Annotated in this window: 49 protein-coding genes and 1 pseudogene (1 of these 50 running past the window's edge); all 50 read left to right on the top strand. The window is 38.0% G+C overall.

Annotation, left to right across the window (positions count from 1 at the left end):
* On the top strand, positions 1-316 hold the 3' portion of the coding sequence (frr, locus tag GLW08_RS01350; protein WP_160846795.1) for a ribosome recycling factor. 242 nt of this gene lie to the left of the window's left edge; the window shows 316 of its 558 coding nt (coding positions 243-558); its start codon lies beyond the left edge, outside the window; the stop codon is at positions 314-316.
* A gap of 158 nt (positions 317-474) precedes the next feature.
* Positions 475-1,239: an isoprenyl transferase gene (locus GLW08_RS01345; RefSeq protein ID WP_160846794.1), complete on the top strand. Its 765-nt coding sequence runs from the start codon at positions 475-477 to the stop codon at positions 1,237-1,239.
* A 12-nt stretch (positions 1,240-1,251) separates the two neighbouring features.
* Positions 1,252-1,924 (top strand): annotated as a pseudogene (locus GLW08_RS22330) (phosphatidate cytidylyltransferase).
* A gap of 27 nt (positions 1,925-1,951) precedes the next feature.
* The gene (dxr, locus tag GLW08_RS01335) at positions 1,952-3,097 is read left to right on the top strand and encodes a 1-deoxy-D-xylulose-5-phosphate reductoisomerase (RefSeq protein ID WP_160846793.1); all 1,146 of its coding nucleotides are present in this window, start codon (positions 1,952-1,954) and stop codon (positions 3,095-3,097) included.
* A 25-nt stretch (positions 3,098-3,122) separates the two neighbouring features.
* Complete coding sequence (gene rseP / locus GLW08_RS01330) at positions 3,123-4,379, top strand: RIP metalloprotease RseP (protein WP_160847848.1); 1,257 nt, start codon at positions 3,123-3,125, stop codon at positions 4,377-4,379.
* Between the two features lie 35 nt (positions 4,380-4,414).
* Complete coding sequence (locus GLW08_RS01325) at positions 4,415-6,118, top strand: proline--tRNA ligase (RefSeq protein WP_160846792.1); 1,704 nt, start codon at positions 4,415-4,417, stop codon at positions 6,116-6,118.
* A gap of 134 nt (positions 6,119-6,252) precedes the next feature.
* Positions 6,253-10,545, top strand: a complete 4,293-nt coding sequence (locus GLW08_RS01320) for a PolC-type DNA polymerase III (RefSeq protein ID WP_160846791.1) — start codon at positions 6,253-6,255, stop codon at positions 10,543-10,545.
* Positions 10,546-10,757: 212 nt separating this feature from the next.
* Positions 10,758-11,234 carry a ribosome maturation factor RimP gene (gene rimP / locus GLW08_RS01315; protein WP_160846790.1) on the top strand — a complete coding sequence of 159 codons (477 nt, stop codon included), beginning with the start codon at positions 10,758-10,760 and terminating at the stop codon, positions 11,232-11,234.
* A 15-nt stretch (positions 11,235-11,249) separates the two neighbouring features.
* Positions 11,250-12,365 carry a transcription termination factor NusA gene (gene nusA / locus GLW08_RS01310; RefSeq protein ID WP_160846789.1) on the top strand — a complete coding sequence of 372 codons (1,116 nt, stop codon included), beginning with the start codon at positions 11,250-11,252 and terminating at the stop codon, positions 12,363-12,365.
* A 12-nt stretch (positions 12,366-12,377) separates the two neighbouring features.
* Positions 12,378-12,656, top strand: coding sequence for an RNase P modulator RnpM (gene rnpM, locus GLW08_RS01305; RefSeq protein ID WP_160846788.1), 279 nt, complete (start codon positions 12,378-12,380; stop codon positions 12,654-12,656).
* Entirely contained in the window at positions 12,649-12,960 is a 312-nt protein-coding gene (locus GLW08_RS01300) for a L7Ae/L30e/S12e/Gadd45 family ribosomal protein (RefSeq protein WP_160846787.1), read from the top strand. The genes rnpM and GLW08_RS01300 overlap by 8 nt, the downstream gene beginning before the upstream one ends.
* A 4-nt stretch (positions 12,961-12,964) precedes the next feature.
* Positions 12,965-15,160: a translation initiation factor IF-2 gene (infB, locus tag GLW08_RS01295; protein WP_160846786.1), complete on the top strand. Its 2,196-nt coding sequence runs from the start codon at positions 12,965-12,967 to the stop codon at positions 15,158-15,160.
* Entirely contained in the window at positions 15,157-15,435 is a 279-nt protein-coding gene (locus tag GLW08_RS01290; protein WP_160846785.1) for a DUF503 domain-containing protein, read from the top strand. Before infB ends, GLW08_RS01290 begins: the two co-directional genes overlap by 4 nt.
* Before the next feature lie 33 nt (positions 15,436-15,468).
* Complete coding sequence (gene rbfA / locus GLW08_RS01285; protein WP_160846784.1) at positions 15,469-15,825, top strand: 30S ribosome-binding factor RbfA; 357 nt, start codon at positions 15,469-15,471, stop codon at positions 15,823-15,825.
* Positions 15,826-15,976: 151 nt separating this feature from the next.
* Positions 15,977-16,888 (top strand): tRNA pseudouridine(55) synthase TruB, encoded by a 912-nt coding sequence (gene truB / locus GLW08_RS01280; protein WP_160846783.1) that lies wholly within the window; start codon positions 15,977-15,979, stop codon positions 16,886-16,888.
* Positions 16,889-16,915: 27 nt separating this feature from the next.
* The gene (locus GLW08_RS01275; RefSeq protein ID WP_160846782.1) at positions 16,916-17,857 is read left to right on the top strand and encodes a bifunctional riboflavin kinase/FAD synthetase; all 942 of its coding nucleotides are present in this window, start codon (positions 16,916-16,918) and stop codon (positions 17,855-17,857) included.
* Positions 17,858-17,988: 131 nt separating this feature from the next.
* The gene (gene rpsO, locus GLW08_RS01270) at positions 17,989-18,258 is read left to right on the top strand and encodes a 30S ribosomal protein S15 (protein ID WP_036816460.1); all 270 of its coding nucleotides are present in this window, start codon (positions 17,989-17,991) and stop codon (positions 18,256-18,258) included.
* A gap of 136 nt (positions 18,259-18,394) precedes the next feature.
* Positions 18,395-20,515 (top strand): polyribonucleotide nucleotidyltransferase, encoded by a 2,121-nt coding sequence (gene pnp, locus GLW08_RS01265; protein WP_160846781.1) that lies wholly within the window; start codon positions 18,395-18,397, stop codon positions 20,513-20,515.
* A gap of 915 nt (positions 20,516-21,430) precedes the next feature.
* Positions 21,431-22,396 carry a polysaccharide deacetylase family protein gene (locus tag GLW08_RS01260; RefSeq protein ID WP_160846780.1) on the top strand — a complete coding sequence of 322 codons (966 nt, stop codon included), beginning with the start codon at positions 21,431-21,433 and terminating at the stop codon, positions 22,394-22,396.
* Between the two features lie 32 nt (positions 22,397-22,428).
* On the top strand, positions 22,429-23,646 hold the full coding sequence (locus GLW08_RS01255) for a M16 family metallopeptidase (RefSeq protein WP_160847847.1): 1,218 nt from the start codon (positions 22,429-22,431) through the stop codon (positions 23,644-23,646).
* A gap of 75 nt (positions 23,647-23,721) precedes the next feature.
* Positions 23,722-23,958: a YlmC/YmxH family sporulation protein gene (locus tag GLW08_RS01250; RefSeq protein ID WP_036816469.1), complete on the top strand. Its 237-nt coding sequence runs from the start codon at positions 23,722-23,724 to the stop codon at positions 23,956-23,958.
* A gap of 696 nt (positions 23,959-24,654) precedes the next feature.
* Complete coding sequence (dpaA, locus tag GLW08_RS01245; protein ID WP_160846779.1) at positions 24,655-25,551, top strand: dipicolinic acid synthetase subunit A; 897 nt, start codon at positions 24,655-24,657, stop codon at positions 25,549-25,551.
* On the top strand, positions 25,551-26,141 hold the full coding sequence (locus tag GLW08_RS01240; RefSeq protein WP_160846778.1) for a dipicolinate synthase subunit B: 591 nt from the start codon (positions 25,551-25,553) through the stop codon (positions 26,139-26,141). Before dpaA ends, GLW08_RS01240 begins: the two co-directional genes overlap by 1 nt.
* A 95-nt stretch (positions 26,142-26,236) precedes the next feature.
* On the top strand, positions 26,237-27,292 hold the full coding sequence (gene asd / locus GLW08_RS01235; protein ID WP_160846777.1) for an aspartate-semialdehyde dehydrogenase: 1,056 nt from the start codon (positions 26,237-26,239) through the stop codon (positions 27,290-27,292).
* 22 nt (positions 27,293-27,314) lie between these two features.
* Entirely contained in the window at positions 27,315-28,535 is a 1,221-nt protein-coding gene (dapG, locus tag GLW08_RS01230) for an aspartate kinase (protein WP_160846776.1), read from the top strand.
* Positions 28,536-28,557: 22 nt separating this feature from the next.
* Complete coding sequence (dapA, locus tag GLW08_RS01225; protein ID WP_160846775.1) at positions 28,558-29,421, top strand: 4-hydroxy-tetrahydrodipicolinate synthase; 864 nt, start codon at positions 28,558-28,560, stop codon at positions 29,419-29,421.
* A 135-nt stretch (positions 29,422-29,556) separates the two neighbouring features.
* On the top strand, positions 29,557-30,291 hold the full coding sequence (locus GLW08_RS01220; RefSeq protein ID WP_160846774.1) for a ClpP family protease: 735 nt from the start codon (positions 29,557-29,559) through the stop codon (positions 30,289-30,291).
* A complete protein-coding gene (locus GLW08_RS01215; RefSeq protein ID WP_160846773.1) occupies positions 30,288-30,512 on the top strand; it encodes a YlzJ-like family protein in 225 nt (74 codons plus the stop codon). Before GLW08_RS01220 ends, GLW08_RS01215 begins: the two co-directional genes overlap by 4 nt.
* A gap of 90 nt (positions 30,513-30,602) precedes the next feature.
* Positions 30,603-32,963 carry an FtsK/SpoIIIE family DNA translocase gene (locus GLW08_RS01210; protein ID WP_160846772.1) on the top strand — a complete coding sequence of 787 codons (2,361 nt, stop codon included), beginning with the start codon at positions 30,603-30,605 and terminating at the stop codon, positions 32,961-32,963.
* Positions 32,964-33,331: 368 nt separating this feature from the next.
* Complete coding sequence (locus GLW08_RS01205) at positions 33,332-34,057, top strand: GntR family transcriptional regulator (protein ID WP_160846771.1); 726 nt, start codon at positions 33,332-33,334, stop codon at positions 34,055-34,057.
* A gap of 134 nt (positions 34,058-34,191) precedes the next feature.
* Positions 34,192-35,346 carry a BMP family lipoprotein gene (locus tag GLW08_RS01200; RefSeq protein WP_160846770.1) on the top strand — a complete coding sequence of 385 codons (1,155 nt, stop codon included), beginning with the start codon at positions 34,192-34,194 and terminating at the stop codon, positions 35,344-35,346.
* Positions 35,347-35,524: 178 nt separating this feature from the next.
* Positions 35,525-37,051 (top strand): ABC transporter ATP-binding protein, encoded by a 1,527-nt coding sequence (locus GLW08_RS01195; protein WP_160846769.1) that lies wholly within the window; start codon positions 35,525-35,527, stop codon positions 37,049-37,051.
* Positions 37,051-38,091 carry an ABC transporter permease gene (locus GLW08_RS01190; protein ID WP_160846768.1) on the top strand — a complete coding sequence of 347 codons (1,041 nt, stop codon included), beginning with the start codon at positions 37,051-37,053 and terminating at the stop codon, positions 38,089-38,091. Before GLW08_RS01195 ends, GLW08_RS01190 begins: the two co-directional genes overlap by 1 nt.
* A 1-nt stretch (position 38,092) precedes the next feature.
* A complete protein-coding gene (locus tag GLW08_RS01185; protein WP_160846767.1) occupies positions 38,093-39,118 on the top strand; it encodes an ABC transporter permease in 1,026 nt (341 codons plus the stop codon).
* Between the two features lie 237 nt (positions 39,119-39,355).
* A complete protein-coding gene (yfmF, locus tag GLW08_RS01180; RefSeq protein ID WP_160846766.1) occupies positions 39,356-40,648 on the top strand; it encodes an EF-P 5-aminopentanol modification-associated protein YfmF in 1,293 nt (430 codons plus the stop codon).
* Positions 40,641-41,930 carry an EF-P 5-aminopentanol modification-associated protein YfmH gene (yfmH, locus tag GLW08_RS01175; RefSeq protein ID WP_160846765.1) on the top strand — a complete coding sequence of 430 codons (1,290 nt, stop codon included), beginning with the start codon at positions 40,641-40,643 and terminating at the stop codon, positions 41,928-41,930. Before yfmF ends, yfmH begins: the two co-directional genes overlap by 8 nt.
* 11 nt (positions 41,931-41,941) lie before the next feature.
* Positions 41,942-42,664, top strand: coding sequence for an elongation factor P 5-aminopentanone reductase (gene ymfI, locus GLW08_RS01170; protein WP_160846764.1), 723 nt, complete (start codon positions 41,942-41,944; stop codon positions 42,662-42,664).
* Between the two features lie 86 nt (positions 42,665-42,750).
* Entirely contained in the window at positions 42,751-43,008 is a 258-nt protein-coding gene (locus GLW08_RS01165) for a DUF3243 domain-containing protein (protein ID WP_160846763.1), read from the top strand.
* 1,103 nt (positions 43,009-44,111) lie between these two features.
* Positions 44,112-44,903 (top strand): DUF3388 domain-containing protein, encoded by a 792-nt coding sequence (locus GLW08_RS01160; RefSeq protein ID WP_036817549.1) that lies wholly within the window; start codon positions 44,112-44,114, stop codon positions 44,901-44,903.
* 18 nt (positions 44,904-44,921) lie between these two features.
* On the top strand, positions 44,922-45,902 hold the full coding sequence (locus GLW08_RS01155) for a helix-turn-helix domain-containing protein (protein WP_160846762.1): 981 nt from the start codon (positions 44,922-44,924) through the stop codon (positions 45,900-45,902).
* Between the two features lie 81 nt (positions 45,903-45,983).
* Positions 45,984-46,562 (top strand): CDP-diacylglycerol--glycerol-3-phosphate 3-phosphatidyltransferase, encoded by a 579-nt coding sequence (pgsA, locus tag GLW08_RS01150; RefSeq protein ID WP_160846761.1) that lies wholly within the window; start codon positions 45,984-45,986, stop codon positions 46,560-46,562.
* On the top strand, positions 46,562-47,812 hold the full coding sequence (locus GLW08_RS01145) for a competence/damage-inducible protein A (protein WP_160846760.1): 1,251 nt from the start codon (positions 46,562-46,564) through the stop codon (positions 47,810-47,812). Before pgsA ends, GLW08_RS01145 begins: the two co-directional genes overlap by 1 nt.
* A gap of 163 nt (positions 47,813-47,975) precedes the next feature.
* Positions 47,976-49,010 carry a recombinase RecA gene (recA, locus tag GLW08_RS01140; protein WP_160846759.1) on the top strand — a complete coding sequence of 345 codons (1,035 nt, stop codon included), beginning with the start codon at positions 47,976-47,978 and terminating at the stop codon, positions 49,008-49,010.
* A 215-nt stretch (positions 49,011-49,225) separates the two neighbouring features.
* Entirely contained in the window at positions 49,226-50,785 is a 1,560-nt protein-coding gene (rny, locus tag GLW08_RS01135; RefSeq protein ID WP_160846758.1) for a ribonuclease Y, read from the top strand.
* A 126-nt stretch (positions 50,786-50,911) separates the two neighbouring features.
* The gene (locus GLW08_RS01130; RefSeq protein WP_160846757.1) at positions 50,912-51,709 is read left to right on the top strand and encodes a TIGR00282 family metallophosphoesterase; all 798 of its coding nucleotides are present in this window, start codon (positions 50,912-50,914) and stop codon (positions 51,707-51,709) included.
* 113 nt (positions 51,710-51,822) lie between these two features.
* Positions 51,823-52,083 carry a stage V sporulation protein SpoVS gene (spoVS, locus tag GLW08_RS01125; RefSeq protein WP_160846756.1) on the top strand — a complete coding sequence of 87 codons (261 nt, stop codon included), beginning with the start codon at positions 51,823-51,825 and terminating at the stop codon, positions 52,081-52,083.
* 263 nt (positions 52,084-52,346) lie between these two features.
* A complete protein-coding gene (locus tag GLW08_RS01120) occupies positions 52,347-53,270 on the top strand; it encodes a dipeptidase (RefSeq protein WP_160846755.1) in 924 nt (307 codons plus the stop codon).
* 329 nt (positions 53,271-53,599) lie between these two features.
* Entirely contained in the window at positions 53,600-55,345 is a 1,746-nt protein-coding gene (locus tag GLW08_RS01115) for a 2-oxoacid:acceptor oxidoreductase subunit alpha (RefSeq protein WP_160846754.1), read from the top strand.
* Positions 55,345-56,211 carry a 2-oxoacid:ferredoxin oxidoreductase subunit beta gene (locus GLW08_RS01110; RefSeq protein WP_160846753.1) on the top strand — a complete coding sequence of 289 codons (867 nt, stop codon included), beginning with the start codon at positions 55,345-55,347 and terminating at the stop codon, positions 56,209-56,211. Before GLW08_RS01115 ends, GLW08_RS01110 begins: the two co-directional genes overlap by 1 nt.
* Before the next feature lie 204 nt (positions 56,212-56,415).
* Positions 56,416-57,462 (top strand): L-threonine 3-dehydrogenase, encoded by a 1,047-nt coding sequence (tdh, locus tag GLW08_RS01105; RefSeq protein ID WP_160846752.1) that lies wholly within the window; start codon positions 56,416-56,418, stop codon positions 57,460-57,462.
* Positions 57,463-57,671: the final 209 nt, after the last annotated feature.

Below are 57,671 nucleotides of genomic sequence, written 5' to 3'. Positions count from 1 at the left end.
TATTCAAAAAGCAGATCTTGGTCTTTCACCATCAAGTGATGGAAATATTATTCGTATTAATATTCCTGCACTGAATGAACAACGTCGTAAAGATTTATCTAAGATTGTAAAAAAGTACACGGAAGAAGCGAAAGTACAAGTTCGTAACATCCGACGTGAAACAAACGATCAACTTAAAAAGCTTGAAAAAGACGGAGACCTTACTGAAGACGATCTTCGTAGCTATCAAGATCAGGTTCAAAAGGAAACGGACAAACACGTAGGTGAAATGGATAAAATCGCAAAGAACAAAGAAGAAGAAATCATGGAAGTTTAATGGATTTACTAGTACAATGAAAGTGAAGCCCTCTTGAAAATAAAGGGGGTTTTTCACTTTCAGCTAATCAACAGATTGTAACAGATTGGCTTTCGCTTCACGGCGAAAGCCACATTTTTCTATAATCATACTATTTAGCCCCTTATGGAGGATCTTGTATGTTTTTAAAACTTCCTTTTAAGAAACAAAAAACTACAAATACTGAAGAAATACAGCTTGATGATAGCAATTTACCGAAACATATTGCGATTATTATGGATGGCAATGGAAGATGGGCAAAAAAGCGTGGACTGCCACGTATTGCTGGCCATAAGGAAGGTATGGATGTTGTAAAGAAAATCGTTCGTAAATCTTCTGACCTTGGCTTAGATGTTCTTACGCTTTACGCGTTTTCTACAGAAAATTGGAAACGTCCAAAAACGGAAGTAGAGTTTTTGATGAGGCTTCCAGACGAATTTTTAAATACATATTTACCTGAGCTTATTGAAAATAATGTACGTGTCGAAACGATTGGAGCATTTGATCAACTTCCAAAACATACAAAAAAAGCTGTTGAAAACGCCAAAGAGCAAACAAAAGATAATACAGGTTTGATATTAAACTTTGCTCTTAACTATGGAAGTAGGGGAGAGTTAATCAGCGCAGTAAAATCAATTGTTCAAGATGTTCAAGATGGTGAAAAAACACTAGACGATATAGATGAATCTACATTTGAATCTTATTTATATACCCATAACTTACCAGACCCAGATTTGCTTATTCGCACAAGTGGTGAAATACGACTAAGTAATTATTTATTGTGGCAATTAGCCTATTCAGAATTTTGGTTTACTGAAATATTATGGCCCGATTTTGACGAAAACCTTTACGAAAAAGCAATCCATGACTATCAAAAACGAAAGCGTAGGTATGGAGGAGTATAGGGTGGAAAAGTGATAAAACAAAGAGTCGTAACAGCGATTGTGTTTGGTCTTTTCTTTAGCCCCATTATTTTTTGGGGAGCTACCATTTATAGTGCTCTTTTATATATTTGCGACGTTAGGACTTGTGGAGTTGTTAAAAATGAGAGAAATTTCTCCAACTTCTTTTCCAGGTTTGATTACTTTAATCTTACTTTGGATCTTACTAGTTCCTTTACCTTCTCTCACCTTTTTTGATTATGATTATATAGATATGACCAAGTTTGAGTCGACTCTTTTAGCTGTCCTTATTTATTAGCATATACAGTTTTGGTTATTACTTTGGGCTAGAGATACAGGAGTTTTTTTCTTCGGAAAAGCATATGGCAAACGAAAACTTTGGCTTGAAATTAGTCCGAAAAAGACGGTGGAAGGTTCGGTTGGTGGTGTTTTATTAGCTTGTTTGGTTGCTATAATTTTTTAGTTGACTGTTCCTGTTCATCCATCTTTTATTGTTGTGATAGCAGCAGCAATTTTAGTCTCTATATTATTTGGGCAAATTGGTGATTTGGTCGAGTCAGCATATAAACGAAATTATTCCATGAAAGATTCAGGCAGACTATTACCTGAGCATGGTGGTGTATTAGATCGGTTTGATAGTTTAATTTTTCTCTTACCAATCCTGCATTTTATTCATTATATTTCATAGGATTTATAAAGCATAGGAGCGTGCAATATGAAACGTATAGGCTTGCTTGGTGCTACCGGTTCAATAGGAGTACAAACAGCAGATATTATTCGAAAACATCCAGAGCAATTTAAACTTTTTGCTATGGCTTTTGGCCGAAATGTAGAGGAAGCGTTACCTATAATAAATGAATTCAGACCTGAGATAGTCGTTGTTCAAGATGCTGAGGTGAAAGAATCTCTGAAACGACAAGGGTATAATGGAATCATATATATAGGTACAGAGGGGATGTATGAAGTTGCTACTCATCCTAATGTAGATGTAGTAGTCAATGCAGTAATGGGGAGTGTTGGCTTATCCTCTACGCTTGGGGCCATCGAAGCAAATAAACAGGTTGCTTTGGCAAATAAGGAAACACTTGTAACAGCAGGGCACTTAGTAATGGATGCTGCTAAACGTAACAATGTATCCATCCTACCGATTGATAGTGAACACTCAGCCATTCATCAGTGTTTGAATGGAGAATCTAAAAATGATGCTAACAAAATCATACTTACTGCATCTGGTGGAAGCTTTCGAGATAAAAAACGAGAAGAACTGGAGAATGTAACAGTTGAGGATACTTTAAATCATCCTAACTGGAGTATGGGGGCCAAAATCACCGTAGATTCTGCTACAATGATGAATAAAGGATTGGAAGTAATTGAGGCGCATTGGTTATTTGACATGCCTTATGAGCAAATTGAAGTCATACAACATAGAGAAAGTGTTATACATTCAATGGTTGAATATGTAGATAAAAATGTTATGGCTCAATTAGGTACACCAGATATGAGAGTTCCAATACAATATGCTCTTACTTATCCAAATCGACTTGAACTTAACCAAACGAAAACGTTAAACTTAGTTGAAATAGGAACTCTGCATTTTGAGAAAATGGATTTTGATCGATTCCCATGTTTAAGATTGGCGTATGAAGCTGGCCGAGTTGGTGGTACGATGACGACTGTTTTAAACGCTGCGAATGAACAAGCTGTAGCATTATTTTTAAATAGTGAGATTTCTTTTCTGACCATCGAGACTCTTATAGAACGTGCTTTAGAGGCGCATGAAGCAATTGAACACCCTGACTTGGAAACCATCCAGAGAGTGGATAAAGAAACAAGAAAATTAGTTAAGTCGTACGTAAAATAAAAGGTAGGTGCTATCTTTGACATCAATGACAACAATAATAGCGTTTATATTTATGTTTGGCCTTTTAGTATTTGTACACGAATTAGGTCACTTAATTTTCGCTAAACGCGCTGGCATGTTAGCGCGAGAATTTGCAATTGGGATGGGGCCGAAGATTTTTTCCTTCGAGAAAAATGAAACGCTCTATACCATCCGTTTACTTCCTATAGGGGGGTATGTACGTGTAGCGGGAGATGACCCGGAAATTATTGAAATTAAACCTGGTCATCATGTAGGACTTGAATTTAATCAAGATGGGAGAGTATCCCACATTGTAGTGAACAATAAATCCAAACACCCTAATGCTCGCGTAATTGAGGTTGAGCATGCAGACCTTGAGCATCAGCTGAAAATTGAAGGTTACGAATTAGATGAAGATGAAAAACTTACGTTTGAAGTCAACCCAAAAGCTAAGTTTGTAATGGATGGCAAAGAGGCTCAAATTGCACCATATGATCGTCAATTTGGCTCTAAGACTCTCCCTCAAAGAGCAATGCAATTATTCGCAGGTCCAATGATGAATTTCATCTTGGCACTTGTTATCTTCCTTTTGCTTGGTTTCGTACAAGGAGTACCTGTTGAGGAAGCCCAATTAGGTGAACTAGAAAAGAACGGACCTGCTGACCAAGCTGGTTTGCAACAGGGAGATAAAATTGTAAGTGTAGATGATCAATCAGTTAGTACATGGTCTGGGTTTGTTTCAATTATTCAAAAGCGACCAAATGAATCTATTGATATGACTTACAGTAGAGATACAGAAACATCAACAGTAACAGTTAACACCAGGGAAGTTGAACGTAATGGTGAAAAGATGGGTCAAATAGGAGTGTTTCGACCCACAGAAAAATCATTTTTTGGCGCTTTTTCCTATAGTATCGGACAGACATATGAGTTCACAAAATTGATTTTAGTCACAGTTGGTAAAATGGTTACCGGACAATTTTCTATTGATCAGTTATCAGGTCCAGTAGGAATTTATAATGCTACTAGTACAGTAGTACAAACAAGCTGGCAGAGTTATGTTCCTTGGATTGCTTTATTAAGTATTAACTTAGGAATATTGAACTTATTACCGGTACCGGCTTTGGATGGTGGACGTTTGGTATTTATTGGCATAGAAGCAGTTCGAGGTAAACCAATGGATCCTCAAAAAGAAGGAATTGTCCACTTTATTGGTTTTGCTTTACTGATGTTACTAATGATTGTGGTGACTTGGAACGACATTCAACGATTATTTTTATGATTAAGCTTAAATGAATAGAGACGAGGTGCGTATGGATGAAACAGAGTGAAATGCTGTTACCAACATTAAAAGAAAACCCTGCGGATGCAGAAATTAAAAGCCATCAACTACTAGTCCGTGCAGGTTTCATCCGTAAAGTTGCTTCAGGAATATACTCCTTCTTACCTATTGGAAATCGAGTATTAAAGAAGGTTGAAGCAATCGTTCGGGAAGAAATGGAAGGTGCCGGTGCTCATGAAATGAATATGACAGCTTTACAACCTTCTGAATTTTGGAAGGAAACAGGTCGTTGGAACACATTCGGTCCTGAATTAATGAGAATAGATGATCGCCACCAAAGAGAGTTTGCTCTAGGTGCTACTCATGAAGAAGAGGTTACAGCGCTTATTCGAGATGAAGTGAAAAGCTATAAACAACTTCCATTAAGCCTATATCAAATACAAACCAAGTTTAGAGATGAACAACGTCCACGCTTTGGATTGTTACGTGGTAGAGAATTCTTAATGAAAGATGCCTACACGTTCCACCAATCTTATGAAAGCTTAGATGCTTCTTATGACAAAATGTTCAACGCTTATTCAAATATCTTTTCTAGATTAGGCCTTGATTTCCGTGCTGTAATTGCAGATTCAGGCGCAATGGGTGGAAAAGATACGCATGAATTTATGGTTCTTTCAGAAGTAGGAGAAGATACCATAGCTTATTCTGATTCTTCCCAATATGCAGCAAATGTTGAGATGGCACCAGTTGTTACTCAATATGAAAAAACATCAGATGAACCAAAGGAAAGAGAAAAAGTAGCAACACCAGATTGTAAGACCATGACCGATGTAGCCAATTATCTTGGTCATACATTGGCAGCAGGTTTGAAATCAATCATGTTTAAAGTCGATGAAAAATTAGTGATGGTCATTACTCGTGGAGATCACGAAATAAATGACGTGAAATTGAAAAACCTTTATGATGCTTCGTTAATTGATTTAGCTAATGAAGAGGAAACCAGAGAAGTTATGGGAGCTGGTTTTGGTTCACTTGGACCAATTGGCCTTCCAGATCATGTTGAGATAGTAGCAGATTATGCTGTTGAAGCATTGGTTAATGCTTCATGCGGAGCGAATGAAGATGGTTTCCATTATAAAAATGTCACTCCTGGTAAAGATTTTGAAATTAAGCAATACGCAGACCTCCGTTTTATTGAGGAAGGAGATCCTTCCCCAGATGGACAAGGTACCATTCAATTTGCAAAAGGAATTGAAGTTGGACATGTATTTAAACTAGGCGAGTTCTATGCAGAAAAAATGAATGCAACCTATCTTGATGAAAATGGGAAAGCGAACACATTAATCATGGGATGTTATGGAATTGGTATTTCTAGAACGATGGCATCCATTGTAGAACAATACCATGATGAAAATGGTATTACATGGCCAAAACAAATAGCACCTTATCAAGTTCATTTACTTGCACTAAACATCAAGAAAGAAGATCAAAAAGAGCTTGCTGATCGAATTTACGAAACATTAAAACAAGCTGGTATTGAAGTGTTATACGATGATCGTAAAGAGCGCGCTGGCGTCAAATTTGCAGATAGTGATTTAATTGGTATCCCTCTACGTATTACTGTAGGTAAGCACGCTGGAGAAGGGTACGTGGAGTGTAAAGAAAGAGCTTCTGGAGAGCAAAGCGATGTTCATGAAGGCGACCTTTTAGATCAAATTACTTCGTTTATCAATCAATAAAAACTAAAATGGATTATATCCATCTAGGGTATAAGCTAGTAAATATAGTTATTCCTATGGCAGGAAAATAGTAGGTACCTTCTTTTGAAGGTACCTCTTTGCTTGCACGTTCTTGACAACAGGGGAGGATATGTATGCAAGACATGTCACAGAAAGAAAAAATGCAGTTGCTTTTAAAACAAATTGAAATGCCTGAAGATCTTGTAGGAACTCATTTTCAGGATAGTAAACTTACTAAGCTTGCTGTCCATAAACAGAGTAAAGAGTGGCATTTTTATTTCTACATTCCAACTGTATTACCACCGGATGTTTATGGAGTTTTCACTTCAAAATTACATGAATCTTTCCATCACATTGCAACAATTAATTGGACGATCGAAACGGACCATAAGACTTTAGATAAAGATAGTGTCTGTGATTACTGGCTTCAATTCATTAAATCTATTCCAGATTTATCGCCCGCTTATAAAGACTTGTTACATGAACAGCGACCGGAAGTAGAAGGAAATAAATTAATTCTACATGCGCGAAATGATGCGGAAGCTCATGCACTTAAGAAAAGGCTGCAAGAACCTTTTCAAGCCTATTGCCAACGAATAGGTGCCTCTATCTACATGCTTTCAGTTGAAGTAAGAGAGAATGTAGAGGACATGGAAAGATTCAGAGAACAAAAGGCTAAAGAAGACCAAAACCTGGTACAACAAGCGGTTATTGATCGTGAGAAATCCAAAGATGATGATGAGGTTCTTCATGAAGGACCACTATTAATTGGATATAATGTGAAAGATGATCCAGAGCCAATTGAGAACATTCAAGAAGAAGAAGGAAGAATGGTCATACAAGGACATGTCTTTGAGGTGGAATTAAAAGAATTACGCTCCGGGCGTCACTTATTGATGGTGAAAATTACTGATTACACCGACTCGATTCAAGTGAAGATGTTCTCCCGAGGAGATGAGGATGTCGAAAAATATCAACGCTTAAAAGAAGGCATGTGGGTAAAAGCACGAGGGCGAATTCAAACGGATAATTATACCAATGAGCTAACGATGATGGCAAATGACATTAATGAAGTTAAGCCAGCTGTTCGTAAGGATGAAGCTCCTGAAGAAGAAAAACGTGTTGAGCTTCACGCTCATACAACAATGAGTCAAATGGATGCAACAGTATCTCCTCAGAGGTTAATTAGCCAGGCAGCAAAGTGGGGACATAAAGCAGTTGCTATTACGGATCATGCTGTTGTTCAAGCTTATCCAGAAGCTTATAATGCCGGACAGAAAAATGGAATTAAGGTGTTGTATGGTGTTGAAGCCAATATTGTAGATGATGGTGTTCCAATCGCATACAATGAGCAGGATCGAGATCTTGCTACGGGTGAGTTTATTGTATTTGACGTGGAAACAACCGGTCTATCTGCTGTTTATGACACAATCATTGAATTAGCTGCTGTTAAGATAAAAGATGGGGATATTGTCGATCGTTTTGAATCTTTTGCAAATCCACATCAACCATTATCACAAACGACTACAGATTTAACAGGTATTACAGATGATATGGTTAAAGATGCCCCTGATCCAGAGAAAGTGGTTAATGATTTTCGTGACTGGATGGCTGATGGAATTCTAGTAGCTCATAATGCAAGTTTTGACATGGGCTTTTTAAATGCTGGATTTAAACAAATTGGTTTTGAAAAATGTACAAATCCGGTTATTGATACACTAGAGCTTGCACGTTTGCTGGTTCCTCAATTAAAGAATCACCGTTTAAATACGTTATGTAAGCACTTTGATATTGAACTAACCCAACACCACCGTGCAATTTATGACGCAGAGGCAACAGGTTATTTGTTATGGAAACTAGTTAAAGAAGCACGAAATAAGGACATTTATAATCATTTAGATTTAAATAAGTATATGGGGGAGGGCAACGCTTATCAACGTTCACGCCCTTTCCATGCAACTCTTTTAGCTCAAACAGACGAAGGTCTTAAAAATATTTATAAGCTCGTATCCATGTCTCACGTGGATTACTTTTATCGAGTGCCACGTATTCCGCGCTCAGTGTTAAAAAAGTATCGAGAAGGAATCTTAATTGGTTCTGGTTGTGATAAGGGTGAAGTATTCGAAACGATGATGCAAAAATCTCAAGATGAAGCAGAGTCTATTGCGGAATTTTATGATTATATAGAAATCCAACCCCCATCCAATTACAACCATTTAATTGAAAAGGATCTTGTTCATAATGAGGCACACCTTTTTGATATATTGAAAAATCTGGTTAACATGGCGGAACGAATTGGAAAGCCAGCTGTCGCTACAGGAAACACGCATTATATCGATGAGCATGAAAAACTGTATCGTCGAATTTTGATTGCTTCCCAAAGTGGTAACCCATTAAATCGTCAAACCCAACCAGATGTTCATTTTAAAACAACTTCTGAAATGGTTGATGCCTTTTCTTTCCTAGGTGCTGATAAAGCTAAAGAAGTTGTTGTAACAAATCCTCAACAAATCGCTGACAGCATAGAGGATGTTAAGCCAGTCAAAGATGATCTATATACACCAAATATTGACGGTGCAAACGATGAAATGAAAAATATGACCTACAATAAGGCAAAGAGTATATATGGTGATCCATTACCTAAGCTTGTTGAAGAGCGTATAGAAAGTGAATTAGAAAGTATTATTGGGAATGGTTTTGCGGTAATCTATCTTATATCACAAAAACTTGTAACCAAATCATTAAATGACGGGTATCTTGTTGGCTCACGTGGTTCCGTGGGATCGTCCTTCGTAGCTACCATGACTGATATAACGGAAGTGAATCCACTGCCACCACATTATGTGTGCCCAGAATGTAAGAAGTCAGAGTTCTTTACTGATGGTTCAGTAGGCTCTGGTTTCGACTTATCTGAAAAAGATTGTCCAGATTGTAGTGTCCCATATATAAAGGATGGACAAGATATTCCGTTTGCAACGTTCTTAGGGTTTAAAGGAGATAAAGTTCCAGATATAGACTTGAACTTCTCTGGAGAGTACCAACCTCAGGCTCACAACTATACCAAAGTATTGTTTGGTGAAGATAAGGTATATCGTGCAGGAACGATTGGTACGGTTGCTGAAAAGACAGCTTATGGATTTGTCAAAGGATACGCTAGTGATCATGAAATCCAATATAAAAACGCTGAAGTCGATCGTCTTGTACAAGGTTGTACAGGTGTGAAGCGTACAACTGGACAACACCCAGGTGGTATCATTGTTGTACCAGATGATAAAGAGATTTATGATTTTACACCTATACAGTATCCTGCCGATGACAAAACATCAGAGTGGAGAACCACGCATTTCGATTTCCACTCCATTCATGACAATTTATTAAAACTAGATATTCTAGGTCATGATGACCCGACCGTGATTCGCATGCTTCAAGACCTTAGTGGTATAGACCCTAAAACTATTCCTACAGATGATGAGGAAGTTATGAAAATCTTTAGTGGTCCTGATGTACTTGGTGTTACAGAAGAACAAATCATGTGTAAAACAGGAACACTAGGTGTGCCAGAGTTTGGTACTCGTTTCGTAAGGCAGATGCTAGAGGACACAAAACCAGCTACGTTTGCTGAACTTGTGATTATTTCTGGACTTTCCCATGGTACTGATGTATGGCTTAACAACGCAGATCAATTAATTAATGATGGTATATGTACTTTACCTGAGGTTATTGGTTGTCGTGATGATATTATGGTTTACCTGATGCATCAGGGGCTTGAGCCATCTATGGCCTTTACTATTATGGAATATGTTCGTAAAGGTCGAGGTTTAAAAGATGAATGGATTGATGCCATGAAGAAAAATGGTGTACCTGATTGGTATATTGAATCATGTAAGAAAATTAAATACATGTTCCCTAAAGCTCACGCTGCAGCATATGTTCTTATGGCCGTACGGATTGCATACTTTAAAGTGCATTATCCAATATATTTCTACGCTGCTTATAACACAGTCCGAGCTAGTGATTTTGATATTGATACTATGGTGAAAGGCTCTGAACCGATACGAAAACGTATTGAAGAAATTACCCAAAAAGGGTTAGATGCTACTCCGAAAGAAAAAAGTTTGCTAACCGTTTTAGAGTTATCGTTGGAAATGACTATGAGAGGGTATTCATTCCAGCATGTCGATTTGTACCGCTCAGCTGCTAGCGAATTTCTTGTTGAAGGAAACACTCTAATCCCTCCTTTCAATTCTATTGATGGACTCGGAACAAATGCAGCCTTAAACATTGTAAAGGCAAGGGAAGATGGAGAATTTTTATCCAAAGAAGATTTACGCGAACGTAGTCGTATTTCGAAGACAGTGCTCGAATATCTTGATCAGCATGGATGTCTACAAGGATTACCTGATAAGAACCAGCTATCTCTTTTTTAAGCTGATATCCTGTGATTACTTGCTAAAATCAGCATTCTATGGTATATTTTTGTTGGTATTACAAAAGATACGTACTAGTAGAAAGAGTGGGGCAACCCACTCTTTCGTATTACTATCAAATGTTTCTGCCGACGAATTTCCCTGCTGCTTACAGCAGGGAATTTTACGTCAGGCTTAACTGTCGTTATGATTTGTAAAGGAGGGAATTCATAATGGGTAACAACGATATAAAGAAAACAACAGAAACTCTTGTTCAGCCTATCTTAGAAGACATGAATCTTGAGCTAGTAGATATCGAATTTCAAAACGAAGGGAAAAACTGGTATTTACGAGTTTATGTTGATAAAGATGGTGGTGTGGAAATCGAAGAATGCGGCCAGGTTAGTGAAAAACTTAGCGAGAAATTAGATGAAGAAGACCCTATTAACTTCCCTTACTTTTTAGAAGTGTCTTCACCTGGCGCAGAACGTCCGTTAAATTCGAAGAAAGATATGGAGAAGCATGTTGGACATCATGTTCACATGAAATTATATGAGCATATTGATGGAGAGAAAGAACTTGAAGGCAAGCTTATCTCATTTGAGGATGAGGTAGCTACCATAGAAGTAAAAGTTAAAGCTAAAACGAAGAAAGTTGAAGTACCTTACGAAAAAATCGCCAAAGCACGTTTGGCAGTAAGCTTCAATTAGAAGGGGGATTAAACGTTGAGTAGTGAGCTTTTTGAGGCCATTGATTACTTAGAAAAAGAAAAAGGAATTGATAAGGATCTTTTAATGGAAGCATTAGAAGCAGCCTTGATTTCCGCTTATAAAAAGAATTTCAAATCTGCTACCAATGTCCGTGTTGATATAGATGAAACTACTGGAGGCATGCATGTATATGCAAGGAAAACAGTAGTAGAAGAGTCCATGGATCCAAATCAAGAAATCTCATTAGAGGATGCCAAAGAGGTGGATCCGAACTACGAAATAGATGATGTGATTGAAATTGAGGTAACACCGAAGGATTTTGGACGTATCGCGGCTCAAGCAGCAAAACAGGTCGTAACACAACGCGTACGTGAAGCAGAACGTGGCGTTATTTTTAGTGAATATGTTGATCGTGAAGAGGACGTTATGACTGGGATTATTCAGCGTAAAGATAACCGATTTACGTATGTGAATCTTGGTAAAGTGGAAGCTCGTCTACCTGTAGGAGAGCAAATGCCTACAGAAGAATACCATGTTCATGATCGTCTTAAAGTATTCGTAACGAAAGTTGAAAACACAAACAAAGGTCCTCACATTTATGTTTCTCGTACACATCCAGGCTTATTAAAGAGGTTATTTGAAATGGAAGTACCTGAAATTTATGATGGAATTGTAGAGATAAATTCAGTTGCACGAGAAGCAGGCGATCGTTCTAAAATTTCAGTTTATGCACCAGATCCGGAAATTGATCCAGTAGGTTCATGTGTTGGTCAACGCGGTCAGCGAGTACAAGCCATTGTAAATGAACTAAAAGGCGAAAAAATTGACATTGTCCAATGGTCAGATGACCCAGTTGTATATGTTTCGAACGCATTAAGTCCTGCTAAAGTAGTAGAAGTACAAGTTGATGAAGAAGAAAAAGCAACGACAGTTATTGTACCTGATCATCAACTGTCACTAGCTATTGGAAAGCGCGGTCAAAATGCACGTCTGGCTGCTAAATTAACAGGCTGGAAAATTGATATAAAGAGTGAGTCTGAAGCGATAGAAGATGGAACGCTTGACCCAAACAAAACAAAAGAAGAATCTGAAGCAACTTATTCTGAGATCGATGAAGATCCGTTTGAATAAGGAGGTCTTGGGATGGCACGTAACAAAAAAACGCCTTTAAGAAAATGTATTGTTACTAAAGAAATGATGCCTAAACAACAGTTAATACGCGTCGTCCGAAATAAAGAAGGAGACGTCTTTATTGACAAAACGGGAAAGCAGAATGGACGCGGAGCTTATTTAACTAAGGATGCTTCCGTTATCGAAACAGCCCGCCAAAAGAATATCTTAGCTCATCACTTAAAAGCAAAAGTAGATGAGGATATTTATAACCAGTTACTGAATGTTGTAGAGGAACAACCAGATGAGTAGCTATCTCAACATGGTAGGCTTAGCTTTTCGGGCGGGAAAGTGTACTTTAGGAGAAGAAGCCATCGTTCGAGACATTCAAGCAAAACGAGCATATCTAGTTTTAATTGCACATGATATTGGAGCGAGTACGAATAAGAAACTAACTGATAAGTGTCGCTCATATGAGGTGACCTTTCGAGAAGTAGATGATCGAGACACCCTCTCAAGTGCAATTGGAAAAACGGGTAGAGTAGCGATAGCTATAACAGATCGTGGTTTTGCAACAAAAATCACATCGATGCTCGACGAATCTATTCGGGGGTGAACGTATGAGTAAAATGCGTGTATATGAATATGCAAAAGAAAAGAATGTTCAAAGTAAAGATGTTATAAATAAGCTTAAAAGCATGAACGTGGAAGTTACCAATCATATGTCAACTATCACAGACGATACGAAGACAAAGTTAGATCAAATGTACAATGGTGGGTCTAATAAACAAGGTAATGAAGGTAACAATAATAATCAACAGAGAAACAGTCAAAACACTAATAAAAGCAATCAAAATCAAAGTCAACAAAATAATCGCAACAACCAAAGTCAGAGTAATGACAAGTCTAGAAATAACAACAATAAGCCTAATAATAGCCAAAACCGAAACCAAAATAAGAATCAAAACAAAAATCAGAACCGAAATCAAAACAATAACCGCAATAAAAATAAAGGCAATCAGAAGTCAAATAATAGACGTCCTGCAAAAACACAAACACACACACCAGATAAAATTACGTATGCAGGAAGCTTAGCTGTTTCTGAATTAGCATCTAAGCTTCATAAAGATTCTTCTGAGATTATCAAGAAGCTTATGTTTATGGGTGTTATGGCTACAAAAAACCAGGATTTAGACCCAGAAACAATTGAATTAATTTGTGATGAATTTGGTGTGGAAGTGGAAGAAGAAATTATCGTCGATGAAACGGATTTCGAAAACTACATTACTGATGATAACCCAGAAGATTTAGTTGAACGCCCTTCAGTAGTTACCATCATGGGGCACGTTGACCATGGTAAAACAACTCTACTTGATTCCATCCGTAAAACTAAGGTTACAGCAGGTGAGGCTGGTGGAATTACACAGCATATCGGTGCTTATCAAGTAGAAGAAGATGGTAAAAAAATCACTTTCCTTGATACTCCTGGCCACGCAGCATTTACAAGCATGCGTTCACGTGGTGCTCAAGTAACGGATATAGCTATTTTAGTCGTTGCTGCTGATGATGGTGTAATGCCTCAAACAATTGAAGCTATAAATCATGCTAAAGCTGCTGAAGTACCTATTATAGTGGCTGTTAACAAAATGGATAAAGAAGGTGCAAATCCAGATCGCGTTAAGCAGGAATTAATGGAATATAACCTAGTTCCTGAAGAATTTGGTGGAGAGACCATCTTTGTTCATCTATCAGCTGTCAAAGATGAAGGTCTTGATAACTTGCTAGAAATGATTGTTCTTGTATCTGAAGTTGAAGAATTAAAAGCCAATCCTAACCGCCTTGCAATGGGTACTGTTATTGAGGCTGAATTGGATAAAGGTCGTGGGTCTGTAGCTACCTTACTGGTTCAAAACGGTACCTTAAACGTTGGAGATGCTATTGTAGTGGGGAACACATTCGGTCGTATTCGTGCTATGGTAAATGACCTAGGAAAACGTGTGAAAACAGCCCCACCATCAACACCAGTAGAAATAACTGGACTAAATGGTGTGCCTAATGCTGGTGATCGTTTCGTAGTGTTCCAAGACGAGAAAAAAGCTCGTCAAGTTGGTGAATTACGTCAACAACGTCAAATTGAAGAAAACCGCGGTGAGAAATCCAAAGTTAATCTAGATGATTTATTTGAGCATATAAAACAAGGTGAGATGAAAGATCTTAACATTATTATTAAAGCTGACGTTCAAGGTTCAGCTGAAGCATTAGCTTCTTCCCTACAACAAATTAATGTTGAAGGTGTAAATGTTAAAATCATCCATACGGGTGTAGGAGCGATTACGGAATCTGATATAATCCTTGCATCTGCTTCCAATGCGATTGTAATTGGATTTAATGTTCGCCCTGACGCCAACGCGAAGAAAACCGCCGAGACCGAAGATGTGGATGTTCGTCCACACCGTATTATTTATAAGGTGATTGAAGAAATTGAATTTGCAATGAAAGGTCTATTAGACCCTGAATACCAGGAGAAGATTATCGGTCAAGCAGAAGTTCGTGAGATCTTTAAAGTATCTAAAATTGGTACCATCGCAGGAAGCTATGTAACAGAAGGTAAATTATCTCGTAATGCAGGCATCCGTGTTATTCGTGATGGTATCGTACAATTCGAGGGAGAAGTCGATACACTAAAACGTTATAAAGATGACGCTAAAGAAGTTGATAAAGGGTATGAATGTGGTGTTACCATTAAGAACTTCAATGATTTAAAAGAAGGTGACACGTTAGAAGCCTTTATCATGGAGGAAATTAAACCACAATGATAGCTTCTTTAGAAGTTGAATGTTTAATCTATGATGCACACTCTTTAAAAGATAAAAGATCTGTGATCAAACGGATTCTAACAAGATCACATAACGAGTATAATGTTGCTGTCAGTGAACTAGATTTTCAAAATCTATGGCAGCGAACATTACTCGGTTTTGTGACAATTTCAAGTGACAAAGTTCAAGCAGAAAAAGAAATGAATCGAGTCCTTGCTCTAATTGATTCTTTTCCTGAGATTGAACGTACAACTACAAACGTGGAATGGCTATAGAAGTGCTCCCTCCATCTAAAGAGGTGAATGAAAATGAGCGATTTGAGAGCGAATCGAGTTGGAGAGCAAATGAAGAAAGAATTAGGGGATATTATTGGTAGAAAAATGAAGGATCCCCGTATTGGGTTTGTCACTGTTACGGAAGTTAAAGTAACAGGAGACTTACAGCAAGCAAAAGTCTATATTTCTGTACTAGGTGATGAAAAACAAAAACATGATTCCCTACTGGGACTTGCAAAGGCAAAAGGGTTTATTCGTTCTGAAATTGGAAAACGAATTCGTCTTCGCAAAACTCCGGAAATTATGTTTGAATTTGATGAAGCAATTGAACATGGTAATCGGATTGAAGCAATCATCCAAGATTTAAATGATACGTCAGAAGACGAATAAATGGTAAAAAGGATAGACGTACAAGGTCTATCCTTTTTATACATTTCAGACACACGAGTATTTTGTGTAAATAAGCTATTTGATTGTTAATATTCAAAGTACATAAGTTTTTACATAAAACCACTAAGTAGATAGAATGGAGGAGATGGGAATGGATGGTATCCTCCCATTATGGAAGCCAACAGGCATTACCTCACATGATTGTGTGATGAAAATAAGAAAGCTATTACATACAAAAAAGGTCGGACACACTGGTACGTTAGATCCAGATGTCGAAGGCATGTTACCAATTTGTTTAGGGATGGCCACTAAGATCTCTTCATATGTTACCGAATCTGAGAAAGTTTATGAAGCAACTCTGAAATTAGGCTATTCCACTGAAACAGAAGACAATGAGGGTGCAGTAGTTGAGAGAAAAAAGGTTGACGATTCTATATCTCCTAATGATATACAAAAAGCCCTCCATAAATTTGAGGGAACTATTACACAAGTACCACCTCTTTATTCAGCAGTAAGAGTCCAAGGGAAACGGTTGTATGAGTATGCAAGGGAGGGAATTTCTGTAGAGAGACCTTCAAGAACTGTAACTATATACAACATTGAGTTGATTTCAAATCATATTGAACGAGAGGAAGAAACAGCTTCCTTCCGCATCCGTATTACTTGTTCAAAAGGGACATATATTCGTACACTTTGTGTTGATATAGGAAGAGCGCTTGGCTACCCAGCACATATGTCTTATCTAGTGCGTACTGCCTCAGGATCTTTTGAAAAAGAGGAAGCTGTAACGTTCGAGGAGTTAGAAAAAGCAATTGAGGAAAACAACCTCAATGGTTTTCTAAAACCAATGGAAAGAGGGGTTAGGCACCTAAGCCATCTTCATATACCTCCTGAGGATGAAAAGAAGGTGTATCATGGTACTGTATTTCCAAAGCCTAATCCAATACCAGAAACGAATCCTTTTTGTATGATGAATGAGAAAGAGCAAGTGCTGGCTATCTATCAAATTCATCCAGATAAACCTCACTTGATTAAACCTGTACGTGTATTCCAATACGAATAGTCTTAGCTAAAAGAAGGTGAATATAAAGTGGATATCCAAGAATTGCAATATCCCCATACTCATTCTAAAAATGATTTTCCTGAATCAGTTGTTGCAATTGGCTATTTTGATGGTGTGCATAAAGGTCATCAAAAAGTGATTCAAACAGCAATCGACTTGGCAAACGAGCAAGGTAGAGAAAGTGCCGTAATGACCTTTCATCCACATCCTTCAGTTGTATTGAAAAAAAACAAACAACAAATTGAATTAATTACCCCTCTAGAAGATAAGCTGAACCTGTTAGAACAAATGGGTGTTGATCGAGTGTTCCTTGTTACTTTCGATGAAGACTTAGCTGGTCTGTTACCACAAGAATTTGTTGATTATTTTTTTATTGGCTTAAATGTTCAACATGTCGTTGCTGGATTCGATTTTTCTTATGGGAAGATGGGCAAAGGATCAATGGAGACATTACCGTTTCACTCAAGAGGAGCATTTAGTCAAACAGTAGTACAAAAGGTCGAATCAGAAGATGAAAAGGTAAGTTCATCCTATATAAGAGAAGAGCTACATCAAGGGAATGTAGGTTATATATATAATTTATTAGGTCGCTATTATACAATTAAAGGTACTGTAGTTAAAGGTGATCAGCGAGGACATACAATCGGATTTCCTACAGCAAATATAGAACGGAAAGATGCTTATATATTACCCCAAGTAGGTGTTTATGCTGTAAAGGTCCAAATAGGAGATACAATTTGGAATGGGATGGCTAACATAGGTTATAAACCTACTTTTTCCGATTCTACAGAAAAGCCAGCTGTTGAAGTTTATGTATTTGACTATGAAGGTGATTTGTACGGACAGGAATTAGTCGTTGAATGGCGAAAGTTCATTCGAAATGAGACAAAATTTGATGGAGTACATGCGTTAATCGAACAATTAAACCAAGATGAGAAAGAAATCAGATCTTTTTTTAATGATAATTAACTCATCCCCTTGCATTTTGTCCAGAAAAGATGTACCCTAGTAAACGTATGACATTAACCTTCGCTTGGCAAGTCGAAATCACCGGCGCTTGCTAGGGGATAGGGGATGTACTTTATAGGAGGTGAACATGGATGGCAATCACACAAGAACGTAAGAATGAAATTATCAATCAGTTCAAGACACATGCAAACGATACTGGATCTACTGAGGTTCAAATCGCTGTCCTAACTGAAAAAATTACGAAACTAAACGAGCATTTACGTATGCACAAGCAAGATCACCATTCTCGTCGTGGTCTTCTTAAAATGGTAGGTAAACGCCGTAACCTTTTAACTTATCTTCGTAATAAAGACGTAACTCGCTATCGTGAACTTATCAAACAGCTTGGCCTACGTCGTTAATTTAGAACAAAGCGGGAGTATTTCCCGCTTTTTCTATACCAAATTATTGATTTTCTACATAAGACATCTCTTATGACAGAACATATATTTTAATTAAAAAAATTGTAGATTTATCTCGAGAGGAGTACAAGTACAAATGGCTGAAGAAATACAAAGTTTCTCCATAGATATCGCTGGACGCCAACTAAATATCGAAGTTGGCGAACTAGCTAAGCAAGCAAATGGTGCTTGCATGGTTCAATATGGTGACACGTCCGTTTTATCTACTGCAACAGGTTCTAGTGAACCAAAGGACTTACCATTTTTTCCATTAACAGTGAACTATGAAGAACGACTATATGCAGTTGGTAAAATCCCTGGCGGCTTTATTAAACGTGAGGGGCGTCCGAGCGAAAAAGCAACATTAGCTTCTCGTTTAATTGACCGTCCGATTCGTCCACTATTCCCTGATGGTTACCGTAATGATGTACAAGTTGTTAGTACAGTAATGAGTGTAGATCAGGATAATTCTTCTGAAATGGCTGCTATGCTTGGTTCATCACTATCCTTAAGTATCTCAGATATTCCATTTGGTGGACCAATTGCTGGTGTGGTTGTAGGTCGTATCGATGGAGAATTTATCATTAACCCAACAGTCGAGCAACAAGAGCAAAGTGATATTGAGCTTACAGTTGCTGGTACAAAAGATGCTGTGAACATGGTTGAAGCTGGAGCTGAAGAAGTTCCAGAAGATATTATGTTGGAAGCCATTATGTTTGGGCATGAGGAAATTAAACGTCTTGTAGCTTGGCAAGAAGAGATAGTTGCTCAAATTGGAAAAGAGAAGATGGAAGTTCAATTATTTGAACCAGAAGCAGATCTTGTTGCAGAAGTTGAGAGCAAAGCGAAGGATGCCCTTGTAAAAGCAATCCAAACAGAAGAAAAGCATGCTCGTGACGAGGCGATTTCAGAAGTTAAGAAAGATATCGTAGCTCAATACGAAGCTGATGAAACAGAAGCTGAAAAGATAAAAATGGTTGAAGCTGTTTTAGATGGAATTGTTAAAGGTGAAGTAAGACGCCTTATTACAAAAGAAAAAGTACGTCCAGATGGTCGTCAGCCAGATAAAATCCGACCTTTATCATCTCGAGTAGGTGTTCTCCCACGTACTCATGGTTCTGGATTATTTACTCGTGGACAAACTCAAGCATTAAGCATATGTACACTTGGCGCTCTTGGTGATGTTCAGATTTTAGATGGACTAGACTTAGAAGAGTCTAAGAGATTTATGCACCATTATAATTTCCCTCCTTTCAGTGTTGGTGAAACAGGGCCTATGCGTGCCCCAGGTCGTCGTGAGATCGGACACGGAGCACTAGGAGAACGTGCACTTGAACAAGTAGTTCCTTCTGAAAAAGACTTCCCTTATACAATTCGTCTGGTATCTGAAGTTCTTGAGTCTAATGGATCTACTTCTCAGGCAAGTATTTGTGCCAGTACATTAGCTATGATGGATGCAGGTGTTCCGTTGAAATCTCCTGTAGCCGGTATTGCGATGGGTCTTGTTAAATCAGGTGATGATTACACGGTATTAAGTGATATCCAAGGCATGGAAGATGCATTAGGAGATATGGACTTTAAAGTAGCAGGTACTGCTCAAGGTGTAACTGCACTTCAGATGGATATTAAAATAGAAGGTCTTTCTCGCGAGATTTTAGAGAATGCTTTAAGTCAGGCGAAAAAAGGTCGTATGGAAATCCTAAATCATATGCTTGAAACGATTGGGGAGCCTCGTACAGAGCTATCTCAATACGCACCTAAAATTATGACAATGGCTATTAAGCCAGATAAAATTCGTGATGTTATTGGGCCTAGCGGTAAGCAAATTAATAAGATCATTGAAGACACTGGTGTTAAGATCGATATTGAGCAAGATGGTACCATCTTCATTTCTTCTACAGATGCAGCAAGCAACGAATATGCTAAGAAAATAATCGAAGATCTTGTACGTGAAGTTGAAGTGGGGCAGATGTATCTAGGTACGGTTAAACGTATTGAGAAATTTGGTGCGTTTGTTGAAATCTTTAAAGGAAAAGAAGGCCTTGTTCACATTTCCCAAATTGCAGAGGAACGTATTGGCAAAGTAGAAGATGTACTAGCCATTGGAGATGAAATCCTTGTTAAAGTTAAGGAAATTGATAATCAAGGAAGAGTTAACCTTTCTAGAAAAGAAGCACTACAAGAGCAAAAGAAAAATGAAGAAAGTAAGGAAGAATAAGAAGAAAAGAAGCTGGATATCCAGTTTCTTTTTTTGCTTTTACACCAATTGATTGAAGAATTTGTGTTGAGCTAGGATATATTCTGTACTAGTTATTCAAACTATCGAGACATAATCTTGAAGACCTGAAGTTGAGATAAATTTGGTGATCGCACAGAAAGAGCGATGTTTCCGTAGATTTAGTTATAATAAAGGTGGCCGTGGAACAACTCGCGTCCTGCCAGCGAGCTGGCAAGCCTCCTCGAGCCCAAAAATCGGGGCTCTGTGGGGATCTTGCCTACCTCTTTCTCCGGCGGGAGTCTCCTTGTTCCACGGCCACCTTTGCTAGTATTGGGAGCAACGGAAATATTGCGAAGTTAGAGAGGTTGAGGTATTTGAATATCTTCTGACGGTCTACACCCTAGTAAGTTCTAGTATCACAATTGGTTCTTAACAAAAAATTATGTGGCAAGAAAGCTAATGGACATTAGTTCGCTGTTTGTAAAAAATAAAGTTTTATTTGTCCATAAGATCTACCCAAAGAGGGTTTTCACTAAAAATAAGAGCTTATATATCCTTTCGGCAGACATACAACATTTGGCCGCGGGTCCGATAGCCATTACCCGGCTAGGGGGGGAAGGGGAGAGGGAACAAAGCGACTGAGAAGGCTCACCAGCTCGACCGCAGGAAAGCGAGTTGCTTCACCGTAACCCCCTTCCACGTTTCAAATATCGGACCCATTACCTTTTGAATATATCTCGAATCCAAGTCTACAAGCTAATGGGGCTTATACGGAATAACTAACATAGGGTTGTTATAATTCTCAACAGAATTGTATCAACAGGAGTAAGGACATTTTTTAGTTACGGAAGATATTTCTTAACCTGTCATACCTTGTCCCCAATATACATACGATTTCTATAAGGGGGGAGTAAAATGAGACGTAGATGGGCTCCATTACTTGTTTTCGCTTTAATGGTGGTGATTTCATACGGAACATTCCAAAATCCATTTTCACAGGATTTTTTTTCAACAATTAAGGAAACCAGTGTGCCAGTTGCAAAACCTTCTGAGGATGAACTTTGGAAAGAAATTGAACAGAAAGCCAAGGATTATGAAGAGGCAGCACAAAATGCTACAATTGACAAAGTATGGAAGAAGATGCCTGGTCTAAACGGTATTAAAGTAGACGTTGAGAAGTCATATGAAAATATGAAGGAAAAAGGAACTTTCAATCCTTCCTTACTTTCTATGAAACAAACTCATCCTGAGGTCAGTATATCTGATCTTCCAGCTGCACCAATCTATAGGGGGCATCCGGACAAAGCTATGGTTGCCTTAAACATAAACGTATCTTGGGGGGAAGAATACATACCTAAGATGTTGAACATTTTGAAAGACCAAGATGTAAAGGCTACATTTTTTATAGAGGGTAAATGGGCTAATAGGCATTCTGATTTAGTGAAAATGATTCAAGAACAAGGTCATGTTATTGGGAACCATGCTTATAATCACCCTGATATGAGTCGTTTGCAAGCAGAACAGATTCAGAAGCAAATTGTTCAAACGAACGATATATTAAAAGCCATTACTGGGAAGAAGCCAACCCTTTTTGCTCCACCAAGTGGTAGTTTTTCTGATGAAGTTGTGAAGGTTGTTGATGAGCATAGGATGGAGACAATTCTATGGTCTGTGGACACCATTGATTGGAAAAAACCTTCTAAGGATGTCTTATTACAACGAGTTATCCCTAAATTACACAATGGTGCTTTCATTTTAATGCATCCAACTCAGTCTGCTACTTCCGCTTTAAACGATTTAATTTTGAAAATAAAAGAAAAAGAATATAAAATTGGTACAGTAAACAATTTATTAAATGAAAAAAGGTTACTCACGAATTAGTAGTAAGGCTAGCATAGACTAGGAGGATAATGTTGATTAAAAAATATACATGTTCGAATGGTTTACGGATGGTACTAGAAGAAATCCCTAATGTACGTTCCGTTACCATTGGTGTGTGGGTTTTGTCAGGTTCTCGTAATGAAAATGAGCAAAATAATGGCATTTCACACTTCATAGAACACATGTTCTTCAAAGGGACAAAAACTCGTTCAGCACGTGATATTGCAGAGAGCTTTGACTCCATTGGTGGTCAGGTTAACGCATTTACTTCAAAGGAATACACGTGCTATTACGCTAAAGTGCTTGATACGCATGCACATACAGCGTTAGATATATTAGCAGATATGTTCTTTCATTCAACGTTTGATCAAGAAGAAATGGACCGCGAAAAAAAGGTTGTTTTAGAGGAAATTAATATGTATGAAGATACACCTGATGATATTGTTCATGATGTATTGTCTAAAGCTACATATGGAAATCATCCTCTTGGCTATCCTATATTAGGGACTGCCGAAACCTTAAAGTCCTTTACTCCTCAAGCTTTGAGAGATTATATGGACAAACAATATAAGCCTGAGAACGTTGTGATTTCTATTGCAGGTAACGTGGATGAATCTTTCTTTAAAGATGTGGAGGCTTACTTTGGGTCTTACACAAGTAGTCAAGAATCAGATTCATATGAAACACCCATTTTTCTTCCGGAGCACATTCACCGTTATAAAGATACAGAACAAGCTCACTTATGCCTAGGTTATGATGGGTTAGCCGTTGATAATGAGGCAATCTATAGTCTCATTGTATTTAATAACGTACTAGGGGGAAGTATGAGCTCTCGTCTTTTCCAAGAAGTGAGAGAGCAAAGAGGATTAGCTTACTCTGTGTTTTCCTTCCATAGCTCACATTTGGATAATGGCCTGTTAACTATTTACGGGGGTACAGGTAAAGATCAACTTCCTGTTCTGCAGGAAACTATCGAACGCACTATACAAGACTTCACCAATAGTGGCTTAACAGAAAAAGAACTTTTGAATAGTAAAGAACAGTTAAAAGGAAATATCATGTTAAGCTTAGAAAGTACGAACAGTCGTATGAGTCGTAATGGTAAGAACGAATTGTTATTGAAACGACATCGTTCTCTTGATGAAATGGTCACTCAAATTGATGCGGTGACACATGAGTCAGTAAACAGTGTCATAGATAACGTATTCAAAAATGGTCAATCATCTGCCATTATTTCTCCAGAGTCATAGGCATTCACTCTTGAATAGCATTACTCATACACCTTCCTATCTTTTCATATAGTAATAAAAAGGGGGCGGTGCTAGTTGAGATATCGCGCATTGAGTGGAAAAGAGATAGTTGATGTGAAACACGGAGCACGTTTAGGGGTATTAGGTCAAACTGACTTAGAAATTGATAAAGATACCGGCCACATCCAATCGTTTCTTATACCAAGTTATAAATGGTTTGGTATGAAGAAAGAGGGAGATGAAATACGGATTAGGTGGTCAGATATTAAAAAAATCGGCGAAGATATGATTATTATTGATCCAAAAGAGTAGATATCACATCTGTAACATGGCCAAGTTATTTAGGTATGAAATGGTCCGACTAAATTACATCAACCTACTACAAAGTCATTATTAGAAGGAGAGCTTGGAGATTTTCCAGGCTCTTTTTTTATTGTCTAGTGTACTATAAAATGTACTATAAAAAAGTTGACCTGTGTATAACGTAATAAGTATAGAGGTGACGCCTAGCTCCAGTGCCCAGCCACTAGTATGCTTCCCTCCCCTCTGTACGATAATTTAACATCGAATCGCTACCGCTCTCCGTTTTTCCTTTATCTCATACGCAAGGAAGCTCTGGGATGATGGAGGTTCGTTAAGACCGCTGCATCGTGCAGCAACATCGAACCAACCCACGCCCTGTGGGGAGAAGTTTGTACATAGCTAGGGGCTGCTTGCGCTTATCTTTATTTCTTTTTCCTGGGTTGAGGGTTTGTATGGTGTTAGAAATTGTAAAAATCCAAAACAAATGCCTGAGGTAGGAAAGGCTCGATACTTAAAAAAGTATTTCCAGCTAATGCATCTTTAATGAAGGAAAGTAGTAATTCAATGTTATGTAACTATTGCACATACATACTAAACAGAGGAGTAGGCTGTGCATTTAATATAGGACATTCACCTTTTGCCAAGGTAGTCATAGGATATGAGAGAATCCCATGAGTTATATAGGTGTAAGGTGAGGTGAAATGAATGTTGACCGGTTATTCAATAGCTATTCTAGGTGGCGATGCTCGTCAACTTGAAGTGATTCGAAGATTGATTGAATTAGATGCTACTTTACATTTGATAGGGTTTGATCAATTGGATCATGGTTTTACGGGAGCGAAGCAGGAAGCATTAGATGATGTGGATCCAAAAGAGCTAGATGCGATGATTTTACCTGTACCGGGTACAAATTTACAGGGAGAGATTGATACCATTTTTTCCAATCAGTCTATTCAACTAACGAAAGAATGGTTGGAACAAACTCCTGAACATTGTTTGTTGTTTACTGGAATAACGAACAATTATTTAACGAATTTGACACAAGAGACAAATCGTACATTAATACCGTTGTTCGATCGAAATGATGTTGCGATATACAATTCAATCCCTACGGTTGAGGGAACAATTATGATGGCTATTCAACATACAGATTTTACCATCCATTCTTCCACAATTTTTGTTTTAGGACTTGGAAGAGTAGGCATGAGCGTCGCTCGTACTTTCGCTTCTTTAGGTGCAAAAGTGAAGGTAGGAGCACGAAAGTCAGAAGATCTGGCACGAATTCATGAAATGAGTCTCGAGTCTTTCTCTATTAAAGACTTGAAACAGCATACCCATGATTGTGATATTTTGATTAATACGATACCAGCGCAAGTGGTTACAGCAGCAGTTATTCAAAACATGCCGAACAGAACATTGATTATAGATTTGGCCTCTAAACCAGGTGGTACTGATTTTCGTTACGCTGAAAAAAGAGGAATTAAAGCGTTGTTAGCACCAGGCCTGCCAGGCATTGTTGCTCCGAAAACAGCAGGGAGCATTTTGGCAAATGTGATTACTCAGGTGTTAATTGAAGAAATAGGGGAAAGGGGTAATGAGTAATGTCTTTAAAAGGTAAAGTGATTGGGTTTGGTCTGACAGGGTCTCATTGTACGTATTCAGAAGTATTCCCTCAAATGGAAAAGTTAATGGAAGCAGGTGCAACTGTTGTACCAGTTGTTTCCTATACAGTTCAAAAAACGGACACATATTTTGGGGATGCAGCAGATCATTTAAAGAAGATTGAAGAAATTACTGGAGAAAAATTAATAAGTACGATTCCTGAAGCAGAACCACTAGGTCCAAAACGGCCTTTAGATTGCATGGTAATCGCTCCATTAACCGGAAATTCCTTAAGTAAAATGGCTAATGCATTAACAGACTCCCCCGTGTTGATGGCAGCTAAAGCAACATTACGTAATCAAAATCCAGTTGTTTTAGCAGTATCTTCGAATGACATTTTAGGACTGAATGGTCAAAATCTTATGCGCTTGATGGCGACCAAAAATATTTTCTTTGTACCTTTTGGTCAAGATAACATTGTAAAGAAACCAAATTCTATGGTTGCTGACATGGAGAAAATCCCTGAAACCATTGAAGCAGCTCTTCAATTTAAACAAATCCAGCCTGTTATTATTGAAAGATCTAGCTAAAATGCGACTTGAAGGTATCACGTTTTTTTAAGTATATGATACAATGAGGTTTACTAATATAAAGAATCAAACGTGAGGAGAAGGGAGAAACAATTATGGCTGAACAAAAGAATTATCATGTAGCAATCGTTGGAGCAACAGGGGCTGTAGGTCAAAAGATGCTTGAGACATTAGAAGATCGTAACTTCCCTATTGAAACCTTAACGTTATTATCATCAAAACGATCCGCAGGTAAAACGGTTCGTTTTCAAGATAAAGAAATTACAATACAAGAAGCAACTCCAGAAAGCTTTGAGGGCGTAGACATTGCTTTATTTTCTGCTGGTGGATCGATTTCTAAACAACTTGCACCAGAAGCGGTTAAACGTGGAGCAGTTGTAGTAGACAATACAAGTGCATATCGTATGGACCCTAACGTACCACTAGTGGTACCAGAGGTGAATGAAGTAGATATAGCAAAACATCAAGGAATCATTGCCAATCCAAACTGCTCCACTATTCAAATGGTGGCAGCACTTGAACCTCTTCGCCATGCATACGGATTGAAGCGTGTCATTGTATCCACGTATCAAGCTGTTTCAGGTGCAGGGAATGAAGCAAGTGATGAATTACGGAATCAAAGTGAAGCATTTTTAAAGGAAGAAACGCATACACCTGAGATTTTACCAGTAAAAGGTGATGAACACCATTATCCAATTGCTTTTAATGCTCTTCCACAAATTGATAAATTCGAAGAAAATGGATATACCTTTGAAGAAATGAAAATGATTAATGAAACAAAAAAGATTATGCATTCTGATGAGTTGCATGTTGCGGCAACATGTGTGCGTCTACCTATCTTTACTTCTCATGCAGAAAGCGTATATATTGAAATTGACGATGAAAACGTAAATGTAGAAGAATTACAGAGCGAATTAGCTAATGCACCTGGGTTAACGCTAGAAGATGATCCTGCTAATCAAGTGTATCCAACACCATTAAATGCGGAAGGTAAGCGTGATGTCTTTGTTGGTCGTATCCGTAAAGATTTAGATCAGCCAAATGGTTTCCATCTTTGGGTAGTTTCTGATAATCTACTTAAGGGTGCTGCATGGAACTCCGTGCAGATTGCGGAAAGTATTATTAAGAATGAATGGTTACAAAAGAAATAAAGATGAACGATGAGGTGTCAGCATGAAGATTCTGGTTCAAAAATTTGGAGGAACCTCCGTTCGTAACGAAGAAGGGCGTAAACAAGCAATTACGCATGTAAAAAATGCTGTTACAGAAGGATATAAAGTTGTGGTGGTAGTGTCAGCAATGGGCCGGAAAGGTGACCCTTATGCTACCGATACATTACTAGATTTAATTCAGTATCCACATCACCATGTTTCCAAGCGTGAGGAGGATTTACTTACTTCTTGTGGAGAAGTTATTTCTTCTGTGGTTTTTTCAAACGAACTGAATGAAGAGGGACTCCGCTCGCAAGCTTTAACAGGAGCACAAGCTGGATTCGTTACTAGTGATGACTTTACGGAAGCAAAGATTAAAGAAATGAATCCTGACCGCATATTCGAAGAATTTCAGTCAACAGATGTAGTCGTTGTAGCAGGTTTTCAGGGGCAAACGGCCACTGGGGAAACCACTACAATAGGTCGTGGAGGTAGTGATACTTCAGCAGCGGCTCTTGGTGCAGCTTTACAGTCAGAATACATCGATATTTTTACCGATGTCGAAGGGATTATGACAGCAGATCCACGCCTTGTGGAAGCAGCACGCCCACTTGCTATCATGACTTATAATGAGATTGTGAATCTTGCCTATCAAGGAGCTAAAGTTGTTCATCCACGAGCGGTGGAAATTGCCATGCAAGCAAAAGTTCCTATGCGAGTACGCTCAACTTACAAGGATGATTATGGGACACTTGTCACAAATTCCAGGAGTGATGGAAAGGGAAAAGATATTCCAGACCGTCCCGTAACAGGGATAGCACATCTTTCTGGTGTTTCACAAATTAAAGTCCATGCTAAGGATGAAGACTACCAATTGCAATCGGAAGTGTTTAAATCCATGGCAGAAGCTGGTATCTCTGTAGACTTTATAAACATATCTCCTAAGGGAGTTGTTTACACAATACCAGGAATGTTTACAGAAAAAGCCAAAGCTATTCTGGAAGATATTGGTTACGAACCTGAAATCTCTTATAACTGTGCAAAAGTATCAACGGTTGGAGCAGGAATTACAGGAGTCCCTGGTATTGCTGCGAAGATTGTTCATACGTTAACGAATGAGGGCGTGCAAATTCTTCAATCTGCAGATAGTCACACCACAATTTGGGTATTAATAAAAGATGAAGATCTAGTGAAAACCGTTAATGCCTTACACAAAACATTTGAACTTGAACTTGGAGAATAAATATAGAAAGGAGTAGGATGCCATGAATTTTGGTAGAGTACTCACTGCTATGGTTACCCCGTTTGATAACGGTGGAAATATAGATTTTGATAAAACAACTAAACTTTTACAACATTTAATTGAACATGGCTCGGACGGTCTTGTAGTAGCCGGTACTACGGGGGAATCACCAACATTGACCGCTGAAGAAAAAATTGCTTTATTAAATCATGTTGTGAAAATTGTAGATAAACGAATTCCAGTTATTGCTGGTACTGGTAGCAACAATACCCATGCTTCCATTGAATTAACAAAAAAAGCAGAGCAAACAGGTGTAGATGGAATCATGTTAGTGGCTCCGTATTACAATAAACCTACACAAGAAGGCCTTTATCAACATTTCTCAACAATTGCAGCTGAAACAAAACTTCCCGTTATGCTTTATAACATACCTGGACGTTCTGTGGTCACGATGGAAGTGGATACAATTGTTCGCCTTTCTGAAATTCAGAATATTGTATCCGTTAAAGATGCAGGTGGCGATTTAGATGCAATGACAGAAATGATTTCAAAAACAAGTGATGACTTTTCTGTTTATAGTGGAGAAGATACGTTAACGTTACCTTCCTTTTCAATTGGTGCCGCAGGAATAGTTTCTGTATCTGCTCATGTGATTGGTAATGAAATGCAAGAGATGCTTCAAGCTGTTGAAGATGGTGATGCGGCTAAAGCATCTAAACTTCATCAACAGTTACTTCCTGTCATGAAAGGTTGCTTTATGGCTCCTTCACCTTCACCTGTGAAAACTGCCTTGCAGCTAAAAGGTGTCGATGTAGGTGGCGTACGATTACCATTATTACCACTAACAGCAGATCAACGTTCTACCTTATCACAACTGTTATGTTAAGTGAATGTCTAGAGCTTCCCTTTAAGGGAAGCTCTTTTTAGCTTGTTATTACTCTAATTTCATTCTGTTTTCTAAGTATGCTTCTTGTTAAATAGTTCATACTACACTTAAAGCTATGTAAAAGGAGCGATTCAGATGAGAAATGAGGAAGAACCGAATAAAGAAGGACAAGAAGACCAAAGTCAGGCTAAGGCATTGATGCAAAAGATTCAACAGCTAGGACAAAGTCAAGTAGCGCAGGCACCTGACTCCAATATTCATATATTACCTATCATTGGGCAAATAGAGGGACATGTTCAATTACCACCAAAGAATAAAACAACGAAGTATGAGCACCTTATTCCGCAAATTATTGCCATTGAACAAAACCCTAAAATAGAGGGCTTAATTGTTTTACTTAATACAGTAGGGGGAGATGTAGAAGCAGGTTTAGCAATATCAGAAATGATTGCATCTCTTTCAAAACCTAGTGTCTCCATTGTACTTGGCGGGGGACATTCTATTGGAGTACCAATTGCTGTTGCTACTGATTATTCGTTTATTGTAGAGACAGCGACAATGACGATACATCCTGTTCGCATGAATGGATTAGTAATTGGTGTTCCACAAACATTTGAGTATATGGAGAAAATGCAAGAACGAGTACTAGACTTTGTTACAGCGCATTCTAATATTAATGAAGAGAAATTAAAGGATTTAATGTTTGCAAAAGGAAATTTAACACGAGACATAGGAACAAATGTAATTGGTGATGATGCAGTGAAGTATGGCTTAATTAATGAAGTAGGTGGAGTAAGTCACGCAATGAAGAAGTTAAAAGGAATGATTGACGCTAATAAAGACCAACAATCTGAAGGGCTGATTCAATGATTCATTACACACCTTTAAGTGAATTTGATATTTATGAGGATGACCCATCTAGCTATGAAAACAACAAAATAGTCTCGATTAAAGGTAGAACAATGAAGGTACAGAAAATGAATGATGGAAATTTTCAAATCCTTCAATTGATCTCCACAGATCCTCAAGACTATTTAGATACAGATTTCATTCCTGGTACAATCCTCTCAATGCAAGATTTTCAGGAGTGATAGTGTATTTATAAACCTCGTGCTTGTGATATAATAAATTGGAGAGCAGCCGTATGGGCTGCTTTCTCTAATGGGAGCAGAGGTGAGATCATGGCGAAAAAGAAACGAAAAGGAAATAACAAAAAACAAACACATATGAAAGATCAAGTGAAGTTTGAGCTTATAGGTCTTTTCTTGCTGTTTTTAGCTGTATTTGGCAGTGGTGCGAGTGCTATTGCTGGTGGAGCAATACCAAGCTCTTTGGAGCATTTATTTCAATTTTTCTTTGGGATTTGGTATTTTATTGTATCAGTTTTTTTGTCTATAGTAGGAATTTATTTAATGATTCAACGTAAATGGCCTACCTTCTTACATAAACGATTTATAGGATTCTATATCATTTTCGCTTCCCTTTTGTTACTTACACATGTACAAAGCTTTGAAGAAATTATGAGAGATAATGTAGAGCCTTCTATTCTTAGGACCACTTGGAACCATTACGGTGCCTATTTAGCTGGAGACTTGCCTTCTACCCATCTAGGAGGTGGGATGATTGGCGCTTCCTTATTTGCGTTCACCTATTATTTATTTGCCCCTACTGGAGCAAAAATCGTAGCGTTTTTTGCAATGATTGTAGGTGTGCTGTTTCTAACGGAAATTTCATTAGGGAACTTCTTGCAAAAAATAATAGAGCGGATGAGAGACTTCTTCCAAAAGCAATGGGAACAAATCAAAGATCAACAACAAGATTATAGTGAGAAAAAAGCAGAAAAAAAGAAGCAAAAAGAAGAATCTCAAGCTTTTTCAAAAGAGCAACATTCTGACGAGCAAGAAACCTCCTATTCGGTGGGGGGAGAAAACGATGAAGAGCCTATTATTCAGGACTTTACTGATGTGGCATATGGTAACCAATCTAAATCAAATAACGATTCTAAGCCGGATGAAAGTGTACAAGGATCTGTAGTAACGGAATCTCAGACACAAGATCAAGATTCAACTGAAGATAATCAATTATCACAATCTCTTCCATTAACGGAGATTGAAAATTTTGATTACAAGTTACCTTCGATGGATTTATTAGCCGAGCCAACTCATAATGCACAACAACAAGAGCGTTCAAAAATTCAAGCTACTGTAAAGAAACTTGAACAAACGTTCCATAGCTTTGGAGTGAAGGCTAAAGTGACAAAAGTTCACGTCGGACCATCTGTAACGAAATATGAAGTGTATCCGGATGTAGGGGTAAAGGTAAGTAAAATTGTTAACTTACACGACGACCTAGCTCTTGCCTTGGCAGCTAAAGATATTCGTATTGAGGCTCCTATCCCTGGTAAATCAGCAGTAGGTATTGAAGTACCTAATCAAGAAATCGCCACAGTTTCTTTACGAGAGGTACTAGAATCACATACTAAAAATACAAGCTCTAAATTATTATTTGCACTAGGTCGAGATATCGCAGGGGAGTCTGTTGTATCTGAATTAAATAAAATGCCTCACATGCTTGTTGCTGGTGCTACCGGTAGCGGTAAAAGTGTGTGTATCAACGGAATTATCACAAGTATTCTCATGAGAGCCAAACCTCATGAAGTAAAGATGATGATGATTGACCCCAAAAAAGTGGAGTTAAATATGTACAACGGAATTCCGCATTTACTAAGTCCGGTTGTTACGGACCCGAAAAAAGCTTCCCGTGCCTTAAAAAAAGTGGTTGATGAGATGGAACGAAGGTACGAATTGTTCTCTGATACGGGTACAAGAAATATTGAAGGCTATAATGAATATGTGAAAAAATATAACCATGAAAATAATGATAGTCAGCCTCAATTACCTTATATAGTAGTATTAGTAGATGAACTTGCAGATTTGATGATGGTTGCTTCCAACGATGTGGAGGATGCTATTACACGTTTAGCACAAATGGCCAGAGCAGCAGGGATCCATTTGATTATTGCGACCCAAAGACCTTCTGTTGATGTCATTACAGGTGTAATTAAAGCTAATATTCCGTCTAGGATTGCATTTAGCGTATCTTCAGCAACCGATTCAAGGACAATATTAGATACAGGTGGCGCAGAAAAGCTACTTGGAAGAGGGGATATGTTATTCATACCAGTTGGTTCTTCTAAACCAACTCGTGTTCAAGGTGCTTTCTTATCTGATGAGGAAGTGGAACGTATCGTAGATCATTGTGTAGAACAGCAAAAAGCTCAATATCAAGAAGAAATGATTCCAGATGAAGAACCAGAAAAGACAGAAGAAGTGGATGATGACCTTTATGACGATGCTGTTCAACTTGTTGTTGAAATGCAAAGTGCTAGCGTTTCCATGCTACAACGTAGGTTTAGAATCGGCTACACAAGAGCGGCAAGATTAATTGATGCTATGGAGGACCGTAATATTGTGGGTCCATATGGTGGCAGCAAACCTAGAGATGTATTAGTTTCTAAACAAAGCGAAGAACAATCTTCTTAACTTACAGATTAAGAACTGCTTTTCCTAAAAAACAAAAGTTAAACGTATAGAAAACAGCCTAAATTATACTAATTTAGGCTGTTTTTTTCTATTAGTTATATATGCTTTAGAGTAATCTCATTTTGAATAGGGTTGTATTAGAAGCATATCATTGCTTATTAATGTTTTAGGTAACTAATAAATACTATTAAATCATACCTAAGACTCTAGAATAATTAAAAATTCCCAATAATATTTATGTCTAATTTCATAAGATTAGTAGAATTCTATTTATTTATGTCGATAAAAGTGTTATATTAATTTCGAACTAGATGAGTCGAACGTCAGATGTCAGATCTCTCACATCGACTAGAGCTGGAGTGAACAATATGAGTATAAAAACAGACACAAGACATTTATATTTACAAGTAATAGATCAAATAAAAAAGGACATTGATACGGGACTTTATAAAGAGCGAGAAAAACTACCATCTGAATTTGAATTATCTAAACAACTAGGGGTTTCAAGAGCTACACTCCGTGAAGCATTGAGATTACTTGAAGAAGAAAATGTTGTAACACGTAGACATGGGGTAGGTACATTTGTTAATGCAAAACCAGTTTTCTCATCTGGTATAGAAGAACTTTTTAGTGTGACGGATATGATTGCACGTGCAGGAATGGTTCCATCTAGTCAATATTTATCTACTGAAATTGTGGAACCTACAGAAGAAGAAACTAAAAAATTTCATCCAATAAATGTCGGAACATTAGCAAAAATTGAACGGGTTCGAAGTGCTGATGGTGATCCAGTCGTTTATTGTGTGGATAAAATACCAAAACACCTTCTTCCAATGGAGTACTTGCACAAGGAAGGCTCTCTATTTAACCTACTTGAAGAATATAGTGAAAAAAGAATCACATATGCAGTCACGTTTATAGAACCCGTTGGATTTCAGGAGAGAATATCCTCTATTTTAAACTGTGAACCTGGTCAATCTATGTTGTTGCTGAAACAGATGCATTACACAGAAGATGACGAGCCTATATTGTATTCTAGTAATTATTTTAGAGCTGATAAATTCGGATTCCACGTATTACGAAAAAGATTATAAAATTTTTCTAGCAATATGAAAAGGCTTTCAAAATTTTTGCGAAACTTTAAGGAGGTGGTTTACAAACGGTGAAGCATGTTCATGAAAGAGTTTGGTGTTTGGATTCATTTAATTAAGCATAGGGGGTAATCAATTTGAAACAACGTCGTTTTCTTATGATTTTTGCTTTATTACTTACAATTGGTCTAGTATTAGGAGCTTGTGGCTCTTCTGATGACACGACTAGTGGAAGTGATGAGGGAGGGTCAGAAGATCAATCCGATAATTCTGATTCCAGTAAGGAAGAATCTGAAGGTAGTGCAGATTCTGAAGGAAATAGTGATTTTAGCGTAGCAATGGTTACAGATGTTGGTGGAGTAGATGACAAGTCCTTTAACCAATCTGCATGGGAAGGACTAAAAGAATTTGGAAGCAACAATGGTATGGAAAAAGGACAAGGTGGATATGACTACGCTCAATCCGAATCAGACGCTGATTACTTAAACAACCTAACTCGGTTAGTGAAAAATGATTATCAACTTATTTTTGGAATTGGATACAAATTAAATGATGCTATTTCTCAAGTATCTGAACGCTATCCTGATCGCCATTTTGCAATAGTAGATAGTGTGGTTGAAGGAGATAATGTTGCAAGTATTACATTTAAAGAGCATCAAGGATCATTCCTTGTTGGTGTAGCAGCTGCTATGAAAACTGAGTCAAACAAAGTTGGATTCGTTGGCGGAACAGAAAGTGACTTAATCAAAAAGTTTGAAAGTGGTTTCCGTGCAGGTGTCAAATCTGTAAATAAAGATATTGAAATTGAAGTTCAATATGCTGGTGGTTTTGATAAAGCAGACAAAGGTAAATTAATTGCAAGTAATATGTATAAGCAGGGTGCTGATGTTATTTACCATGCTTCTGGAGCGACAGGAAATGGTGTGTTTGCTCAGGCTAAAGATATTAAAAAGAGTGACCCAGAAGCAAATGTATGGGTTATCGGTGTAGACCGTGACCAATATGAAGAAGGTCAAATCGGTGATAATAACGTTACGCTGACCTCCATGGTTAAACGTGTAGACATTGCTGTTCAAGACCTTTCTACAAAAGCTATGAATGGAAACTTCCAATCTGGTGTTATCAAATATGGTCTTGATGATGATGCGATTAGTGTAGCAGCAACTAACGAAGCAGCTTATACCGAAGAGATTAGTAATTCTGTTAATGAGTGGAAGCAAAAGATTACCAATGGCGACATTGAAGTTCCAAGCACTCGTGATGAATTGAAGACATATCTAGATTCATTATAAAATCTTGTCACTGTTTGGATGAAAAAAGGCTAGCTCGTCTAGCCTTTTTCTTTTCTTCTACCTGAAATCAGCAAATGAAGAGATTTAATAAGGGGACTTTTCATTTGGTGATTTTTAGTGAGGAAAAGCAGAAGATGTTTTAGGTAGTTCGACTTAGGGAGTAAGGAGTGAGATAGTGATGGAATACGTTATTGAAATGTTAAACATTCGTAAGGAATTCCCAGGTATCGTTGCCAATGACAACATCACATTACAAGTGAAGCCAGGTGAGATTCATGCTCTATTAGGAGAAAATGGTGCAGGGAAATCAACTTTAATGAATGTATTATTTGGTCTATACCAGCCGGAAAAAGGTGAGATCAAAGTGAAAGGGGAACCAGTTAACATAACAGATCCGAATGTTGCGAATCAACTAGGGATAGGTATGGTTCACCAACACTTTATGCTAGTGGATACGTTTACCGTAACAGAAAATATTATCTTAGGAATGGAACCTAAAAAAGGAAGTAAAGTTGATCTGAAAAAGGCAGAAAGAGAGGTCCAGAGTATTTCTGAACGATATGGACTGCGTGTTGATCCGACTGCCAAAATCCAAGATATTTCTGTAGGGATGCAGCAAAGAGTGGAAATATTAAAGACTCTTTATCGTGGAGCTGATATTCTCATTTTTGATGAGCCTACTGCTGTATTAACTCCTCAAGAAATTCATGAACTGATTCAAATTATGCGTACCCTCATTAATGAGGGGAAATCTATTATTCTCATTACTCATAAACTAAAAGAAATCATGGAAGTATGCGACCGATGTACTGTAATTCGTAAAGGCGAGGGCATCGGTACGGTTAATGTTTCAGAGACAACAACAAATGAGCTTGCTTCATTAATGGTAGGGCGTGAAGTAAATTTCACCACAGAAAAAGAAGCAGCCCATCCAAAAGAAGATATTTTACATATACGCAATCTAAAGGTGAAAGACGTTCGAGGCGTAGAAATGGTGAAAAACTTGGATTTAGATGTGAAGGCTGGAGAAATCGTGGGAATTGCTGGTGTAGATGGAAATGGCCAAAGTGAACTCATTGAAGCTATAGCAGGTCTTAGAAAGTCAGAAGCTGGATCCATCTCTTTAAAAGGAAATGATATTACGAATCTGTCACCACGTAATGTTACAGAATCAGGAGTATCTCATATTCCGCAAGATCGCCATAAGTTTGGTTTGGTGCTAGACTTTCCAATCGGTGAGAACATGGTGCTGCAAACGTATTATAAGGAACCGTATTCCAAGAATGGTATTTTGAATTATAAAGAAATCTATAAAAAAGCAAAAAGTTTAATAGATGAATATGATGTAAGAACTCCAAGCGAATATACATTAGCTCGAGCGTTGTCAGGCGGGAATCAACAAAAAGCAATTATCGGTAGGGAAATGGACAGGGTACCAGACCTACTTATTGCAGCTCAGCCTACAAGAGGTCTCGATGTTGGAGCCATTGAATTTATTCATAAGAAATTGATTGAAGCGAGAGACCAAGGTAAAGCGGTGTTGTTGTTATCATTTGAGTTGGATGAAATTATGAATGTCAGTGACAGGATCGCAGTCATGTTTGATGGCCACATTGTTTCGAATGTTAAACCTGAGGAAACGACAGAACAAGAGCTTGGCCTTCTTATGGCAGGTAGTCAGAAACAGAAAGAAGGTGAGCAGTAATGTTTGCTAGTCGATTTTATAACATTGTTATCCCTGTGATCTCCGTTATTTTAGGATTGATTGCTGGAGCCATCATTATGTTGCTTTTTGGGTATAATCCTATTAGTGGATACGCAGCTTTATGGAATGGAGCATTTGGGGATCTTTACTTTACTGGGGAAACAATTGTAAAAGTTACACCCTACATTCTTTCTGGGGTAGCTGTAGCATTTGCTTTTCGGACAGGCCTATTTAACATTGGTGTTGAAGGTCAAGTATTTGTTGGTTGGCTCGCTGCAGTCTGGGTAGGAGTTGGTATAGATTTACCGATGATTCTACATCTACCCCTTGCTATTTTGGCTGCAGCTGTAGCCGGCGGATTGTGGGGCTTTGTACCCGGATTTCTCAAAGCAAAATTTAGAGTTCATGAGGTAATCGTATCTATAATGATGAATTATATCGCATTATATACATGTAATGCCTTGATAAGATCTGTTATTACGGATAATGAAGATAAAACAGAAAAAGTAGCAGATACTGCTTCGCTAGCTTCAGAGTGGTTAACTCAACTCACATTTTCTAGGCTGCATTACGGTTTCCTCATTGCATTAATCGGTGCCTTCCTAATGTGGTTTATTTTAGAGAAGACAACCAAAGGATATGAACTACGCTCAGTTGGTTTTAATCAAAGTGCTTCAAAATACGCCGGAATGAACGTAGATCGAAATATCGTGTTGAGTTTTGTCATTTCAGGTGCATTTGCTGGTGTAGCAGGAGCAATGCAAGGCTTAGGTACCTTTCAGTTCATGTCAGTGAATTCAGGGTTTACGAATATAGGTTTTGATGGGATCGCCGTTGCGTTGTTAGGTGGTAATACGGCTCTAGGTTCGGTACTTGGTGCATTTCTATTTGGAACGTTAAAAGTTGGTGCGCTGAATATGCCCTCTGCCGGGGTACCAAAAGAGCTTGTTGATATTGTCGTTGCGCTAATTATTTTCTTTGTTGCTTCCAGTTACATTATCCGCTGGTTCTTACTTCGTTCGAAAAAGGAGGGGAAATAAAATGGGTATTATTGATATTTTACAGTCCATAATCCCTGCTGCTATATTCTTTGCCGCCCCTCTTATCTTCACAGCACTTGGTGGTGTGTTTAGTGAGCGTTCTGGGGTAGTTAATATTGGTTTAGAAGGGCTTATGGTTATGGGTGCCTTTGTTGCGATTGTATCAAACTTAACTCTGGCTGGACCTCTACAACGTTTGGATGTGTGGTTTGATCAATCTGCACCTGGTTTTTTAAGCTTGCTGAGTTTCATTCAATTTGGGAATTTAACTCCTTGGATAGCTATATTGATAGCTATGATTGTTTCAGCCATATTTTCCATGGTACACGCAGTAGCCTCTGTTTCTTTTCGTTCTGATCAAGTGGTTAGTGGTGTAGCTTTAAATTTCCTTGCACTTGGTGTGTCTCTATTTCTAGTAAATCAATGGTATGGGAAAGGTCAAACAGATATGGTTGAAGTACCTTTTTATACTACAGAGATATTGTTCCTGAGCGACATACCAATAATTGGACCTATGTTCTTTACGGGATATAAAACATCTTATATTGCCATCCTATTAGCATTTTTAGTTTGGTTTGTCATTTTTAAAACCCCGTTTGGTCTACGATTACGTTCGGTTGGTGAACACCCAATGGCTTCAGATACGAATGGTATTAACGTGAGTCGTATGCGCTATACAGGTGTTATTTTATCGGGAGCATTTGGAGGCCTAGGTGGGGCTGTTTACGCCTTAACGATTGCCATGAACTTCTCTCATGCAACAATTAGTGGCCAAGGATTTATGGCTCTGGCAGCAATGATTTTTGGGAAATGGCATCCTCTAGGAGCTATGGGAGCAGGACTATTTTTTGGTTTTGCCCAAAGTTTAAGCGTAGTAAGTAGTACCATACCATTTCTTCAAAATGTACCACAAGTGTATTTACTCATAGCCCCATACGTATTAACAATTTTAGCGCTAGCAGGATTTATTGGTAGAGCAGATGCACCTAAAGCAATTGGGACTCCTTATATTAAAGGGAGTCGTTAGGTCAAGATAGATAAGAAGGGATATCCTAAATAATAAATTAGGGTATCTTTTTTTTGAGCAGATAAAAGGAATTTAAAGCTAATCGTGGAATAAGTTAAAAAAGAAGTAGATTATCTATAATTCGCATATAACGGAAAAAAACGATACAATGGAAAGATACATATTTAATTGGATAGTTTTTCTTCTTTTAAGAAATGCTATGGTAAAAGGAGTATGTGATTTGAAGGAGGAAAAGGAATGTCACGTGTGATGGAAAAGAAATATGAAGGACAAGGATATGATTTACATATCATACCAAGTAATAAATATAAAACAAATACAATTGCTGTGAAATTTAAAGCACCACTTGAAAGAGATTCCATAACAAAAAGGGCATTGCTACCTTATGTACTACAACAAGCAACTGAGCAATACCCTACTGCACGCTCATTTCGTACAGCTCTAGACGAATTATACGGAGCGGTTCTTAGTGTAGATGCTTCCAAAAAAGGGGAACATCATGTCATGACGTTCCGAATGGAAGTTGCGAATGACGCATTTCTATCTAATCAAACGGACTTATTGAAAAAAGGCATGAAAATGATGGAGGAAATTATCTTTCATCCTAAGGTTGACAATGGTGGACTAGAAGAGAACGTAATCGATCGTGAAAAACAAACCTTAACTCAAAAAATCCGTTCATTGAAAGATGATAAAATGAGCTACGCTAATACTCGTTTGTTAGATGAGATGTGTGAAAATGAGGCATATCGTTTTCATGTCCACGGATATGAAGAGGATCTCTCAAGTATTACAAGTACAAGTCTTTACGAGTACTATCAACATATGCTTAATAAAGATAAAATGGACGTTTATATTTTAGGTCAATTCGATGAAGCAGAAGTAGAGTCTGTTGTTCAAGAGAGCTTTTCAAGAAAAGACGCGCTTCCAAATGCAAAAGTTCAGTCTGGCAAGCAACAAGGTCCTGAAGAGCCAAAAGAAATTGTTGAAAAACAAAATATCCAACAGGGGAAATTACATTTAGGATATCGTACAAGTATCCAGTTCGGCGATGATGACTATTATGCCTTGCAAGTGTTCAATGGATTATTTGGAGGCTTCCCTTCCTCTAAATTGTTTATGAATGTGCGTGAAAAACATAGTCTTGCCTACTATGCAGCATCTAGATTTGAGAGTCATAAAGGTTTATTGCTCGTCTTCAGTGGGATTGATCCAAATGACTATAATCAAGCAAAAGACATTATTATGAAGCAAATGGACGCTATGAAAAAAGGTGACTTTGAAGAGGAAGAAGTTGCTGAAACGAAAAGTCTAATTGTGAATCAATTACTAGAAACAATGGATAATCAGCATGGTTTAATTGAAGTGCTTTACCATCAAGTGATATCTGGTGCATCCATTAACCCAGATCAAATGATAGAGGAAGTCAAGAAAGTAACAAAAGAGGATGTATTAAGAGTTGCTGAAAAAATTCAGCTAGATACTACGTACTTCCTGACGAAACAAGAGGGAGGGGACGATCATGAATAAAAAACAATATGACCAAATTCAAGAAACATTATATACGAAGAAATTAGACAACGGATTAGAGGTCTTCCTTTTACCAAAACAAGAAATGGCCAAGACATTCTCCATTTTTACAACAGAGTATGGTTCCATCGATCAAACATTTACTCCACTCGGAGAAAACGAACAAGTAAGCGTTCCAGAGGGGATTGCTCACTTCTTGGAGCATAAGTTGTTTGAAAAGGAAGATAGGGATGTTTTCCATGACTTTACTAAGCAAGGTGCATCAGCAAATGCCTTTACATCGTTCACTAGTACTGCCTATTTATTCTCCGGGACGAGTAATATCGATGAGAATGTAAAGACCTTACTTGATTTTGTGCAGGATCCTTACTTTTCGGATGAATCTGTTGAAAAAGAAAAAGGAATTATCTCTCAAGAAATAAGAATGTATGATGATCAACCTGATTGGAGATCTTTCTTTGGTACAATCCAGAGCTTATTTGAGAATCATCCAGTTAAAATAGATATCGCTGGTACGGTTGATTCTATCCAAGATATTACAAAAGAAGATCTATATACGTGCTATCACACGTTTTATCATCCTTCCAACATGACCTTCTTTATGGCTGGGAACTTTGATCCTGATCACATGATGAAGCTAATTGAAGAAAATCAAAACGATAAGGAGTTTACCCCAGAAGATGACATTAAGCGGTCTTATCCTGAAGAACCTAAGACAGTTGCAGAAAAACATAAAGTTATAGAAATGCCTGTTTCTTTAGCAAAATGCATGGTTGGTGTGAAAGAGGACACAGAGCATCTAACTTCAGAGAATTTCTTGAAAACCGATATGATAAAAAGTATGGTATTAGACCACTTCTTCTCTAAAAGTGGAGAATTTTACGAGAAGCTATATAAAGAAGATTTGATTGACGACAGTTTTTCATTTGAATCTCATTTAGATAAAACGTTCGGTTTTACTATTTTAGGTGGTAATACACGTGAACCAGAGAAATTCCAAACTAGAGTTAAAGAAATGCTTCATGAATTGAAGAAACGTTCTTTAACAGATGAAGAATTCGAGCGCATGAAAAAGAAGCGAATCGGGCAATTTCTTCGTTCTATGAATTCGTTAGAATTTATTGCAACTACATTCGTGCATTATCGCCATTTAGGATTAGATTTATTTGAGGTGCTTCCTGTTATCGAGCAGTTAACCAAACAAGATGTCATTGACCACTTACAAGAATGGATTGATGAAGAACGAATTGCTATTTGTGAAATTCGTCCAGTAGAGGAATAAGGAGTAAGGGTATGCAACATGTTTGTTTGATTGTTGGAGCTAGCGGTTCGATTGGAAAAGCCATTGCCAAACAATTTTCAGAAAAAGAATACAACTTAATTCTTCACTACCAACATAATGAGCAAGCCATTGCAGATTTGAATGAAGAGTTACCACCGCAAACAATATTACAATCCATTCAAGCAGATTTAAGTACGTCAAATGGAATCGACGAGTTTTGTGGAAAACTTCCTTTTCATATTGATGTAGTCATTTTTGCAGGTGGAAAGAATCTTGTTAAAATGTACCAAGATGTAGAAAGTAAAGAAATGGATGAAATGTACCATTTGCATGTAAAAACCCCATGGGTTGTAACAAAGCATTTGCTTCCTTCTATGATTAGCAGGAAATCTGGCCACATAGTACTGGTTTCTTCTATTTGGGGAGAAGTTGGCGCAAGTTGTGAAGTGATTTATTCTTCCGTAAAAGGTGCTCAAGATAGCTTTGTGAAATCTCTTGCTAAAGAAGTAGCACCATCTGGGATTCATGTTAATGGCATTCGTCCTGGATTTATTGATACTAAAATGAATAGCCATATTCAGGGTGAAGATCAAGACCTTATCCAGGAAGAAATTCCTTTAGGAAGATTTGGTACACCAGGGGAAGTAGCGGCACTCGTTAGTTTTTTAACGTCGAGCGACGCTTCCTATATTCAAGGTCAGCTCATTAATGTAAATGGGGCATGGAGCGGTTAACCTCAAAAGTTTTCCTTATTGATGTATAAAAGATAACAACCTATCAAAAGATAACATTGTAAGTTGTTCAATAAGGAGGAAATCAAATGTCTGTATTAGATAACTTTGAATCCTGGAAAGACTTTTTGGGAGATCGTCTTCATCAAGCTCAAGGAGACGGAATGAATGACAAAACTGTTTCGAACCTTGCCTATGAAGTAGGAGAGTACTTATCAACGCAGGTTGATGCTAAAAACGATCAAGAAGCTGTCCTTCGGGATTTATGGAATGTTGCTTCTGAAGAAGAGCAGCACATGATTGCTAACATGATGGTTAAATTGGTCCAAAACGAAGGCACAAAATAAACAAGAGGGTCCCACCCTCTTGTTTTTTTGTTTTTTTATACTTTAAGCTTTAAGGAAGTTTATTCAACATTAGAGGCATATCTTGAAGACTTGATATCGAGATAGTTTGGTTGGTGTTTCCGTTGTGTTAAGTGGGAGAAAAGATGGGCCTGGAAATTAGCTCATATTCCTGTGTTCTCGACATATCCGTTTTTCAAACTGCGATAAAAACATGGGCTCTGGAGCGAATTTTCCTGCCTTCGGAGCGAGAATATAGGGGCAAGAATTGGATTTTTGGAGCGATTCTTGCCCATTTCAGAGCGACTTTTTCGACCGCTGTTTTGGGGGTGTGGTGCTGTGCTTCAGCGGGGCTAGAGCGGACGCTGGCGGGAGGTTGCGAGCAACATTTCAAGTTTCGGAGCAGCTTTTCCGATTTCCGAGCAACATTTCAAATTTGCGATCATCTTTTTACATTTCGGAGCAACCGGGGTATGCGAACAGAAATGCGGTTGACGCCAGCCTAGCTGGAGGCCGTTGCGAGCGAGTTTTCGGAAATTGGAGCGATTTCTGAATATAGGAGCGACCGCCCCAATTTCCCGGCCCATGTTTCCGTTCATCTCAACATCGCGGGAGGTGGCCAGGGAACAAGGAGACTCCCGCCGGAGAAAGAGGTAGGCAAGATCCCCCTGAGGGTGTTTTCCACGAAGGTAGAATGATTAAGGGGAGGTTCGACTAAAATCGTCACATCGTGTGGCAACGTCGAACGACCCTACATCGTGTAGGGACGGCAGGATGCGAGCTGTTCCACGGCCACCTTTATTCCATATTAACGTATCGGAAATATCCCGCCTAATAAAGGTATTTATCTGGAACCCAAGTTTTCAAGATAATGGGGTTAAAATGGATCAAACTAATCAATAGATACGAAAGCATTGTTTTTATAGACTGCTTTTAGGGTATGTGCTTATAAAGTGATGGAGATGAAAATTAAATTTTTTGGAAATTCGTTGTACAAACCCTGATATTGTCCTTTTATAATAAATAAAAATCATTTATTATGGTAATAGTATGTATTCAAATTTTCCTTTACCTTCGCACCTGTTTACAGAGAAAGGAGTTGTGATATGGATAGAAAGGAATGGTATCTAGAATACGAAATCCAGAACAACCGTCCTGGATTGTTAGGGGATATTTCCTCTTTACTAGGGATGCTTTCCATCAATATTGTAACAATCAATGGAGTGGAAGATTCTAGAAGAGGTATGCTATTGTTATGCAAGAATGATGAGCAAATCAATCGGTTGAAATCGATACTAGTAACGATGGAAACCATAAGTCTTACTAAATTTCGACGCCCTAAACTTAGGGATCGTTTAGCCGTTCGACATGGTCGATATATACATAGTGATATTGATGACAAAAAGACCTTTCGATTTGTTCGCGAGGATTTAGGTTTACTTGTTGATTTTATGGCAGAGTTATTTAAGAAAGAAGGTCATAAATTAATCGGGATACGTGGAATGCCTCGGGTAGGAAAAACAGAATCTATTGTAGCAGCAAGCGTTTCTGCGAACAAACGATGGTTGTTCGTGTCTAGTACATTATTAAAGCAGACCATTCGAAGTCAATTAATCGAAGATGAGTATTCTCCTGATACTCTCTATATATTAGATGGTATCGTGTCCACAAAGAGGGCAAATGAGCGACATTGGCAACTTGTCAGAGAAATCATGAGACTACCGGCGACAAAAGTGGTAGAACACCCAGACATGTTTGTTCGTACCACTGAATACAAATTAGATGACTTTGATTATATTATTGAATTGCGCAATAGTGATGATGAAGAAATAACTTACGAAACAGTTGACAAGCCAGAATTCGAACAAGATGAGGGCTTTTCCATGTTTGACTTTTAAAATGGATGGTGTTAAAAAATGGAAATAGGGTCTCGATTAAAAGAAGCACGGGAAGCCAAAAATTTATCATTGGAAGATATCCAAAAAGAGACTAAGATTCAAACTAGGTACCTTCAAGCAATTGAAAAAGGTAACTTTGGAATCATGCCAGGTAAATTTTATACCCGAGCCTTTATAAAGCAATATGCGGAAGCAGTAGGTTTAGATCCTGAAGCTTTAATGGAAGAGCATAAAGGCGAATTACCTTCGTCTAGTGAGGAAGAATATGTGCAATACACGAGGTTGCAACGTCACAAGGATGAAGCTTCTAACAAAGGGTCAGCTGTCATGTCCTTTTTCCCAAAATTCATTATTGCCTTAATGATTATCGGTATTGTAGTTGTAGCCTACGTATTTACTCAAAAAGCCTTAACAGGTAATGAGCAGAGTGGAACTATTGACGAACAAGAAGCCGGGGATGAAGTATCTTATCAGAAGAGTGATAGTGAAAGTAGTAGCGAAGATGGTTCTAACGATGAATCTTCTACTGATAACCAGAATAGTGAAGACGAAAATAACCAGGAAAAACAGTCAGATAAAGATAAGCAGAACAAAAATGAATCAGAAGATACCAAAGAAGAAGCGGAACAAGAAGAAGAAACTCCTACTAGCTCATTAGAACTAGTAGAAAAAGGGAGTGGTTCTACTCCTCAGTCTACGTTTGAATTAACAAATGCTGAAAACGTTAAGATAACTTTTGAATCTACTGGTGGTGCGCAAGCGAAGAGTTATCTTCAAGTTGAAAATGGGAAAGGTAAAACATATTTTGCTCAAAATGTATCCCCTTCTAATTCACCACAGGAGTTTGATTTATCTAGTGAAGATCGAGTTTATATCAAAGTCGGATCAGCTCCAAGCTTAAACATAAAAGTTAATGGAGAAAAACTAGAGTACCCTGTTGATCCTAATGAATATGTCTTTCAAAAAATATGGATTAACGTGAAGAAATCAGAAGAATAAACACAACGAAAGAGTCATCTGTATAAGGTGGCTCTTTTGACTTCAAGAAGACGAAATATTAATGTAAAGGATGACACGAAAATGAACATTCCAAATCGGATTACAATCTCTAGAATCTTTTTAATTCCAATTATTATTATTCTTTTATCCGTCCCTCTTAATTGGGGAGCCTATGATATTGGAGGACAATCATTACCCATCTCTCATTTAACAGCAGCTTTATTATTTATAATTGCCTCTACTACAGATTGGGTAGATGGATATTATGCTAGACGTTTTAACTTAGTGACGAATCTTGGGAAGTTCTTAGATCCTTTAGCAGATAAGTTGTTGGTATCTGCAGCTTTGATTTCACTTGTGGAATTAGGCGCAGCACCAGCATGGATTGTTATCTTGATCATTAGCCGTGAATTCGCAGTTACAGGATTACGTCTTGTAGCCGTAGGAGAAGGAATTGTGCTAGCAGCAAGTCAAATGGGTAAACTAAAAACCACCATTCAAATTGTCGCAACTTCTGCACTTTTACTACACAACTTTCCGTTTTCGTATGTGTCATTTCCATTTGCAACATTATCTTTATATGCTGCTATGATAATAACCGTCATTTCGGGAGTAGAGTATTTCATGAAAAACTGGCATGTCATGAGGGGGTCTAAATAATGAAAAATGAGTTGAATGCAGAAATTATTTCCGTTGGTACTGAGCTATTGTTAGGCCAGATTGTTAATTCGAATGCACAATGGTTATCTGATCGACTTGCGAGCATGGGGATTAATGTATTTTATCATGTTGTCGTCGGAGATAATGAGGATCGATTATCCCATCAATTTAAGCAGGCACATGAGCGTTCTGATTTGGTGATTGTAACTGGAGGATTAGGTCCTACAGATGATGATGTTACGAGAGAAGTAGCTTCTACTATTTTGAAGGCACCTATTTATGAAGATGAAGAAGCCTTGAAGGAAATACAGGAGTATTATGATGCAAACAATCAAATAATGACACCTAACAACCGAAAACAAGCAAGGTTACTAGAGGGAGCGAAACTCTTATATAATTCAGTAGGAATGGCGCCTGGTTTTGCACTCCATAAGGAAAATACAACATGGGTGTTTCTCCCTGGTGTTCCTAGAGAAATGAAAGCGATAATGGAAGAAAATGGGTTTCCGTTTATTCAAGAAAAATTGGTCCCTGAGCACACTATTTTCTCCCGCATGTTAAAATTCATCGGTATTGGAGAGTCACAGTTAGAGCATGACCTACAAGACTTAATTCAAAATCAAAGCAACCCAACAATTGCCCCTTTAGCTGGGGATGGGGAGAATGCGTTACGATTGACTGCGAAAGCCTCATCGAAAGAGGAGGCTAAAGCGATTATTCAAGAAACGGAAGATGAGATTATGAGTCGAGTAGGGGAATATTGTTACGGGAAAGATCACGACACGATTCAAGAAAAAGTATTTCAATTATTAAAGGAAAATAATGAAGTGGTAGCTTCTGCTGAAAGCTTAACAGGAGGTAGGTTTGTTGATAACTTAATATCCTTGAAGGGGGCATCTTCTATTTGTAAAGGTGGGATTGTTTGCTATTCCCCTGCTGTAAAGGAACAAGTGCTAGAAGTACCTCCATTAATCCTGGATGAATATGGAAGCGTTAGTGAAGCATGCGCTCTAACTTTATCAGTAAATGTAGCTGATAAGCTTCAATCAACAATAGGTATAAGTTTTACAGGTGTGGCAGGTCCTGAGCCTCTTGAAGGACATGAAGCAGGAACGGTTTATATAGGTATTTATAAAGATCAGCAACAACCATTTTGTAAAAAATATCACTTCAATGGTGATCGTGAAATGATTCGTCAACGAAGTGTAAAAAAAGGATTTGAACTTTTATATCATTTTTTAAAAAAGTAGAATAAAGGAAGAAAGGATTTGAAAAATAGATTTTTCTCTAGTCAATTAATGAAAAATGAGTTATGCTTATAGAGTAAATATGGCGAACATTTATTCGTGTTTTGTTGGCAAAAGATTTAAAACAAGTTATGATAGATATAGTTAAATTTAAGGGGGAAACAATGTGAGCGATCGTAAACAAGCGCTTGATATGGCGTTGCGCCAAATAGAAAAGCAATTCGGAAAAGGTTCCATCATGAAGTTAGGAGAACATGCAGAACAGAAAGTGAACACAGTTCCTAGTGGTTCTTTAGCTTTGGATGTAGCTTTAGGAGTAGGCGGCTATCCACGTGGGCGCGTAGTAGAAATTTATGGTCCAGAGTCTTCTGGTAAGACAACGGTTGCTCTTCATGCTATTGCTGAAGCACAACGCCAAGGTGGACAAGCTGCGTTTATAGATGCTGAGCATGCTCTTGATCCGGTGTATGCCCGTGCACTAGGTGTTGATATTGAAGAGCTTCTTTTATCCCAACCTGATACAGGGGAGCAGGCACTAGAAATTGCCGAAGCGTTGGTAAGAAGTGGAGCAGTAGATATGGTAGTCATCGACTCTGTAGCTGCTTTAGTACCAAAGGCTGAGATTGAGGGAGAGATGGGAGATTCTCACGTTGGCCTTCAAGCTCGTTTAATGTCTCAAGCACTCCGTAAATTAGGTGGGGCTATTAATAAATCCAAAACAACAGCTATCTTTATCAACCAAATCCGTGAAAAAGTTGGCGTAATGTTTGGTAGCCCTGAAACTACTCCAGGCGGCCGTGCTTTGAAATTCTACTCTTCTGTCCGTTTAGAGGTTCGTCGTGCTGAGACATTAAAACAAGGAAATGAAATGGTAGGAAACAAAACAAAGCTAAAAGTTGTTAAAAACAAAGTAGCACCTCCGTTTAAACAAGCAGAAGTAGATATTATGTACGGGGAAGGTATTTCCAAAGAAGGCGAATTACTTGATATTGCTACTGATCTTGAAATGATTACAAAAAGTGGTTCTTGGTATTCCTATAATGGGGATCGTATGGGGCAAGGACGTGAAAATGCAAAGCAATTCTTGAAAGAAAATATAGAAGTATTTAAAGAACTTCATACCAAAGTTCGTCAACATTACGGTATGTTTGAACAGCCGGAAGAAAGTGAAGATGAAAACAAAAATACGTTAGACGTATAAGAATATCCCCCTCCAAAATTGATTTGGTGGGGGTTTAAATTTGACCATTCCTTGACAATACTTATACTCAAGCTTAAAATTAGTATGTATAATTTTCATTTTTTAACTTTATACAAAATGTTTTGACTATTTAACAATGAAAATGAAAATGGAACATCTAAGTACATGCCGACACACATGTATAGTACAAGTAAATAGCAAGAGGAGGTGAACGTATGGGAGTTATTGAAATCATCATCTCCATTTTGCTTGCCCTCGTCGGTATTGTTGTTGGTTATCTGATTCGGAAATCCATCGCAGAGGCGAAGATTTCAAGTGCAGAAGAATTGGCGAAACAGATTGTTGATGAAGGGCACCGTAATGCAGAAGCTGCAAAGAAAGAAGCCCTTTTGGAAGCAAAAGAAGAAAATCATACTTTTCGTCAAGAAGCTGAAAATGAAATTCGTGAACGTCGTGCGGAGCTTCAGAAACAAGAAAGCCGTTTGATGCAAAAAGAGGAAAATTTGGATCGAAAAAGTGAGACGCTAGATAAGCGTGAACTTATGTTAGAGAAGAAAGAAGAATCACTAACGGAAAAACAACAACAAATTGAAGAAACGGAAAGCAAAGTGGAAGAAATGAGAGAGCAGCAACAATCCGAGCTTGAACGCATTTCTGGTTACACCACAGACCAGGCAAAACAAGTTATCCTAGAACGTGTAGAACAAGAGGTTTCACACGAATCAGCTCTCATGATTAAAGAAGCAGAAAATCGTGCCAAAGAAGAAGCAGATAAGAAAGCGAAAAATATTCTTTCTCTTGCCCTTCAACGTTGTGCTGCTGATCATGTTGCAGAAACGACGGTTTCCGTTGTAAACTTACCTAACGATGAAATGAAAGGCCGTATCATTGGACGTGAGGGTCGAAACATTCGTACCCTTGAAACATTAACTGGGATTGATCTTATCATAGATGATACACCAGAAGCTGTTATTCTTTCTGGATTTGATCCGATTAGAAGAGAGACAGCTCGTATAGCTCTTGAGAAACTTGTCCAAGATGGACGTATTCACCCTGCACGTATAGAAGAGATGGTTGAAAAATCACGTAGGGAAGTTGATGAATACATTCGTGAGGTTGGTGAGCAAACTACATTTGAAGTAGGAGTTCACGGTCTGCATCCTGATTTAGTGAAAATCTTAGGTCGATTGAAATATCGTACAAGTTATGGTCAAAATGTGTTGAAACACTCAATGGAAGTTGCGTATCTATCTGGTCTTCTAGCTGCAGAACTAGGAGAAGATGAGACACTTGCTCGTAGGGCTGGCTTGCTTCATGACCTTGGTAAAGCAGTAGACCATGAAGTAGAAGGAAGTCACGTTGAGATTGGTGTTGAACTAGCAACGAAATATAAAGAGAATGATACAGTAATTAATGCAATTGCTTCTCACCATGGTGATGAGGAACCTACTTCAATTATTTCTGTTTTAGTTGCTGCAGCAGACGCGTTATCAGCAGCTAGACCGGGAGCTAGAAGTGAGACCCTTGAGAACTATATTAAGCGTTTAGAGAAGCTTGAAGAGATTTCAGAATCATACGATGGTGTTGAGAAGTCCTTCGCAATCCAAGCGGGTCGTGAAGTTCGAATCATGGTCAAACCAGAAGAAATTGATGACTTGAAATCTGTACAATTAGCAAGAGATATTAGAAACCGTATAGAAGGTGAACTGGATTACCCAGGACACATAAAAGTGACTGTTGTACGCGAAACGAGAGCAGTTGAATATGCGAAATAATAAAGCGATCCTTCGGGATCGCTTTATTTTATTCAGTAAGGTAGGTATACTAAACAGAAGGTATTTTTGCGTTTACTCAACAGACACTATACATACCAAACACTTATCGATAGAGAGGAATATATTATGAAAATTTTGTTCGTAGGAGATGTCGTAGGCTCACCAGGAAGAGACATGGTGGAGCAATACCTACCAAAACTAAAGAAATCATATCAACCGCATTTTACAATAATAAATGGCGAAAATGCTGCTTCAGGTAAAGGGATAAACCATAAGATTTATCACCGTTTTCTTGAATTAGGTGCGCAAGCTGTAACACTCGGAAATCACGCCTGGGATAAAAAAGAGATTTTTGATTTTATAGATGATGCCAAACAAATGGTACGTCCAGCAAATTTCCCAGAAGGCACACCAGGTAAAGGGATTACGTATATCAAAGATAATGGTGTAGAACTTGCTGTAATTAATCTTCAAGGCAGAACCTTTATGCAACCTTTAGAAGACCCATTCACTAAGGCCGATGAATTAATCAAAGAGGCTAAAAAACGAACCAACTTAATTTTTGTCGATTTCCATGCTGAAGCGACTTCAGAAAAACAGGCACTTGCGTGGTACCTGAATGGTAGAGTTAGTGCGATTGTAGGGACACATACACATGTACAAACGGCTGATGATCGAATTCTTCCAAATGGAACGGCTTATATTACAGATGTTGGTATGACTGGACCTTATGATGAGATTTTAGGTACTGAAAAAGAGGCTGTTATCAAAAAATTCTTAACGAGTTTACCTGTACGTTTTGAAATTCCAAAATCGGGAAGAACACAATTAAGTGCATTCCTCGTTGATGTTGAAGCATCCTCAGGTAAAGCCACTAAAGTTGAACGTTTACTTATTAATGATGATCATCCATTTTTTGGCTGATTATTTGAATATTTCAAAATATTCGTTCATAATGTGGGTAAGGGGAATAACTTCCAAATCCATGAATATAGTAAAAGTGGAACAAATAATAGGATACGAAGGAGGAACTAGTCATGGAAATATTAAAAGTTTCAGCTAAATCTAGCCCTAACTCAGTAGCAGGAGCACTTGCGAATGTGTTAAGAGAACGTGGCTCAGCAGAAATCCAAGCAATCGGCGCTGGTGCATTAAACCAGGCTGTGAAAGCGGTAGCAATTGCACGAGGATTCGTAGCACCAAGCGGGGTTGACCTTATTTGTATTCCCGCATTTACGGACATTATGATTGATGAAGAGGAACGTACTGCAATTAAATTAATTATTGAACCTAGATAAGTGCGAAACGTTAAGCCTGTTTGCTAGAGTAGCAAGCAGGTTTTCTAATGTGGAAGACAGATATACATAGGTTCTGACATTGGTACTAATCATAGTTTGTTAGTAATAAATATAATTTATCCCATAATAGTCTAGCACCAGCCCTACCTGATGGAAGGAGAAAGGGCTCTTAAGCTTTCCTTTCGACTCTAATAGTTACAAATCTAAGTAAAAATATAGTCGGGACTGTTAAGCGCAATTTATGGACGGGAGGAATAAGAGATTTGATTATTGATAGTCATTGCGATGTACTCTTAAAACTTTGGGAAAAGCCTGGTCGTTCTTTTTATAATAGTCCTGATCTTAGAGTAAATTACCAAAAGTGGATAAACAATTCAGTTAAGGTCCAATGTTTCGCTATTTTTATTCCAGAACATGTTCCGTCTTCTGAACAATATAATGTAGCCCTAAAGATGGTTGATATATTTTACGAAAACATAGTACATCCTTATCCAGAAATCAAACACATAACATGTAAACAAGATATACTTGATTTAAAGCATAATGAAAAAGGAGCGGTTCTTACGCTTGAAGGGTGTCATCCAATTGGAGAAGATCTTGTGAAACTAAAAACACTTATTCGCCTTGGCGTGAGAGCAGTTGGATTAACTTGGAACCAGGCTAATGCAGTTTGTGATGGAATAGGAGAAGAGCGAGGAGCTGGTTTGAGTTCATTTGGTGTAGAAGTTGTACATGTATTAAATAGCCATATGATATGGACGGATGTCTCTCATTTATCTTATAAAGGATTCTGGGATACTATGAAAATTGCCCACTATCCTATGGCATCTCATTCAAATGCTTATTCCCTTACACCACATCCAAGGAATTTACGTGATTTACAGGTAAAGGAATTAATTCATCGAAACGCATATATTGGCGTTACATATGTTGCGGATTTTTTGAGAGCAAACGGGGAAGCTTCCATTTATGATGTTATAGATCATATACAGTATATAGTTTCGCTTGGAGGAGAAAATTCAGTAGGGTTAGGGTCTGATTTTGATGGAACAGAATCGATAATCAAGTATCTGTATGATTATCAAGATTACGATTCATTTGTCCAATTACTTAAACGTACCCTGTCACCCTCCTTGTACGAAAATGTAACTCATGAGAATTTCATACGAGCTTTTCCACAAAAATAGTCATCTTAATAAAGATGGCTATTTTTTAAAATGAAATGAGTAGAAGTGGAGGCGTGCCTTTATCTAGATCATGCTAATTGTTTCGAATGGAACCAAAATCATGGCATATTTTATGGAAATAGTCTGCGCACAGCATGATTTTGCTTAATACCACAGAGATCAGCAAGGTGATCCTGAGCTTTTCAATGAACTTTCATATCTTCTATATGATGTTTAACGCATATTTACTATAAGGTGTAGCGTATAAATGTATAAATAGCCATGGTACAAGTATTGTCCAATAAGTGAGGTTAATAGTTTTAGAGGTATATAGGCGAAGGGGTGTAATAATGAAAACGCAACTCTCATGGAAAGTTGGAGGTCAACAAGGAGAGGGGATTGAGAGTACCGGTGAAATCTTCTCTATGGCATTGAATCGTTTAGGTTATTATTTATATGGATATCGCCATTTTTCTTCCCGTATTAAAGGGGGACATACCAATAATAAAATAAGAGTCTCTACAGAGAAAATTAGATCAATAACAGATGATTTAGATATACTTGTGGCGTTTGATCAAGAAACTATAGATGTGAATGCTAGCGAATTACATGAACAAGGATATATCCTCGCAGATTCTAAATTCACGCCTACTAAATCTGATGATGTAAAAGCGACATTGTTTGCCATTCCTTTTTCGGAGATTGCAAAAGAACTAGGAAACCCTCTTATGAAAAACATGGTTGCAATAGGGGCGACAGCTTCTTTGTTACAACTAGATATTGAGTCATTTCGTGCGGTTGTTCAAGATATCTTTGGACGTAAAGGAGAATACGTCGTAAATCAAAATATGGAGGCCATTGAGAAAGGAGTCGCTTCGTTACAAGCGCAATTACCATTTTCACATACTTCTATGAAATTAGCGAAAGCAGACGGTAACACACGTATGTTCATGATAGGGAATGATGCTATAGCTCTAGGATTTTTGGCAGGTGGGTGCAGGTTTATGGCAGCTTATCCCATTACTCCTGCTTCTGAAATTATGGAGTATCTAATTAAAAAGCTACCAGAGTTCGGTGGAACGGTTATTCAAACAGAAGATGAAATTGCTGCGGCTACGATGGCAATCGGTGCCAATTATGGAGGGGTACGTACTATAACAGCTTCCGCTGGTCCAGGATTGTCTCTAATGATGGAATCAATTGGTTTAGCTGGCATGACTGAAACTCCTTTAGTTATTGTAGACACACAGAGAGGTGGGCCTAGTACAGGTCTTCCCACAAAACAAGAACAATCAGATTTGGTGGCAATGATCTATGGAACTCATGGAGAGATTCCAAAGGTTGTTATTGCTCCAAGTACTGTAGAGGAAGCATTTCATGATGCAGTAGAAGCGTTAAATGTAGCAGATGAATATCAATGTCCAGTCATACTACTATCTGATTTGCAGCTCTCTCTTGGTAAACAAACCGTTGATCCGTTAGATTATCGTACTATAACCATTCGAAGAGGAAAAATAGATAACAAAAGACAGGTGGAGGAGCAGGATTCTAAGGAGAACATAAAGCGCTACCAAGTTACTCCTGATGGCATCTCTCCGCGTGTTTTCCCAGGAACGAAAAATGGTATATTTCATGTAACCGGTGTTGAGCATAACGAATATGGCAAACCTTCCGAATCCGCTTCGAATCGTAAGGAACAAATGGATAAACGGTTAAGAAAACTGATTCATTTGCCAGATACGTTTCCTACCCCAATTTATATGAATCAAACATGTGATGAGGCTGATCTACTTCTTATTGGTTTTAATTCAACAAGAGGGGCCCTAGAAGAAGTACAACATCAATTACAACAAGATGGATATAGTGTGAATCATGCGCAAATTCGACTTATTCATCCATTTCCCACAACTCATTTACTCCCGCTATTAAAAACAGCAAAAAAGGTAATGGTCGTGGAACATAATGCAACTGGCCAATTAGCTTCTATAATTAAGATGAACGCTGGTTTTCACGAAAAAATAGAAAGCATTACCAGTTACGATGGTACCCCTTTTTTACCTCGTGCTCTTTATCATGCATGTAAGGAGTTGTTGTAATGGCTACATTTAAAGATTTTCGTAATAAAAACAAACCAAATTGGTGCCCTGGTTGTGGAGATTTCTCCGTTCAGGCAGCCATTCAACGTGCTGCAGCAAATATTGGGTTAGAACCAGAAGAACTTGTTCTCGTTTCTGGGATTGGTTGTTCAGGTAGAATTTCAGGTTATATTAATTCCTATGGCTTTCATGGTGTTCATGGTAGGTCCCTTCCCTTAGCTCAAGGGGTGAAGATGGCCAATAAAGACTTAACTGTTATTGCTTCAGGTGGAGATGGAGATGGGTTTGCGATTGGTATGGGACATACAATACATGCTATAAGAAGAAATATGAATATAACCTATATCGTAATGGATAATCAGATTTATGGTTTAACGAAAGGGCAAACATCTCCCAGGAGTGATGCAGGGTTTATTACGAAAAGTACTCCTGAGGGGTCGATTGAATCATCAATGAACGTAATGGAACTAGCTTTATCTTCTGGAGCTACCTTTTTGGCGCAAAGTTTTTCAAGTGATGTGAAGGAACTAATATCCTTGATTGAAAAAGGCGTACAACATGATGGTTTTTCCTTTATCAATGTATTTAGTCCATGCGTAACGTATAACAAAGTAAATACGTATGATTGGTTTAAGCGAAATCTAGTTAAACTCTCAACTATTGAACATTATGATCCATCAAATAGAGCTGAGGCTATGCGTGTGCTTTTAGAACATAATAGCCTGGTAACAGGTTTGATTTATCAAGATAAAGATAAAAAATCATATCAAGAATATATTCATGGGTATGATTCAAAACCATTAAGTCAATCAAGGTTGTATATGTCTTCTGATGTATTCGATAAGCTAGTAGAAGAATTTAAGTAGAGGATTAGGTTGAATATTTAATAATAAAAGATGTAACAAAGCCTGGAGTTGTAAATTCCAGGCTTTGTTTATTTGAAAGCGATTACCCAAAAAGGTCATTTGTACATTTGAAGTGGACATATGAAAAAACAATACTGGAACTATGTATATAAATATGATTATAATAGTGATAAAGATAATTTTAATGATCAAGGAGTGTTCACCATGGATGGAACAATGAAGGCAATCGTCAAACATCATAAGGGTGAGGGAGCTCAGCTTCAAGAAGTACCGATTCCTAACATAAGGGAAGACGAAGTACTGATTAAGGTGAAAGCAACCTCCATTTGTGGAACAGATGTTCACATATATAACTGGGATGAGTGGTCAGCAAGTCGTGTGCAAACACCGTATGTATTTGGACATGAGTTTGCAGGAGAAGTTGTTAAAACTGGAGAACATGTTACTAAGGTAGAAGTAGGGAATTATGTTAGTGCGGAAACCCATATAGTATGTCACAAATGTCCGCAATGCTTAACGGGACAATACCATATATGTGAAAACACGCAAATTATTGGAGTAGATACACAAGGCTGTTTCGCGGAATACGTTGCTCTTCCAGAGAGTAATCTATGGGTGAACCCCTCAGATATGCCTACGGATATTGCTTCTGTACAGGAACCGATGGGGAATGCTGTCCATACTGTTCTGAACGGTGAAGTTGCTGGGAAGAACGTAGCAATAATTGGTTGTGGACCTATTGGGTTAATGGCAGTAGGTGTGGCCAAAGCTGCAGGAGCTTCTCAAGTGGTGGCGTTTGATGTTAATCCATATCGGTTACAATTAGCCGAGCAAATGGGGGCAACCACGGTTATTAATTCTGGTAACGAAGACCCTGTTGAGAAAGCAAAGACCCTTACAAATGGGCATGGGGTTGATGTCGTTTGTGAAATGAGTGGACATCCAACAGCGATGGATCAAGGCTTTAAAATGATTACAAATGGAGGGCGTGTTTCGATTCTAAGTCTTCCAGTAAGACCAGTTACCCTTGATGTCACAAATGATATTGTATTTAAAGGAGTTCAAGTCCAAGGAATCACAGGTAGAAAAATGTTTAAGACATGGCAACAAGTGTCAAGGTTGTTACAATCAAAACAAGTTGACTTGACTCCAATTATCACCCATCACTTACCTTTAGAAGAATTTGAGAATGGATTCTCATTAATGAATCAGGGTCATTGTGGAAAAGTAGTATTACATCCTAATGGATAATGGTAATGGGAAATGAAGCTTTCCATTCTGTCTCAGCGTTTAATTGAACAAATGTTTCATGTTAACTAAAATAATAGTAGCCACCTAGTAATACTTATTAGGTTTAGGTGTTTTTATCCTAGTAAATTGGTTAAGGCAAGGGAAGACAGTGTAGCCTTACAGAAATGATACATGTGGCGATTGGGCATGATAGTCTTGAAGTGTAATGG

This window comes from Pontibacillus yanchengensis (assembly GCF_009856295.1).
In the GTDB taxonomy this organism is placed as follows: Bacteria; Bacillota; Bacilli; order Bacillales; family BH030062; genus Pontibacillus; species Pontibacillus yanchengensis_A.
Note: the sequence above shows the minus strand (reverse complement) of the source record. Positions and strands in the feature narration are given on the sequence as shown.

What these genes read in the sequence shown, in the direction of transcription:
- tdh (WP_160846752.1), top strand. Translation starts at nt 56,416, where the DNA reads ATGGATGGAACAATGAAGGCAATCGTCAAACATCATAAGGGTGAGGGA.
- asd (WP_160846777.1), top strand. Translation starts at nt 26,237, where the DNA reads ATGGCTGAACAAAAGAATTATCATGTAGCAATCGTTGGAGCAACAGGG.
- GLW08_RS01185 (WP_160846767.1), top strand. Translation starts at nt 38,093, where the DNA reads ATGGGTATTATTGATATTTTACAGTCCATAATCCCTGCTGCTATATTC.
- GLW08_RS01300 (WP_160846787.1), top strand. Translation starts at nt 12,649, where the DNA reads ATGAGTAGCTATCTCAACATGGTAGGCTTAGCTTTTCGGGCGGGAAAG.
- GLW08_RS01155 (WP_160846762.1), top strand. Translation starts at nt 44,922, where the DNA reads ATGGAAATAGGGTCTCGATTAAAAGAAGCACGGGAAGCCAAAAATTTA.
- GLW08_RS01290 (WP_160846785.1), top strand. Translation starts at nt 15,157, where the DNA reads ATGATAGCTTCTTTAGAAGTTGAATGTTTAATCTATGATGCACACTCT.
- GLW08_RS01345 (WP_160846794.1), top strand. Translation starts at nt 475, where the DNA reads ATGTTTTTAAAACTTCCTTTTAAGAAACAAAAAACTACAAATACTGAA.
- rnpM (WP_160846788.1), top strand. Translation starts at nt 12,378, where the DNA reads ATGGCACGTAACAAAAAAACGCCTTTAAGAAAATGTATTGTTACTAAA.
- dpaA (WP_160846779.1), top strand. Translation starts at nt 24,655, where the DNA reads ATGTTGACCGGTTATTCAATAGCTATTCTAGGTGGCGATGCTCGTCAA.
- yfmH (WP_160846765.1), top strand. Translation starts at nt 40,641, where the DNA reads ATGAATAAAAAACAATATGACCAAATTCAAGAAACATTATATACGAAG.
- GLW08_RS01160 (WP_036817549.1), top strand. Translation starts at nt 44,112, where the DNA reads ATGGATAGAAAGGAATGGTATCTAGAATACGAAATCCAGAACAACCGT.
- dxr (WP_160846793.1), top strand. Translation starts at nt 1,952, where the DNA reads ATGAAACGTATAGGCTTGCTTGGTGCTACCGGTTCAATAGGAGTACAA.
- infB (WP_160846786.1), top strand. Translation starts at nt 12,965, where the DNA reads ATGAGTAAAATGCGTGTATATGAATATGCAAAAGAAAAGAATGTTCAA.
- GLW08_RS01205 (WP_160846771.1), top strand. Translation starts at nt 33,332, where the DNA reads ATGAGTATAAAAACAGACACAAGACATTTATATTTACAAGTAATAGAT.
- pgsA (WP_160846761.1), top strand. Translation starts at nt 45,984, where the DNA reads ATGAACATTCCAAATCGGATTACAATCTCTAGAATCTTTTTAATTCCA.
- rny (WP_160846758.1), top strand. Translation starts at nt 49,226, where the DNA reads ATGGGAGTTATTGAAATCATCATCTCCATTTTGCTTGCCCTCGTCGGT.
- GLW08_RS01215 (WP_160846773.1), top strand. Translation starts at nt 30,288, where the DNA reads ATGATTCATTACACACCTTTAAGTGAATTTGATATTTATGAGGATGAC.
- GLW08_RS01210 (WP_160846772.1), top strand. Translation starts at nt 30,603, where the DNA reads ATGGCGAAAAAGAAACGAAAAGGAAATAACAAAAAACAAACACATATG.
- GLW08_RS01115 (WP_160846754.1), top strand. Translation starts at nt 53,600, where the DNA reads ATGAAAACGCAACTCTCATGGAAAGTTGGAGGTCAACAAGGAGAGGGG.
- rseP (WP_160847848.1), top strand. Translation starts at nt 3,123, where the DNA reads ATGACAACAATAATAGCGTTTATATTTATGTTTGGCCTTTTAGTATTT.
- GLW08_RS01110 (WP_160846753.1), top strand. Translation starts at nt 55,345, where the DNA reads ATGGCTACATTTAAAGATTTTCGTAATAAAAACAAACCAAATTGGTGC.
- GLW08_RS01240 (WP_160846778.1), top strand. Translation starts at nt 25,551, where the DNA reads ATGTCTTTAAAAGGTAAAGTGATTGGGTTTGGTCTGACAGGGTCTCAT.
- GLW08_RS01190 (WP_160846768.1), top strand. Translation starts at nt 37,051, where the DNA reads ATGTTTGCTAGTCGATTTTATAACATTGTTATCCCTGTGATCTCCGTT.
- rbfA (WP_160846784.1), top strand. Translation starts at nt 15,469, where the DNA reads ATGAGCGATTTGAGAGCGAATCGAGTTGGAGAGCAAATGAAGAAAGAA.
- GLW08_RS01320 (WP_160846791.1), top strand. Translation starts at nt 6,253, where the DNA reads ATGCAAGACATGTCACAGAAAGAAAAAATGCAGTTGCTTTTAAAACAA.
- pnp (WP_160846781.1), top strand. Translation starts at nt 18,395, where the DNA reads ATGGCTGAAGAAATACAAAGTTTCTCCATAGATATCGCTGGACGCCAA.
- ymfI (WP_160846764.1), top strand. Translation starts at nt 41,942, where the DNA reads ATGCAACATGTTTGTTTGATTGTTGGAGCTAGCGGTTCGATTGGAAAA.
- dapA (WP_160846775.1), top strand. Translation starts at nt 28,558, where the DNA reads ATGAATTTTGGTAGAGTACTCACTGCTATGGTTACCCCGTTTGATAAC.
- GLW08_RS01260 (WP_160846780.1), top strand. Translation starts at nt 21,431, where the DNA reads ATGAGACGTAGATGGGCTCCATTACTTGTTTTCGCTTTAATGGTGGTG.
- dapG (WP_160846776.1), top strand. Translation starts at nt 27,315, where the DNA reads ATGAAGATTCTGGTTCAAAAATTTGGAGGAACCTCCGTTCGTAACGAA.
- rimP (WP_160846790.1), top strand. Translation starts at nt 10,758, where the DNA reads ATGGGTAACAACGATATAAAGAAAACAACAGAAACTCTTGTTCAGCCT.
- rpsO (WP_036816460.1), top strand. Translation starts at nt 17,989, where the DNA reads ATGGCAATCACACAAGAACGTAAGAATGAAATTATCAATCAGTTCAAG.
- GLW08_RS01325 (WP_160846792.1), top strand. Translation starts at nt 4,415, where the DNA reads ATGAAACAGAGTGAAATGCTGTTACCAACATTAAAAGAAAACCCTGCG.
- yfmF (WP_160846766.1), top strand. Translation starts at nt 39,356, where the DNA reads ATGTCACGTGTGATGGAAAAGAAATATGAAGGACAAGGATATGATTTA.
- GLW08_RS01130 (WP_160846757.1), top strand. Translation starts at nt 50,912, where the DNA reads ATGAAAATTTTGTTCGTAGGAGATGTCGTAGGCTCACCAGGAAGAGAC.
- truB (WP_160846783.1), top strand. Translation starts at nt 15,977, where the DNA reads ATGGATGGTATCCTCCCATTATGGAAGCCAACAGGCATTACCTCACAT.
- GLW08_RS01195 (WP_160846769.1), top strand. Translation starts at nt 35,525, where the DNA reads ATGGAATACGTTATTGAAATGTTAAACATTCGTAAGGAATTCCCAGGT.
- spoVS (WP_160846756.1), top strand. Translation starts at nt 51,823, where the DNA reads ATGGAAATATTAAAAGTTTCAGCTAAATCTAGCCCTAACTCAGTAGCA.
- GLW08_RS01165 (WP_160846763.1), top strand. Translation starts at nt 42,751, where the DNA reads ATGTCTGTATTAGATAACTTTGAATCCTGGAAAGACTTTTTGGGAGAT.
- GLW08_RS01145 (WP_160846760.1), top strand. Translation starts at nt 46,562, where the DNA reads ATGAAAAATGAGTTGAATGCAGAAATTATTTCCGTTGGTACTGAGCTA.
- GLW08_RS01220 (WP_160846774.1), top strand. Translation starts at nt 29,557, where the DNA reads ATGAGAAATGAGGAAGAACCGAATAAAGAAGGACAAGAAGACCAAAGT.